Here is a 40,409-nt window from a genome sequence, read left to right as displayed (position 1 = left end):
AACTAATCGTTTGAATTCCTTATCATTAAATCGTGTTAAATTTTCATATCTCATCTGATCAGTATAAAACATTTCTTACTTTCGCAAGAGATCTACTTTTCAAAATCACAGAACAAGCCCTTAGATGAGAAAATCTTAACTGAAACTAAGATATTAGAGCAGGGAGTATTGCAAACTAATATTTTAAAAAGAATATCCGCTACGCAATGGACTTATGAGCGTACACCCGAACTCAAGCAAAATTTAAGTTTTGAATTGGTAAAATTAGATGGAGAAAATATATTTGATCGGGTATTGCCAGGATATCGAGAAAATATTGATTTAACTTCTGATTTAGATACTCGACTTGATCAAGATTTAATTAAGTTTTATCAGCGTTATAAAGATTCAAAATTTCCTAGCGATAGTTATTGTTATCGTTTAAAAGAGACTCAATGGAATCAACCTTATATTGAAACAAAGTTGGAGTTTGATTCGTTCTCATCATTTAATGAACAGAAACAGCAAATTCTCTCTCGATACAACAACCTGAATGAAGATAAAAAATATTTTAAGCTTTTAGATACTCAGTGGCATGGTTATAACTTAATTTCATTAGAAAATTTAGAAACAGCTGAAACACAAAGTAAATTGGGAAATAGTGATAACCAAAGTACAAATAGCCAATCCAAATTTATTTCAAATACATTGTGGAATGCAGATAAAAATTTGGCTTATGAGAAAAGTCATCTTTACTCAGGTGGTGATACTCAAATAGATTCATGGTTAGTGCAAAATCAGCATTTAAATATCGCCAAATTAGATAAAGGTTGTTTTGCATTTAATACACAGGCAATCAAGGCGATTCAGAAATTGAACATGATTAATTGGAAACAAGGTGATAGTTCAGACATTGGGCAGTTTTTTGGGCGGAGAACTTGGTCCTATACGATAGATAAATAATTTCAATCTATTGAATCTATTGGTTAATTTTATAGAAATAATTTAATATATTTGTAATCAACCAGTAAAGATTTATTCAAATTCTCAGGTGCATCACATAAATCTTCGTGCTACACTACGCTGAATCGGGCATTCACCCGATTTTTTTATGTGGTTGCTTTTTGTGTGGATGCCTCCACATTGAACAGATTTTAGGTTTGGAACATGACCATTTCAGAGACATGGTTGCTCCCTGATGGGGTAGCAGATGTATTGCCCGAACAAGCGCAAGTCGTTGAAACTTTGCGACGGGAAGCTTTAGATTTCCTCGCTGTTCGAGGTTATCAATTGGTATATACACCGTTTATTGAATACATCGAATCGTTATCTTCACTTTCAGAATCAAATCAAGATTTAGACTTGGTCACATTTAAAGTGATTGATCAACTTTCTGGTCGTTTGCTTGGTGTACGAGCAGACATGACACCACAAGTTGCTCGTATTGATGCGCATGTTCGTCCGATCGAAGGTATTGCTCGTTATTGCTATGCAGGTACAGTCCTGCATACAAAACCGCAAAACTTTAATGCAACGCGTGCGCCACTACAGTTGGGTGCAGAGCTATATGGCCATGACAGCATCGAAGCTGATGTTGAAATGATTGATGTCATGCTTGGTTTGTTAAAGCAAACGGATAGCTTACAAGGTGTTCACCTCGATTTAGGGCATGTTGGTTTATTCAGAAGTTTAGTCAAATGTGCTGGTCTCAATAAAAATACAGAAGATCAGCTTTCTGATTTATATCAGCGTAAAGCATTGCCAGAGTTGGAAGAATTTACCCAAGATTTAGCAATGGGTGCTGACTTTTATGCTTTAGGTCGTTATGCAAGTGATTTGAATGCATTACAAACACATTTGAGCCAAGATATTTTAAGTGATGTTGATTTTAAGAATGCGTTTGAAGCATTGAAAACAACATTAGCTGAGATTCAATCGCGTTGGTCAAATTTGAATATTGGTGTAGACGTCGTAGAGCTACGTAGTTACCACTATCATACAGGTTTGATGTATGCCATCTATGCACCGAATCGTGCTGCGCCACTTGCTCAAGGTGGACGTTATGATGGTATTGGCGAGCATTTTGGTCGTGCGCGTCCAGCGACAGGATTTAGTTGTGATTTATATGCTTTAGGCGCAACACAGTTTGTAGAAATTGAAACTATTGTTGCTCCTAAAGGCAATCATCAAGATTTATTAAATGCAATTGCAGATGCACGTACTCAAGGTTTACGCGTGGTGCAGTTGTTAGGTCATGATGATTTAAGCTCGGTGCCGTATGCAACCCATCAAATGGTATTGCAAAACGGACAATGGGTGATTGAAAAGATTTAATCGCTAAGTTTAAAAACTTAGTTTCCAATTTTAACAGCATGATGTAATGAGGCTATTATGGGCAAAAATGTTGTGGTACTTGGTACCCAATGGGGCGACGAAGGTAAAGGTAAGATCGTCGACCTGCTCACAGATCAAGCGGCTGCGGTCGTACGCTATCAAGGTGGACATAACGCAGGTCATACGCTTGTGGTCGGTGGTAAGAAGACTGTATTACACCTCATTCCATCGGGTATTTTGCGTGAAAACGTATTGTGCTTAATCGGGAATGGTGTTGTTCTTTCTCCTGAAGCATTAATCAAAGAAATGGCAATTTTAGAAGCGGAAGGCGTACCTGTTAAAGAACGTCTACGTATTTCACCAAACTGCCCATTAATTTTGCCAAACCATATTGCACTTGACCAAGCACGTGAGAAAAAACGTGGTAATGCCAAAATTGGTACAACAGGTCGCGGTATTGGTCCAGCGTATGAAGATAAAGTTGCGCGTCGTGCTGTACGTGTAGCAGATTTAATTCGTGGTGGTGCATTACTTGAAGAAAAACTTCAGGAAATGTTAGAGCTTCATAACTTCCAACTTTCTCAATTCTACGGTGTTGATGAAGTTAAGTTTGAAGACGTACTGGCGCTTTGTAATGAATGGCGTGAAGTGCTTGCTCCATTAGTGATTGATGTAACTAAAGTGTTACATGATTACCGTAAAGAAGGTAAGTCAATCATGTTTGAGGGTGCGCAAGGTTCATTACTAGACATCGATCATGGTACTTACCCATTTGTAACAAGTTCAAATACCACTGCTGGTGGCGTGAGCTCTGGTTCAGGTATGGGACCATTACATTTAGATTATGTATTGGGTATTACTAAAGCATATACAACACGTGTTGGAGCAGGTCCATTCCCAACTGAGTTACATTACGATGCTGCTACAGATACGGGTGATGCGATTGGTCGTCATTTAGGTACTGTGGGTCACGAATTTGGTGCGTCTACAGGTCGCCAACGTCGTTGTGGTTGGTTCGATGCTGAAATCTTACGTCGTTCAGTTGAAGTGAACTCATTATCAGGTATTTGCTTGACTAAACTTGATGTATTAGATGGTTTAGAAGAAATCAAAATCTGTGTGGGTTATGAAGATGTTGATTCAGGTTGTGCAGGTTCTTCTGATGCAATTTCATTTGAAAGCTTAAAACCAATCTATGAATCAATGCCAGGTTGGAGCGAATCAACTGTTGGTTTAACTCAAATTGATCAACTTCCTGCAAACGCATTGGCTTATGTGAAACGTCTTGAGCAGTTAATTGAGTGCCCAATTGACATCGTTTCAACAGGCCCAGACCGTGCAGAAACAATCGTGTTACGTCATCCATTTTCAGCATAAGCTGATTTAGATGATTGAAAGCTCCCTGATGGGAGCTTTTTTATTTTATAGATTTAGATATTTAAAATACCTAGCAAAAAATCAGCTTTCTATTCCAATCTTTATTATTTCACAGCTTAAAAAATCCTCGTTATATTAGCTTTACGTTCAAATAAAGAGGGTTTAACGATGACGAAAAAAAGAATTCGCTACAATGGATATGAATTAGCATGCCAATGTTGATTCAATTCAAAGTGATGAAAAAGGTACAAACCAATTTTGATCGGGCGGGGAGCGAAATTGGTTTAAACATGTTTAAGATAATAAGAACAAACCCTAAACTTAAATATAAAAGTGATAAAAAATTTAAGAGAACTGAAAATGTTCTCTTTTTTATTGGGCATTTTCTTCAACTTCTCTCACTGCATTATAAACAGCAGCGGGTTCAATATTGAGGAGTTTCTTACCAAAACTTCTTAACCACCAAACCAGTTGAGACGTAAAAGGAACTGTAGCTGATACTTCAACGATATTTTCTTCTAAAGGTGTAATCGTTTGGTCTTTACTTAACTGACTTTCATAAAAACTTTTTGCTGTATTTTCTGTCATCGTCAATTTGAGTTGAATCTGTTCAGTCGGTTTGTTGTAATCCACACGGAAACCAAGCGCACCAGATTCAATATAGTTATCAATGTCAAAATTAACAGGATGTAAAGCACGGCTATCGAGTACAGTTGCTGCTTTAAAGCGGTGCAAAGCAAATGTTTGTACTTCAGTTTTATCATTACGAGTACAGATCAAATAAATTACTGCACCTTTTTGAACCAAGGCCAAAGGATTCAAAATATAAGTTTTATCTTCACCTTGATGGGTTCTTGCTCGATAAATACATTCAATTTGTTTGTCTTGTAATAATCCTTCATAAATTGCTTGTTGGGCTTGCTTATCAACCATAGGTGGAATTAAGGGTTGCGTTGCAGGAACGATACGAACTCGGTTAATCCATTGTCTAACATTGTTTTGGGTGGATAAACTGCGTTTTGCGAGATCAAACCACGGCGTCATTTCTTCAAGTAAACTCGGCGGGAGTAAGTGTCGTAAATGCTCCTCAACCATCATAAAGGTGACGGCTTGAGAACTGGTCATATGTGGCAAGCTTTGAATCGGCGCATCTGAACGCCAGCGCCAACCTTGCGGTACAGTTTTATTGCTTTCAATTGGAAAGCGCAGTGCGATTTGATTTAAATCCCTTTGAATGGTTCGTAGGCTGATTTCAATCCCTTCACGCTGCAAAGTCTCTTGTAATTCGCGTGTTCCCATCCATTTACCAGTAGAAAGGCGCGATAAAATTTGCCATTGGCGATAAAGGCTATTGGAAGTTTCTTTTTCTTGTACGGATGACATAAGCGTAATACGTAATTCAATGGTCTAGAGCAAACACAATAAAAAAACTAACACTATTTAGCAAGTACATCATCTTGAGATTACGTATTTACGACTGAAACAAGCATCAATTTATTGAATGATCTTAGTTCTGATGAAAAAGTAATCGTTTTATATAAGTGGCATTGAAATTGCTTATTTGAAATATAAATAAATGATGAGACGAGGTTCCTATGTCAGAACAAGAACACAGCCTACATGTCAGTGCGGATTATTATACTCAAGAGCAAACGGCAGCAGTATCAGTCCATTCGTCTACATTTATTCCACAGCTCAACGTCAATCCAAATTTATTTGAGCAGCTTAAATCTGAATTTTTTAATGAAATGTTAGATGATAAAAGTTTTAATGCAGAAGCCTCGAAAAAAATTGAACAATGGTTGAGCCTTCGTAGTCTCGATGAGTTACGGTCATTAGGTGTTCAAGCCAAGCAACATTTCCTTTATCAAGGAATTACGTTCAATGTTTATGGCGATCAAGAGGGTGCTGAGCGAACGATCCCATATGATCTTATTCCTCGTGTTATTGAAAAGAAACAATGGGAAAAAATTGCGGCGGGCTGTGCGCAACGTGTGAAAGCACTGAATTTATTTTTAGATGATATTTATCATGGGCAAAATATTTTAAAAGAGGGACTTATTCCTGCACAGCAGGTGATTGCACATGAAGCATTTCAACCACATATGTTAAAGCACCATCTTAAAGGGAAAGTTTATTCACAAATTAGCGGCATTGACATTATTCGAGATGGTCAAGGTGATTTCTTTGTACTTGAAGACAATTTAAGAACACCGTCAGGCGTCTCTTATATGATAGAGAGTCGTAAGATCAGCCAAAAACTAATGCCAGATTTATGTACAAGCAATAATTTGCAAGGCATTGAACAATATCCAACTTTATTAAGAGCAATTTTAGAAGAGAATGCTTATGTGGATAAGCCACTTATTGTGGTATTAACACCGGGTCGTTTTAACAGTGCTTATTATGAACATTCATTTTTAGCACGTGAAATGGATGTGCCATTGGTCACGAGTCGAGATTTATTTGTTGAGAATGATCGAGTCTTTGTCAAAACAATTCGTGGTCGTCAGCAAGTTGATGTGATTTATCGCCGTGTGGATGATGATTTCCTTGATCCGTTGACTTTTAGACCTGATAGTACATTAGGCGTCGCAGGGTTAATGTCGGCTTATTTGCAAAAAAATGTTGTGATTGCAAATGCACCGGGTACAGGTGTTGCTGACGATAAATCAATTTATCCTTATGTTGATCAGATGATCCAGTTCTATTTGGGTGAGAAGGCAATCTTAAATAATGTGCCGACATATCAATGTCGTGACCAAGAACAATTAGATTATGTCCTTCATAATTTAGAAAAATTAGTCGTTAAAGAAGCTCAAGGTTCGGGTGGTTATGGCATGTTGATTGGGCCGCAAGCAGATCAGCAACAAATTGAACTATTTAGACAAAAAATTATTGAAACACCACACTTATATATTGCACAACCCACTTTAGCGCTTTCGGTTGCACCAACATTAACGTCTGAAGGGGTTGCTGAGCGACATATTGATTTACGTCCATTCGTTTTGAGTTCTCCTTATCGTACTGAGATTGTGCCGGGTGGTTTGACTCGTGTGGCGATGCAAGCGGGTTCCTTGGTGGTTAATTCTTCTCAGGGTGGTGGGATTAAAGATACATGGGTCGTGGAAACATTACGTTCTTGAGTGTTTTCCTTAAACGTTTTAATCCAAAGTGCTTGGCTTAGTGTGGTGCTTTGGAGGATTTGATCATCTATAAGGGAGGACATTTATGGTTTTACTTAGTTCAAGCGCTCATCATATTTACTGGTTAGGTCGTTATTTATTCAGAATTGGTCATGTTGCGAGTTATTTACCATTTTGTGATGATGAGCAAGCAGCTCATTTTGCTCAAGCACTTTGCTTGCATATTGATGATGCTGAAAGTCTCAATCAGTTTATGTTGGATCAACAACAACCTTATTCTTTGTTAAGTCAGCTTGAGATTGCTCGAGATAATATTCAAGAATTACGCGGTTTATTGACCGCTCAGGCGTATGCTGAACTGAATTATATAATTAAAAATGCGGTATCTGACGGAGAGGCAATTCAGGGGATCATCGAAAAGTGCTGTGCTATTATAAAAGCAGAGCAAGACGATATTTTCTTATTTTTCCATGTTGGGCAATGTGTCGAGCAAATCGATACTTATTTTAGATTTCAGCATAATATCGACCATACCATAGATTCGATTGACCCAATTATTGGGCGGTTGTTTGAATTGGGGTGGCATGACTTGCAACCAAGTTGGGAAATCCTAAAAGATCAACCTTATTTAAATCAGTTTTATGCATTTACATATAAATTGGAAAACCAATTTGAGGCATTCTCATGAGACTCATGGTGAATCACCAAACGCACTATCGTTATACACAGGTAGCGCGAAACAGTGTGCAGTCAATTAAAATGATGCCACAGAGTTCTATGCATCAAAATATTGAAAATTGGCATATTAGTGTGCCAGGACAATATTCATGTCAGCGAGATGCATTTAATAATCTATGGATTACTGCAACGCAGCGACATGAATATCGTTATTTGACCATTATGGCGCAAGGTGTAATTGATTTATATGCAACAGAACTTGGTTATGTAGACATTGATGTTTCTCCCATGCTTTTTTTACAGCGTACAGCAATAACATCTTGTGATTTAACTATGTTTGACTTTGCGCAGGCGGTTGTAAAAGTAAAAGATCGCAAGCATTTAGTACTTTTATCTGAAAAAATTCTACAGCAGGTTCAGTATCAACCTGAGAGTACATCGGTTACAACTTCTGCAATTGATGCATTTTATGCTGAGCAAGGTGTTTGCCAAGATCATGCACATATATTAATTGCCATGTGTCGTGCGCTACAATTACCAGCTCGCTATGTCTCTGGCTATATCTATGATGAAAATCAGCCCCACCTTGCCAGTCATGCATGGGCAGAGGTATTTGTGGAAAATGAGTGGTATTGTTTTGATGTAAGTAATCAGATATTTACTCCGAAAAATCATATTTATGTTGCAGTTGGTCGTGATTATTTAGATGTTGCGCCAATTCGAGGTATTCGTGAACAAGGAGGAGTGGAAAGTATGATGTCTGTAGTTCAAGTTTTGGCTTGTTGAAGGTAAAGAGAAAAAGATGACCTATTGTTGTGCATTAAGATTAGAGCAAGGTTTGGTATTGATTAGTGATACTCGAACTAATGCAGGGGTCGATCATATTTCTGTATTTCGTAAACTGCATACCTTTGGGGTTGAAGGTGAGCGTTTTATTGCGCTACAAACAGCAGGTAATTTAGCAACGACACAAGCCGTGATTGGTCATCTACAAAATGCGTTGGCATTGCACCAAGAGCCAAATTTATATAGCGCAAATACCATGTTTGAAGTTGCCGAATTGGTTGGCAAAACGTTGCGTAAAGTGCTTGAAGATATTACGACAGATACGCAAGAACAAATGAATTATTCGTGCAGTATCTTGGTCGGTGGGCAGATCCAAGGTGAGGCGATGCAACTCTATAATGTTTATCCTCAAGGCAATTTTATTTGTGCAACCACCGATACGCCTTATTTTCAGATTGGTGAAAGTAAATATGGTAAACCAATTTTAGATCGTGCTTTGCACTATAGTATGCCTTTAGATGATGCATTACGTTGTACATTGATCTCTTTTGACTCGACATTGCGTTCCAATGTTTCAGTTGGGTTGCCTTTAGATGCATTGGTATATCATAAAGATAGTTTTAAAATTCCAGAAGGTAAGCGGATTAGAGAGGATGATCCGTATTTTACTCAGATTAGTAAACAATGGTCAGAAACCTTACGCCGTGGCTTACAGGAATTACCGAAACCTACCGCTGATTATGGGTTGTAATGATCTGATAAAAAATCCAAGCAATGGCTTGGATTTTTTATCTGTTTTAAATGACTTTTCTCATCGGTCGATTGCTTAATCGGCATAATAATTCATAACCGATTGTTCCATTTGCAGCAGCGACATCATCGACAAGTCGATGTTTACCCCACAGTTCAACTGGAGTTCCTACTTCAGCATTTATATGTGTTACATCAATCGCAATCATGTCCATGCTGACACGTCCAACGACAGCAACGAGCTGTTGATTAATCGTGACAAAATTGGGTTTTATATAGGCACGAGGATAACCATCACCATAACCAATTGAAACAATTGCAATATTCGATGCGCATGAAGCCGTATAGCTAGAGCCATAACCGACATATTCACCTTGCTGAATCTGATTAAGTGCAATGATTTCTGCACTCAAGGTCATCACGGGTTTCAAATCCAGTTCATGTACATTCCGATCTGCAAATGGGCTTGCCCCATAGAGCATGATCCCAGGACGTACAAAATCAAAATGTAATTCAGGATATTTATAGATCGCAGCAGAGTTACAGCATGATGCTAAGATAGGGTCACATGCTTGTTTGACGTGTAGAAATTGTTGTTTTTGTTGTTCATTCAGAGGGTGGTCGGCATCAGCGTTGGCAAAATGCATGGCGAGGACACAGCTAAAACCTTCTGCTTTTAAACGTTGAATGATATCAATAATTTCAGTCACTTTAAAGCCTAAACGATTCATGCCGCTATTGAGTTTGACCCAGACTTTTAAGCCTAAAGCGTTATAAGATTGTTTATGCTGAATCAACCATTCAACTTGTTGATTGTGATGAACAATACATTCAAGTTTGTGTTCAATCACTTGCTGCATTTCATCTTCTGAAAATACACCCTCAATCAAGGTGATTGGCTGAGTATATCCCAGTTGCCTGATCTCCAAAGCTTCTTCTAAACAGGCGACACCAAAGGCATCTGTTGCATCCAAGGCGGCTAAACAGTCCTTAACTCCGTGTCCATAGGCATTGGCTTTGACCATACTGACAATTTTTGAATGTGGAGCAAGTTGTTTAACACGATTTAAATTATATTGCAGTGCATCACTATCAATATAAACTGTTGCTTGGCGCACCCTAATGTCTCCTTTAGGATTTTGTAGAAAGTCCCTCTTTGAAAAAGAGGGATGAGAAGCGGTTATAGCTTTGTAAAGGATTATTCGTCATTGTCATATTGAGCATAGAACTCAGGTGAAAGGTTACTAAAGCGAGTGTATTGACCTTCAAAGGCAAGACGAACTGAACCAATTGGACCATTACGTTGTTTACCGATAATAATCTCAGCTGTGCCTGCTTCTTTAGACTCTTTGTTATAGACTTCATCACGATAAATAAACATGATTAAGTCGGCATCCTGTTCGATTGCACCTGATTCACGTAAGTCCGACATCACAGGGCGTTTATTTGGTCTGTTCTCCAAACTACGGTTAAGCTGAGACAGTGCAATTACAGGACATTGCATTTCTTTGGCTAAAGCTTTTAAGCTTCGCGAAATTTCAGAGATCTCACCTACACGGTTGTCGCCCATGCCAGGCACTTTCATCAACTGTAAGTAGTCGACCATAATACAGCCGATTTTGCCATCATGCATTTTGGCAATACGTCGCGCACGCGCACGAAGTTCGGTTGGCGGCAGGGCAGAGGAATCATCGATATAGAGGTGCATTTCTTGTAATTGAAGAATGGTTCCTGTGACTTTGGTCCATTCATCTGCATCGAGATTACCCGAACGTAAATGTCCTTGATGAACTTTACCCATTGCTGAGATCAAACGCATCGCAATCGAGTCTGCTGGCATCTCCATAGAGAATACAAGAGCAGGTAAGCGGTTATATTGCAGTACACTTTCAACTAAGTTCATCGCAAAGGTGGTTTTACCCATCGATGGACGAGCTGCAACAATAATTAAATCCCCAGCTTGCATACCTGAGGTTTTATTATCGAGTTCCAAAAAGCCTGTGGTTAAACCTGTGATATTGCCGTCTAGTTTAGAAAGTTCATCGAGTTTAGAAATTACATCGGCAGTGACAGAGCTAATCGATTTTGGCCCTGAGTCTTTTTTATTATTGTTGTGTTGTTCTGCAAGCGAAAAAATTTGGGTTTCAGCTAAATCTAGAATTTCACTGACAGGGCGACCCTTGGTATCATAAGCATTTTGTAAAATATCACTGCTCACTTTGATCATGCTACGCAGTGTCGAAAATTCTTTGATCTTATTGGCATATGTTTCAAGATTGTAAAAACTTGATGGTGAGTCTGCCATAAGTTGCATTAAATATTCTTCGCCACCAATTGCATCTAGCAAATTTTGTTTGAGCAACCAATCATTGACGAGTACGGCATCGTAGGGTGAGTTTTCTTGAGCGAGTTTCTCAACTGCACGATAAATATATTTATGGCGAGTTGCATAAAAATCATTTTCTTTGAGTAAATCACCGACTTGTTCAAATGATTCGGCAACCGTCATTAATGCCGCGAGTACAGCTTGCTCAATCGCAAGGTTATGTGGTGGGGTGCGAAACTCTTTTAACTGACCTGAGTCACTCACTTTACTCTCTGTGTTTGGAGAATTTTTCGTAAAATTGGCATTCGCCTGTGACATAACAAGACCTAATAAAAAGATGAAACTGTAACGACTGACTATCTTAATCCAAATGGATGCAGACAGGAGAATTTAATTGGAAGAAAATTGTTTAATTGGTGGAAAAGTAGAGTGTACTCAAAATATAAAATTTTAGGCATAAAAAAAGAGCATGTAAAAACATGCCCTTTTCTTTGCAAAAATTACTCAGATACGATCGTAACGAGAACTTCAGCAACAACATCATGGTGCAATTGGATTGCGATGTTGAATTCACCAGTGTGACGAAGCGCACCGTTTGGTAAACGAACTTCTGCACGGTCTACAACAAGACCAGCATTAGTTAAAGCATCAGCGATGTCACGAGTACCGATAGAACCGAAAAGTTTACCTTCGTCACCAGCTTTCGCAGTGATTACAATGTTAACTTCGTTCAATTGTTCAGCACGTGCATTTGCAGCAGCTAATACTTCAGCTTCTTGTCTTTCAAGTTCAGCACGACGTGCTTCAAAAGCAGAAGTATTTGCTTCAGTAGCAGCAACTGCTTTACCTTGAGGAATCAAGAAGTTACGACCGTAACCAGCTTTAACTGATACTTTGTCGCCTAATTTACCAAGATTCTTAATGCGTTGTAATAAGATAACGTCCACAGCTCACCTCACTTACTTATGGTTGTCAGTGTACGGAATCAAAGACAAATAGCGAGCTTGTTTAATAGCTAACGCTAATTGACGTTGATAACGAGCTTTAGTACCTGTAATACGGCTAGGAACAATCTTGCCGTTTTCAGTGATGTACTGTTTTAAAGTGTCGATATCTTTGTAGTCGATGTACGCAACATTCTCAGCTGTAAAGCGGCAGAACTTGCGACGACGGTAAAAACGTGCCATTGAGGTTCTCCTTATTCAGCTTCTTGAATTGCTTGTTGTGCTTCTTCACGTTGAGCTTTACGCGCACGTTTTTCTTCAGCACTCTTAGCAAGTAAAGATTCTTCAGTAATTGCGTTTTCACGACGGATAATGATGTTACGAATGATTGCATCGTTATAACGGAACAATTCTTCTAATTCATCAAGAGTCGTTTGACCACATTCAACATTCATAAGAATGTAGTGTGCTTTGTGAATCTTGTTAATCGGGTAAGCCAATTGGCGGCGGCCCCAATCTTCTAAACGGTGAATTTGACCTTCAGCTTCTTTGATCTGAGAGATATAGCGTTCAACCATACCTACAACTTGATCGCTTTGGTCTGGGTGTACCAGTAGTACGATTTCGTAGTGACGCATTGTCAGCTCCTTACGGTTTAAGCAGCCCCTAACTAAAAAGTTAGAAGCAAGGAGTCATAACTAAAAAGTTATGTCGCAAATTGCGAAGCTGCGATTTTAGACATCTTTCACCTAAATCGCAAGCTAATTCATGTTTTTGAGCGAAGTAAAAAGATCACATAGCCTTTAAAACTAGGGTCATCAAAATCGTTTGCGTTATTTTGTCTTAACCCATTTTGCACAAAACCGATTTTGTAAGGCAATTGCATTGCAGAGATACGTTTTAAATATTGTGGGTAATTGGGAATAGTGGTTGTACCTTGATAGGTTTGGATCACGAGTTCATCAATATTGTTTTTCAAAATATTCAGTGTATTTTGATCCTTGAAATTGGTCCAGTCCAATAATCCTGTAATACTCAGTTGATAATGAGCAGGAAGCTTTTTCCTCAACTTTTCTAGAAATAGGGCATATTCTTTTAAATTATTGGTTCGGCTATCAAAATCAATTTGAATACCCTGAACCTGATTCCCTTGATTTCTCCAATGCTCTAAACGTTTGAAAACAGCTTGGTAATTTTGTTCATTCCAGTCTAGATGATGTGTTCTAAAGACTAACCAAAGTTTTTGATGAGGTAATTTGAGGATAGAAACACCTTGTGGTGTTAGCATTGAACTTCGCCGTTGTTTTGAATAGCGAATTTCACCTTGTAAAATATAAAGTTCTTTGGCTTTACTTAGGTAAGGTGCAGATTTAATCTCACCCCAAATCCAAAAAGAATCGAAATTCTTCGCATCAATTGTTGAAGTCGCTGATTGTGTTGGTTGGCAAGCAAATAAGTTAAAAATAAAAAAAGTGAAAATGATTGCTTTCAGCCACTTCAACATCGTCAATTACCAATAATATTTGAGTGATTTCGCCCAAGTTGTAGTTGGGTAATCGCTTTTGATTTGATCGTACCATTGCTTTCGTATTGTTTTGCTTACTTCAGTACCGCCACAATCATTAATGCCGCTTGGCGCGTAACATTGAATTGCCCGATAAAGTGCATAAGCTTGTAAATCACCTTTGCTAGGCGATTTTATGAGGTCTTGATAAATTTGACCACGAATAAAGATTTTGCCATCAAAACTTGAAGTTTGTTTTTCGTTATAAGAAAGCTGCTGTAATGAATAGCCTTGCTCACTACGGAAATATTCCCCTAAGCAGACATTTAATAATGGATCTTTAGGTGTCTGAGCCAATTGGCTGACCAAAGTTTCTAAATTTGAGCATTTTAGTTGCGGTGTAATGTTCGCTCCATTCCAAATGAAATTCGAAAAATCTGGTTTGTTCTTCAATTGTTCATTGTCACTGTTATAACCTTTATATTGTGCGGCATTTTTAGGCATAAAAGCATAACTTTGTTTGAACAATTCAAACTGTTGATGTACCAAGCTTTTACTTAAAAGGATATAAGTAGCAGCTTGTTTCTGATCCATGTTGCTTTGATCGGATTGAATTATTTTTTGCAAACTGTTTGTATTTGCGATTTGAGTAATAAAATTTCTTTGTAGATTTACTTGAGTGATTTGAGTTTTTTTTCCAATAAAGGCTGAATAATCCTGTTTTATTGCCAAGTGATTGGATAATGCTGTTTCAAATAAACCGCGTTGATAACTGTCTTTGGACTGTGCAAGTTGCTGACGCCAATATTGTTCAGCATTTTGAGGCTGTCCAATTTTTTCTAGAATTTGTCCTCTCAAAAAAGTTTGGCTTAACTGTAAATAACTCTTATTGTGTGTGCTTTCTTTAGGCAAATAATTCAGAGCCTCCTGAGCTTTATTCTGCACAAAGTACAAATGCACTGCTTGTAAATATTGAAATAGTTCAGGCTGGGTTTTGAATAGCTCTTTTTGTGTATTCAGTTGTGCCCATGATATTGGATGATAATTTTCTGAACTGGATTCACGCATATACATCAAATCGTAAATTGCCAAGAAAAATGGGTCTTTTAAGTTTTTAAGATCAAACGATGTACTCTCGAACACTCGACGGTCAATTTCGGCGGGAAGTTCACTCATTTCCAAATTATAAAATTTTGATGTTGGATTTTTGATTTGCCAGACAATTTCATTCACCAATAAATCTTGGCGTTTTGAAAGCCAAAAACCACGACGCATAAAACCACGAGCACTCGCGACATATTGTCCATTTGGATAGGCTTTTAAATAGGTATTAATATTATCCAAAAATTGTTTGAGTAAATTTTGGTTAATATTGTCTAAATAAACATCACCATATTTATCTACACCAGTTGCATAGGCTGAATTGAGTGATGTTCGAATTAACATATACTGCGATGTTTCTTTTAGCCAAGCATCTTCAACTGTAGTTAAAACAGTATAAATTTTGGTCGCAGCAGAATAATTGCTATTATAAAATAGAATGCTCGCATTTAAATAAGAAGCATACTGACGTGTTGTTGTTGACCAATTTGGATCAATCGCAATCAATTCAATTTTGTCACCACACTGATTCATTTTCTTGCGTTCATGAATCAAAATTTGTTTTTCGAGATTTGGAATCGCTTTATTATTTTGAACTTGCGTTATAAAAGTAAGATTGCCCGAGCTGAAAGTTGAGCAACGCTCATCAAAGATAGTTTCAGTCTGTTCTAAGAATTTTCTTTGGTTTGGGGCTTTATTTTGAGTCAGAAATGACAAGTTAGATGCATCAAAAGGTACAGTACCATAAACAGCATCCCATAAATTCTTATCTGCTGTCATTGGTTTGATAGTTGCAAGCCCTAAGTCACCGAGCAGCAATGTGATATTGGTTTGGCTATCATTCGATGGATACAATACAGGGAGATTACTACAACCATTGAGATGTTTGTCATTGATTGCAAAATTGGGTTCGCAAAATTGCTCTACGCCAGCATAGGTCATTGGGCTATGATAAACAGCCATTGAAATGCAAGAATAAAAAATGGATTTTAAGATAAATTTGTTATGTCGTTTCATTTAGGCAATAAAGGATGAAATGTTTTTATTGCGCGAAATGATAACAAGTGGAGAGGGGAATAAAAAGACAGAGATGTCTCTATCTTTTTAAAAAATAGGGAGGAATGGTGCAGGACTCTTGAATGTGAAGCTAAGGCTTAAACTAATCACAGTAATTAAAATTACTGAAAACAGGAAAAAGCGTTTTGCCCAAAGCTGATCATCCTCAGCTTTAAATCCTAAAATACCAATGTAGAACCAATAAATGCAAAGAGCATTGCAGATCACCAAGAAAATAAGATTGGTGTATCCATATACATATAAAGCATTCATTGCAACGGTAAATAAAACCACATAAATTAGTGATTCGATTTTGGTTCTAAGAATAGAACGCGCTACAGGTAAAATAGGCACGCCTGCATTTTTGTAGTCATCAAAACGGTAAATCGCAATCGCCCATGAGTGCGGCATTTGCCATAGAGCATATGCAACAAAAATAAGGAGAGCAGCGACATCGAATTGACCACTGACAGCCGTATAACCAATAACAGGAGGACTCGCTCCAGAAATACTACCAATCACGGTTTGATGGATCGTGGTACGTTTAGTCCACAAACTATAAAAACCGACATAGACAACAAAACCAATCACAGCGAATAAAAATGCATATGCATTGACATAGAACCAAAGCATACTAAAACCAATCGCACCTAATACAAATGCATAGCACATCGCAATCGTAGGGGAGATCGTTTTCTTAACAAGAGCACGGTTCATGGTGCGTTGCATTTTTTGATCGATGTCTTGATCAATTACATTATTCACTACACAACCAGAAGCAACCACAAAAGTTGTTCCAATTAATGTAAGTAGTAATAAGAGGATGTCTATAGAGCCTTGAGCGGCTAAAAAGAAGCCGCCCAAGGTGGTAATAAAATTACCGAAGAGAATTCCTGGTTTAGTCAGGAATAAGTACTTTTTCCACATGAGAATCAGTTTAGATCATCATGTTGTAGTGTAGGTAATTCATAATCCACACAGAACCGACTAGAAGTACAGCGATACATAAAATTGTGTAGATAAATGCAATAAGGTTCCAACGTTGTTCAGATGATGTATTCATGTGTAAGAAGTACACAAGTTGTACAATTACCTGAGCAACAGCAGTGATTGCAATAACAGTAACTAGAATGCCACGACTGAAACCACCAGCCATCACCATCCCAAATGGGATGATGGTGAGGATGATAGATAGAATAAATCCAACAGTGTATTGCTTGAAGTTACCGTGTGACGCACCTGCAGCATTATGGTCATGACCACTCATTAGAGAACTCCCAGTAAGTAAACGACGCTGAATACACAGATCCAAACGATGTCAAGGAAGTGCCAGAACAAGCTTAAGCAAGCAAGACGACGTGTATTCGGTAATGTCAAACCATTCTTTTTGATTTGATACATCAATACCAACATCCACACTAAACCAGAAGTTACGTGAATACCGTGTGTACCAACCAAAGTAAAGAATGCTGATAAGAATGCGCTATGAGTCGGACCATGGCCTGCATGTACAAGGTGATGGAATTCATAGATCTCCATCCCAATGAACGATGCACCGAAAAGGAATGTGATGAATAACCAAGTAATTACTTGACTCACATTCTTTTTGTATGATGCAAGAACTGCAAATCCAAATGTTACCGAAGAGATCAGAAGAGCAAAAGTTTCGGTTAGTACAAAACCTAAAGAATCACCAAATAGATCTTTCGCACTTGGAGTGCCAGGCGGGATATGACTGCTTAATACAGCGAACGCAATGAAGAGTGATCCGAAAAGAATCAAGTCACTCATCAAGTAAGTCCAAAAACCAAAGACCGTTAAGTCGGTATCATCATGTTCATGATGACCGTCATGGCCGTGGTTGTCGTGATGAAGTACTTCAGCCATTTCCTTAGTCCTTCTTCAAGTGTTTTTCAAGTAAAGCATAGCGTTCGTTTTCAATGCGCTCAACTTCAGCAGCAGGAACGTAGTAATCAACATTCTTAGTGAATGAACTTACGATCAAGCTAACAACAGCAGAAACGAATGAAACGACAACAAGCCACCAAATATGCCAAATGAGAGCAAAGCCCAATACAGTAATGAACATTGCAATGACAAAACCAGCAGCACGGTCAGTCGGCATGTGGATGTCTTCATATTTAGTATCACGTGCGTATGCTACACCATTTTCTTTGTCAGTCCAGAAACGGTCAACACCGCTAGCATCTGGTACATGTGCAAAGTTATAGAATGGAGCAGGAGATGACGTTGCCCATTCAATGGTGCGGCTATCCCATGGATCACCTGTGTAGTCCATGTTGTCCTTACGTTGTAAGAAACCAACGATGATTTGCATTAAGAAACATGCAATACCGATTGCAATAAGAACAGCACCAAACAATGCGATTGCTAAGTATGGGTCCCATTCAGGGTTGTCATAAGTATTCAAACGACGAGTCATACCCATGAAACCAAGGATATAAAGTGGCATGAATGCAAAATAGAAACCAATGAACCAGAACCAGAATGCAGCTTTACCCCATGCTTCATTGAGTTTCCAACCAAACATTTTCGGCCAGTAGAAAATGATGCCGGCAAACATACCAAACACCACACCACCGATAATTACGTTATGGAAGTGAGCGATCAAGAAGAGTGAGTTGTGTACGAGGAAGTCCGCAGGCGGAACCGCCATTAATACACCAGTTAAACCACCGATACCAAATGTGATTAGGAAGCCAAGCGTCCATAACATTGGAGTCGTGAAAGTAATGCGACCTTTATACATTGTGAATAACCAAGAGAAGATTTTCACACCTGTAGGAATCGCAATAACCATGGTCATGATACCGAAGAACGCGTTAACGTTCGCACCAGCGCCCATGGTAAAGAAGTGGTGAAGCCATACAACGAACGCAAGTACAGTAATCGCGATAGTTGCATACACCATAGACTTGTAACCGAACAACGCTTTACGAGAGAAGGTTGCAACGATTTCTGAGTATAGACCAAATGCTGGTAATACTAAGATATATACTTCAGGGTGACCCCATGTCCAAATCAAGTTCACATAAAGCATTGGGCTACCGCCAAGCTCATTGGTGAAGAAGTGGAAGCCGAAGTAACGGTCTAAAGTAAGCATTGCAAGTGTACCTGTTAATACAGGGAATGATGCAATGATTAATACAGCCGTACAAAGTGAAGTCCATGTAAAGATTGGCATATCCATCAATTTCATGCCAGGTGCACGCATTTTAATGATGGTAACAAAGAAGTTAACACCAGATAAAAGTGTACCAAGACCAGAAACCTGAAGAGCCCAGATATAGTAGTCAACACCAACACCAGGAGAATATTGAATGCCAGAGAGAGGAGGGTAAGCCATCCAACCAGTCGCAGCAAATTCACCCAATACTAATGAAACCATCATCAAACCAGCAGCACCAGCGAATAACCAGAAGCTTAAAGAGTTTAATAATGGGAAAGCAACGTCACGTGCACCAATCTGTAAAGGTACAGAGATGTTCATCATACCAACAACGAGACCCATTGCCACGAAGAAGATCATGATGACACCGTGTGCAGTGAAGATCTGGTCGTAGTGGTCAGGATGTAAGTAACCTTCGCCGCCGCCTTTCGCGAGGAAAAGTTGTAGACGCATCATGATTGCATCGGCGAAACCACGCAAAAGCATGACCACAGATACGATGATATACATGATACCAATTTTTTTATGGTCTACAGAAATAAACCATTCATTCCAAAGGTAGCCCCATTTTTTGAAATAGGTAATACCACCAAGAACAGCAATGCCACCAAGAGCCATCATGACCATGGTAACGAGTACAATCGGCTCTGTTGGGATAGAATCCCAACCTAATTTGCCAAAAATCATATCCATGTCTTATTCCCCTTGAGCAGCGTGTTCAGCCGCAGCATGAGTTTCTGCTGTTGCATGTCCAGCAGAGTGGTCAACACCGTGATAGTTACTCATATAGCGGTTGATAATTGTTTCAAACAATTTTGGCTCAACTGAAGAGTAATAAGTCACAGGGTGTGGCTTAGTCGGGAACGGTGTCATCGCTTCAGCTTTAGCAAGTGCTTCTTCATCACCAGCAGCTTTAGCACGATTTACTAAATGCTCGATCTGATGTTTAGAACGGTCACCATCTTTAAGCGTTGCTAACTCAGCTTGGTCAAGTGTACCTTTTTGAATTGCTTCAGCATTGATAGTTGTACCATTACCCGCTTTCACAGCTTCTACCCATTGCGCAAATTCTGGTTCAGTAACACTGTGCGCTTTAAAGCGCATTTGAGAGAAGCCGTAACCTGAATAGTTTGCTGAAAAACCACGGAAGATACCTGGTTCATCTGCTAATAAGTGAAGGTGAGTTTGCATACCCGCCATTGCATAGATTTGACCACCTAACTGTGGGATGAAGAATGAGTTCATCGTGAAGTTAGAAGTAATCTTGAAGCTTACAGGCGTTTTCTCTGGGAAGCGTACTTCGTTTACCGTTGCAATGTTTTGCTCAGGATAGATAAAAATCCATTTAAACTGTTCAGCGACAGCTTGAATAGTTAATGGTGCTTTATCTGATTCTAGCGGACGGTAAGGGTCGTACTTGTGGGAACCCCACCAAGTTAACCAAGCTAAAATACCAATAATAATGACAGGAACACCCCAAACAACGATCTCAATTGTCGTAGAGTGTGCCCAAGTAGGTTTATAGTCTGCATCTTTATTCGATGCGCGATATTGCCAACCAAACCATAATGCCATAACGATTGATGGAATCACCACCAAAAGCATGAGATAGATCGCAGTCATCATCAGGCTACTTTGACCTTGACCAACTGGACCTTTATTGTTTAGAAGTACCATATCACCACCACACCCAGTCAAGAGTGCAGCCATCGTTGATAAAGACAATACAGCTAAAATCGTTTGTCTCATTTTACAACCTCGGTGAAGAGTCCCATTCCCTAATTAAATTATGGGATAGCGATTAAAGTGTCGCATGATTGATAAGAATTTTTTGTGAAATGCTTAGCAATCATGCGACACCGCTACGTTGTCGGGCATTATGCCTCATATTGAAAAACTAAGCTACATCTAACGCGGTCAGAAATACTTGTTTTAAAACCCGATTTATTTTGTAGGAATTGTTATTTAATTGTATATCTTTTCTATAAATATCAATTTTCTATGTAAAAAAAGAGGAATAAATCCTCTTTTCTTCATTAATTTGTGATTATTGCTTTACGACCTTAGTTTTTGCTAATTTATCGTGCAAAGTTTGACGATTTTTATTAAATGCAAAGAAAGCATAGTCGATAAGGGTAATAAATGGCATAAACAACATATTGAGAATAATAAAGAGAACGCTTCTTAACCAAAAGGCTCTAATGGTATTCACGGGAGCATTAGTTTCGGCATCAATAATTTTAATCTTGGTGATTTTTTTGCCAATACTCTGCCCAAATTTTGTAATCAAAAAAGCTTGAATCATTAACATAACAATGAGGTAGGCAAAGATACTCATCCATGCTTCATTGGGAATGAGTTGCATGAGTTGCTGTTGTAATTCAACCGCTTTGTTTGATCCAACTTGAGCAGCTTGTAATTGTTTCTGAATCTCGAATAGCTCAGTATATTGACTTTCATTGAAGAAGAACGACGGGATCGCTGCCATCGGTAACCAAAGTGTTAAATCAATTACTTTGGCAAGTAAACGTGAGTGAAAAGAAGCAAGTTCAGTCGTTTTTTGTTCAACTTTAATTGTGAAATTAGCATTATTTTGTTCAGATTTAATTTGCGAGTTAAAGGGTGAATAACCTATAGGTTCGTATACAAGCTTTCCTTGAGTCAATTCACCAAGTGTTTTCCATTCGCTCATACCCTCATGCCAAACCAAGTCGGTGAGTAAAACTTGCTGACTAGAAAGCATTTGGTTTAGTTGTTCTAAGCTATAAGGTCCAGCTTGTTGGTTATTACGAGCCAAGTAAATTTGCATAATTTTAAAATCTCGATGACTAAAGATGAAAAAAGACCCTACGAAAGGGTCTTTTTTAAAAAAGACTAGGCTTTCTTGATTTGTTCTTCAGCAAGGAAGAACCACGTATCAAGTACTGAATCAGGGTTTAGTGACACAGATTCGATACCTTGTTCCATGAGCCATTTTGCAAGATCAGGATGGTCTGAAGGACCCTGACCACAAATACCAACGTATTTTCCTGCTTTACGGCAAGCATGAATTGCCATAGAGAGGAGCGCTTTAACCGCTGGATCACGTTCATCAAATAGGTGAGAGACAATACCAGAGTCACGGTCAAGACCGAGTGTTAATTGTGTTAAGTCATTTGAACCGATTGAGAAGCCATCGAAATGCTCAAGGAACTGTTCAGCCAATAGAGCATTGGTTGGAAGTTCACACATCATGATAATTTTTAAACCATTTTCACCACGTTTCAAACCATTCTGTGCAAGTAATTCAATGACGCGTCTCGCTTCATTTACCGTACGTACGAAAGGAATCATGATTTGAATATTGGTAAGACCCATTTCGTCACGTGCTTTTTTCAAGGCACGGCATTCAAGCTCGAAACAATCACGGAAATTATCAGAAACATAACGACTCGCGCCACGGAAGCCCAACATTGGGTTTTCTTCCTCAGGTTCGTATAACTTTCCGCCAATGAGGTTCGCATATTCATTTGACTTAAAGTCAGACATACGAACAATCACTGGCTTGTTTGCAAACGCAGCAGCAAGTGTTGAAATACCTTCAACTAATTTTTCAACATAGAATTCGATCGGTGATGTATAACCAGCCGTACGCGTCATGACTGCCGCACGAGTTTCACGTGGTAAGCTTTCAATGTTTAATAAGGCTTTTGGATGCACACCAATCATACGGTTGATGATGAACTCAAGACGTGCAAGACCGATCCCTTCATTTGGAATTTGAGCAAAGTCAAATGCACGGTCAGGGTTGCCCACATTCATCATAATTTTGAATGGTAGTTGTGGCATTGAATGCACTGAGTTACGTTGAACTTCAAAGTCTAACGAACCTTCATAGATAAAGCCTGTATCACCTTCAGCACAAGAAACAGTGACTTCTTGACCATCGGTTAATACTTCTGTTGCATTACCACAACCGACGATTGCAGGTACACCTAATTCACGTGCAATAATTGCTGCATGACAGGTACGACCACCACGATTAGTAATAATCGCAGCTGCACGTTTCATTACTGGTTCCCAATCTGGATCAGTCATGTCAGAAACAAGTACATCACCGTCTTGTACTTTATCCATTTCTTTAATCGAAGTGACAACGCGAACTTTACCAGAACCGATACGTTGACCAATTGAACGACCTTCACAAATGACAGTGCCACGTTGTTTTAATAGGTAACGTTCCATTGTGCCAACATTTTGGCGACTTTTTACGGTTTCTGGACGTGCTTGAACGATATAGATTTGACCATCGTCACCATCTTTTGCCCATTCGATGTCCATTGGTGAACCGTAATGCTGTTCAATAATCAGCGCTTGTTTAGCAAGTTCATGCAATTCGTGATCATTTAACGCAAATTGTTGACGTTCTGGTTTTTCAACATCAACCACAACCACTGATTTACCCGCAGCGCCTTCTTCACCATAAATCATTTTTTGGTGTTTAGAACCGAGGTTACGGCGTAAAACAGAGTGTTTCCCATTGTTTAAAAGTGGTTTAGATAAATAGAATTCATCAGGGTTTACAGCACCCTGTACCACCATTTCACCTAGACCATAAGATGCGGTAATAAAGACCACATCACGGAAACCTGATTCTGTATCTAGGGTAAACATGACACCCGCAGCGCCAGTTTCTGAACGAACCATGCGTTGTACACCCGCGGAAAGGGCTACAACACTGTGTTCAAAACCTTGGTGTACACGGTAAGCAATCGCGCGGTCATTATAAAGGGAAGCAAAAACTTCTTTAATCGCAATAAGAACGTTATCAATACCACGAATGTTTAAGAAAGTTTCTTGTTGCCCTGCAAAAGAAGCATCAGGTAAGTCTTCTGCCGTTGCAGATGAACGTACTGCAACAGCGATATCTGGATTACCATTTGATAGAGTTGTAAACGCTGCACGAATTTCTTGTTCTAAAGTTGCAGTAAGTGGAGTATCAACGATCCATTTACGGATTTTTGCGCCTGTTTCTATAAGTGCGTTTACATCATCAACATTAAGCTGATTGAGTTCAGCCTGAATTCGAGCGTTTAAACCACTTTGATCTAAAAACTCACGATAGGCAGCTGCAGTTGTTGCAAAACCACCAGGTACCGATACACCAGCATTGGATAAATGACTGATCATTTCACCCAAAGATGAGTTTTTCCCACCTACGAGTTCGACATCGTGTTTCCCTAATTTTTCCAGACCGATTACGCGCGCTTCCAAAGTATTTACTCCACTTTTTTTGCAGTATGAATGACCATCATTGGTATGAAATTATACGAATGTGCCTAGATTTAGCGTTTTACTAAGCGACAGTCATGTTAGATGAGTTTACTATAAAGATTATAGAGCACTAAGACAAATGTTTAAGGAGAATTTTGATGCCCGTAAGTAAACAAATTAAACGGAGCGTATTTTTTATTTCAGATGGTACCGCAATTACCGCAGAAACCCTTGGACATTCACTACTTGCGCAATTTCCAAACGTTGATTTTGACATCCATATCATGCCTTATATCACCACCGAAGAAGCTGCTATGAATGTGGCTGTAGAGATCAATGCATGCCAGTCTCGTGATGGTTCTTTACCGCTGGTTTTTGATACTTTGGTTGACCCTCATGTTCGAGAAATTATTAATACAGCCAAAGCTGTAAATTTAGATGTTTTTGAGGGATTAATTAGTAAACTTGAGCAAGAATTGGGAACGCCACCAACGACATTGGTTGGACAAACACACGCAGTCACAGATTCAGAATATTACAAAGCACGTATTGATGCTGTTCATTTTGCTTTAGACAATGACGATGGCGCAAGAACACGTCATTATGATAAAGCTGATATTATTTTAATCGGCGTTTCTCGTTCTGGGAAAACACCAACATCAATTTATCTGTCTTTGCAATTCGGTATTCGTGTCGCGAATTATCCTTTAACTGAGGAAGATTTAGACGATAACCGTTTGCCAAAAGTTTTAAGAGAACATAAAAATAAACTTTTTGGTTTGATGATTGATGCTGAGCGTTTAGTTGCGATTCGTAATGAGCGTAAGGCAAATAGTCGTTATGCAAGTTTTAGCCAGTGTCAGATGGAATTACGTGCAATCGAAGGGATTTACATTTCAGAAGGAATTAAGTACTTAAATGTGACTGAAATGTCGATTGAAGAAATCTCAACGCGTATTTTACAAGCGACGGGTTTAAAACGCCGTATTGGATAAATATGATCGTCAATTAAAAAGCGTGGGATCAGTATCCTGCGCTTTTTAATTTTGAGGTAAAAGAATAGGAAAATATTGAACAAACTTGTACTGTTGCTTTTGATTATTTTGATTTCTACAGCTCACGTTAAAACATTGATCCAATTTGAAAAAATCTGATGTAACAATACAAGCAAAAAGATTTTTATGATGTGAATCAGTCGATTGAATCGGAAGTAATTCATAAAATTATGCATAATCCTGCAAGTTTTAATTATGCTTTTCCGATCTGTCGAGACCATATCATTTAGGTATTCATTTTCATCTGATAAAAAATTGAAGTTTTATACTTTTGATGTCGGTAGTGGGGGACGATAGGGGAATATTCGTATTATGTTCAATACAATAGGATGAATATTTATCAAAAGATGAGTGTTTTTCGATTTATGAAAGAAGCTTATTATGTATGGATAAATTTAGTGTAGGTCACTCTATTGACCTCTCCTTATATTGGTGATAATTTAAACAATAAGGAAGTCATATACTATTTGGGATTTAAGAGAAATCTTGCCTAAATGAACAAAGATATGACAACCTGAACACAAAGCTAACAACGAACGAAACGATTCAGATCGTTTTTAAAAATGTTCAAGGTTGTAGAAAAGCCCGTTAATCGGGCTTTTTTAATGCCCATCATTTTAAAGCAAATTTGCGCTATAGTTTGTCATAAGGATTCGGGTAGCAATAGGGAATTGTGATGCTGATATTTAGTATTGTAGTGATTATTATTGGTTTGATTTTATTATTCTTTTTTGCCAAGAAAACTGATTCTACACAAGATAATTCTGATTATAGCCAGCCATATTTTTCAACCACTTATTCGTGTAATTCTTCTCAGAATAATGATGCTAGACGTTCTGATGAATGTAGTTCAAATGATGAGTCAAACTCAGACTCGAGTAGTTGTGATAGTAGTAGCAATAATGATTAAAAAGCTTGTACCCCCTGAGGGGCAAGGGGTACAAGATAAACCGAGTTTAATTAAGGTAGGTCAAACCAAATCATTTGACTGTCTTGCAATGCAGTAATCGTCGCAGTCTCATCAAACACTAAAGCATCACCCGCTTTAACCAAATGATTGGCAATCATTACTTCACCTGAAATCACATGCACATAGTTCACTTTTTTCCGTGCTGTAATTTCTAGATGTTGATCTTTTTCAAGCACTGCTGTTTTCACTTCGGCATTTTGACGAATTAACATTGGTGCGGATTCATCACCCGCGATTAAGTGCCATTGGTTTGGATGATCTTTAGGATTGAGCTGAATTTGCTGATAGGTTGGCTCAGCATCTTGTAAATTCGGTTGAATCCAAATCTGTAACAGATGCACCGCTTGATCATGTTTGTTCATTTCACTGTGGGTGACGCCAGTTCCAGCACTCATCAACTGCCATTCACCTGCATTGATTTGCCCTTCATTACCCATACTGTCTTTATGGGAAATGGTGCCATCAAGTACACAGGTTAAGATTTCCATATTGTCATGGGGATGTGTACCAAAACCATTATGTGCAGCAACCGTATCATCATTGATTACACGTAATGCACTGACACCCATGTATTTCGGGTTATACCAACTACCAAATGAAAAGCTATGATAGGTGTCTAACCAACCCGCTTTGACATGACCACGGTTTTCACTACGATGTAGATAAGCATTCATCTTTCATCTCCCAATTATTATGTTTTGCTTGATGTTTATATTATCGATTCATAATGGTGATAAATAGTCTTTTATTGCGACATATTGTCCTAAAAATGCAATGATTAAAAATTTGATTTTCTTAGCAGAATAAAAAAGGCTGAATAAAAATATTCAGCCTTTTCAAGTTGGTAAATTAATTTACCAATCTTTTATTTTGATTTGTTTTCAAGCTGTGGGATCGCAGAACCTTGACCAACTGCAAGCAAACCAGTTTCAGTATAGATACCTAATTTTGCACGGGTATCGGTAATGTCGAGGTTACGCATGGTTAACTGACCGATACGATCCATTGGCGTAAATACAGAATCACCTTTTTCCATGGTTAAACGCTCAGCTTCATACGTGAGGTTAGGAGATTCAGTGTTCATGATGGTGTAGTCATTACCACGACGTAATTCTAAAGTGACTGTGCCTGTAATCGCTTTAGCAACCCAACGTTGTGCTGTTTCGCGAAGCATTAATGCTTGTGAATCGAACCAACGACCTTGGTACAGTAAACGACCTAAACGCAAACCGTTAATGCGGTATTGTTCAATCGTGTCTTCGTTATGAATACCAGTCACCAAACGCTCATACGCGATATGTAACAAAGCCATACCCGGTGCTTCATAGATACCACGAGATTTCGCTTCGATGATACGGTTTTCGATTTGGTCAGACATACCAAGACCATGACGACCGCCGATACGGTTCGCTTCTAAAATGAATTCAACTGGATCTTCGATACGTTGACCATTCAATGCAACTGGCATACCTTGTTCAAAAGTAATGCTCACTTGTTCTGCTTGGATTTCAACGTCATCTTTCCAAAATGCAACACCCATGATTGGGTCTACGATTTTAATACCTGCATTGAGGTATTCTAAATCTTTGGCTTCGTGCGTAGCGCCCAACATATTTGAGTCAGTTGAATACGCTTTTTCTTTTGACATTTTATAGTCAAAACCGTTGTCGATGAGGAACTGCGACATTTCGGCACGACCGCCTAACTCATCAATAAAGGTTTGGTCTAACCAAGGCTTATAGATTTTTAGGGCAGGGTTAGTTAATAAACCATAACGATAGAAACGCTCAATATCGTTGCCTTTATAAGTTGAACCGTCACCCCAAATGTTGACGTCATCTTCTTTCATCGCTGTTACAAGCATCGTACCTGTGACTGCGCGACCTAATGGTGTGGTATTGAAATAAGGAACACCACCAGTACTGATGTGGAATGCGCCACATTGAATCGCTGCAATACCTTCAAGGGCAAGTTGTAAACGACAATCGATTAATCGAGCTTTGACTGCGCCGTATTGTTCAGCTTTCTTTGGAATCGCATCATAGTCATCTTCATCAGGCTGACCTAAGTTTGCTGTATACGCATAAGGCTCTGCACCTTTTTGCTTCATCCACAATAAAGCTGCTGAAGTATCGAGACCACCAGAAAAGGCAATCCCAACTTTTTTGCCTACAGGTACGTGCTGCAAGATAGTTGCATTATCAGTCATTGCTTGTCCTAACGTTTATTAGTAAAGACCCCGAAAAGGTGGTCTTGAGAATAAAAAATCGGAACTATTGTAACACTTTTCATTGAGCTTGTTTTCCTCAAAGAAAAACTAAGCAGAAAAATTATGCTCTAATGCATTTGTTTTGGTTTTTTAAGACAAAAAATCAGAATAGTTACATTGCTTTTGACTTTAGTGTCAGCATTTTCTTGAAAAGAGTCATAAACACATATAAAAATTCAGTTAAAGTACTATGCAACAAGTTGCAAAGCCAAAAATATAGAAGGAATACCATGACTAGCTATGCAAATATCTTAAAACCATTACATTTAGGGTTTACGACAATTAAAAACCGTGTGGTAATGGGTTCGATGCACACCGGTTTAGAAGATCGTTTTTTTCATTATCCTAAACTTGCAGCTTATTTTGAAGAAAGAGCGAAGGGTGGTGTTGGTTTAATTATCACGGGTGGTATTTCTCCAAATCGTCAAGGTTGGTTATTACCCGCTGGCGGTACAATGAATAGTTTGGTTGATATTCCGCATCATCGTTTAGTAACCCATTCAGTCCATAAGCATGGTGCAAAAATTTTAATGCAAATCCTGCATTCGGGGCGCTATGGTTATCAACCTTTTGTCGTTTCTTCGAGTGCAGTAAAATCGCCAATTTCACCATTTAAACCGCGTGAAATGAGCAATCAAAATATTTTGGATACCATTCAAGATTATGCACGTTGTGCAAGCATTGCGAAAAAAGCAGGCTATGATGGTGTTGAAATCATGGGTTCAGAAGGGTATTTGCTCAATCAGTTTTTAAGTCGTCATGTCAATCAACGTACTGACCGTTGGGGTGGTGACATTGAAAATCGTATGCGTTTTGCTGTTGAAATTGTAAAAGCAATTCGTGCCAAAGTAGGTGAAAAATTTATTATTTGTTTCCGTCTATCTTTACTTGATTTAGTTCATGACGGAAATACCATGCAAGAGGTAACGGTTGTTGCTAAAGCATTGGAAAAAGCGGGTGTCACTTTATTAAATACAGGGATTGGTTGGCATGAAGCGCGTGTTCCGACTATTGTAACTTCTGTTCCACGTGCTGCATTTGCGGACTATACCGCGTTTGTAAAGCAGCATGTTTCTATTCCTGTGATTGCCTCAAACCGTATCAATATGCCAGATGTTGCCGAAGAGATTATTGCTTCTGGTAAGGCCGATATGGTGCAAATGGCTCGTCCACTTTTAGCTGATCCATATTGGGTCAATAAAACTGCAACCAATCGTGTAGATGAAATTAATACGTGTATCGCATGTAACCAAGCATGTTTGGATCATAGTTTTAAGAATCAACGTGCAACCTGTCTTGTAAACCCACGTGCAGCATTTGAAACAGAATTGGTTTATATCAAAACTAAAAAACCTAAACGTATTGCTGTAGTTGGTGGTGGTGTTGCTGGAATGTCAGCTGCAACAGTTGCTGCAAGCCGTGGTCACGCCGTCACTTTATTTGAAGCAAGTAATGATGTTGGTGGTCAGTTTAATTTAGCGAAGGTCGTTCCTGGGAAAGAAGAATTCCATGAAACTATTCGTTATTTTAAAGTGCAAATTAAACAGACTGGCGTCGATTTGCGTTTGAATACGCGTGTAAGCCGTGAACAGCTTGAGCGTGAAGGTTTTGATGAGGTTATTGTGGCTACAGGTGTCGTCCCTCGTGCATTAAAAATTCAGGGCAGTACTGCACCACAAGTATTATCTTATGCTGAAGTGTTACGTGGCGCTGAAGTTGGACAAAAGGTTGCTGTAATTGGCGCGGGTGGTATCGGTTTTGATGTGTCTGAGTTTTTATTGAAACCACCGCATCAACCTCAGCCACAACCTTTAGCAGACTGGCAGCGTGAATGGGGTGTTGATCCAGATCCTAACTATATCTCTGAAGGTGGGATGCAACGCCCAGAAGTGGAAATGCCAATTCGCCAGATCTATTTATTACAACGCAAAACCACACCACTAGGTATTGGTTTGGGTAAGACATCAGGTTGGGTACACCGCGCGCAATTGAAAAAGCATGCGGTTCGTATGCTTCGTGGTTTGCAGTATAAAGCTGTGACTGATGAAGGATTATGGGTTGAGCATAATGGTCATGATCAGTTATTGCGTGTAGACACAATTGTCGTGTGCGCTGGGCAAGAATCTGTAAAAGATTTAATGCCTAAAGATGGTGAAAATACTTTAGCTAACTATCATATTATTGGTGGTGCGAAGCTCGCTGCTGAGTTAGATGCGAAACGTGCAATCCGTGAAGGTGCTGAATTAGCCGCTAAACTCTAATAATTGATGAAACATTATGCATTTGAATACATTGCAGTTAAATTTCTCTTGAATAAAGAGAGCAAGCTTTGTATTCTTACGCACATGGAAGCGTGGCAGAGCGGTTTAATGCACCGGTCTTGAAAACCGACGAGGGTGTGAGTCCTCCGTGAGTTCGAATCTCACCGCTTCCGCCAAATTTTGAATTAAGCCCTTGTTTTTACAAGGGCTTATTTTTTATCTATGATTTTACCCCTCAACCTACCCCTCATCAAATATTGAATGTAAAAAGCAGAGATGGGATGATCTTGGACTGAATAAGAAATCAGTACAAAAATATTAAATAATTCTAAACTCAATTTTGGCTTTGAAAAGATATTTTTAAAATATAAAAAGGCTCACGAATGAACCCTTAGATGACAATAAAAAGGCTATAGGTTGTGAACATTACTTGAGTATTTTTTTCACATACAGTGAGCTTATAACGATAAAAAACCAAGTGGCTCATTAACTCGTTTAATAAGTTGTAACTATGTTTTTGAACGATACCTAATTAAAGCAATTGATGTGCCGAGGTTCAGGAAAAAACACCTTGAAGTTGATAATCCAAGCATCTGTTTACCGATTGTTCTTTACGTAATAGTTAAAAGAAAAATTGATCGTAATTTAGACATTAGAGGATTTTTTTTTTATACTTAATTCAATTGTTTAAAAATACTATTAGAGATTTCTTGATGAAAATTGAAATTTGTGTGCCAAGTTCTGCCACAACTAAAGAGAGAGGGGATTTACTAGAAACTTTAAGTAGAGAAATGCTTGAGATTCAAAACTTCAAAGTAGAAGAAGAAGTTAAAAAGACTGGAATGGAGTTAGATTTGCTATGTAAACATAATGTTGCGGACAGAACAATCTATGTTGAATGTAAAGCTTATCGAGACGGGAAAATTGATGCTCCTATTATTAGGCAACTAATGGGTACTATCGTCTTACAAGGATATTCAGAAGGTTGGTTAATTAGTACTAGTGAATTGGGTAAAGAAGCTAAAGGGATTGAGGATGAATTAGCATCAAAAGGCTTAGCTGGAAAGTTAGTCATTTATACACCTAGAAAAATTATTGATTCTCTATTGGCTTCAAAAATTATAAATCCTCCTCCTCAAGCACAATTAATACAATATTTGCCTGAAGAGAATATAGGAGAATGGAGTTTACTAATCACACCTTATGGTAAGTTCTGGGCTGTTGCAATTCTGGAGGGAGGAATGCCTTCTAAAGTAGTTTGCTATCATGCTAAATCCTTAAGTTTAGTTGATGACCAAGCTCTTTTAGATAATATTGCTTCGACGGACTCAAACTTATCAAAATTAGATTTCTCGAAAATAATATTATTTACAAAGAAGGAGAAAAAGTTAAGTTTAGAAGAGAGCCTAATTGAAGTTGTTGAAGTCCAAAAAGGTGATGATTGGAACGACTATCGTCCTGCTAGACCTGAAGACTTTGTAGGGAGAACTAAAGATATTAATGATATCTTTGATTTTTTTAAAAAAATTAAAGAAAAGGAAACAACTAGACGTTGTTTTGCTATTACAGGAAATTCAGGGTTAGGCAAAAGCTCATTAATCATAAAATTGCTTGAGAAAGCAGAAAATAGACATCAAAAACACAAAGTTTATATATGTGCTGTAGATGTTCGAGCTGCTAAATCATCAGAATATATTTATGCTGCATTGCTTAAAACGTTAAAGAATGCTCAAAAAAAGGGATTTGGTGATCCTGAAATTAATATTTTGATTACAAATGCTAGTCATCCGTTAGATTCGGAGTCGATTACTGAATATTTAGAAAGTGTGGATAAGGCTAATCAAATAATAGTCTTAGTATTTGATCAGTTTGAAGAATTGTTTAGTAAACCAGATCTATCTGATCTATTTACTAATACTTCCAATATGTTAATGGATGCTACTAGTTTACAATTTAATTTTTGTATTGGCTTTGCATGGAAGACAGATAGTACTACACATACGGAAAATCCTGCATATTTTTTCTGGCATAAACTTTCCGAATACCGTATGGTAAGGAAATTAAGCCCATTCTCAGATAGAGAATCTCATACTGTAATTAGTAAGTTTGAGGATGTGATTGGTCAAAAATTAGATGGTGATTTGAAACATAATTTAACAGTATCAAGTCAAGGTTATCCGTGGCTCTTAAAAAAATTATGCATCCATTTATATGACAAATTAGAACAAGGTGCTAAACAGGAAGATTTGTTAGAAAATAAATTAGATATCGCTAGTTTATTTTCGGATGATTTAAGTGAACTAAGTATATCTGAACAAAAAGCACTAAGATTTGTTGCAACAAAGGCACCTGTAGACTTGATAGAAACTATTGAAATTTGTACTGATGAGATAGTTCAAAGTTTATTACATAAAAGATTAATTGTTAAAAGTGGCAATAGGCTAAATCTCTATTGGGATATTTTCCGAGAATTTGTTCTGACAGGAAATGTTCCAATTATCGCTCTTAGATATTTACCATCACATGATTTTTCAACAATTTGGAATGTTGTGAAATATTTATCTAAGTCACCTGTAACTATCCATTCTTTACAAGAAAAGACAAACTTTTCTGAAGGTACAATTCAAAATGTTGGGACTGATATTTTACTTTTTGGATTAGCTACACGAGAAAACTCTCAATATGTTCTATCTGAAGATTTATTAGAGGATGGAAATACTCAAGAAAATCTACTGAATATAATTAGAGAAAAATTTAAAAAACATATTATTACCTTACATTTGAAAGATTTACCTAGCGGAACTTTTTTAACAATTACTAGTATTATTGATTTAATGAAAGAAACATATTCAGAGAATAAGTACGCTGATAAAACTTGGCGATTATATGCTATTAGGCTTATCCGTTGGTTAGAATTAACGGGTTTTTTACAACCAACAACAGAGCCAAATACATGGATTTACCGAGATCTAGGCAGTTCAAAAACTTCCGTTATGAATAGAAGACGTACTTCTAATTTCTTTGTTCCTAGAATTTCACCTCAATTGTTTATTTCAATTTATAGTGAAATAGTAGGTAAAAGTCTTCAACAGTTACCGAATGATAGTAAGACAAATAAAACAGTAGAGATTTTGAGAAAGTTTGAGTTAGTAGACAATGATCGGGTGATGGAGATCGATGATTTTGATTCAATTCTTTATGCTAAGGCTAGTTCAGAATTTAGTATACAAGCTATATTGGAAATAAAAGATTTGTATTCAACTGATAAATTATCAGGGCAGAATTTAGGCATTCTTTTGAAAGAAAAATATGATCTGAAATGGACAGATGTTACAACGCAGCATTCAGGTAATAAGCTAAATAGCTGGGCTAAATGGATTAAAGCCTATGAGATGAAAAATGAATAGGAATTTTGAATAACAAGGAAATTGAGAACATCAGTTTCGTTCAACTTTTTAATTTTTATTCATAAATTTCTTTTTATTTCTAGGACTTCCTTCTTTTGAGGAACTTTTAGTGAAGTTCATCTTAAGTCCATAATGGAAAAATTTAATAAGTTATAGCATCAAAGTTACAATCTGTGAAAAATAAAAATAGCCTTAACTTAAGGCTATTTTTTTATATCTATTTTTAGCTTTATTTACTATACATTACCTGTGTAGGTTTTCCATGCATAAGTAATACCATTGCCTTTATAGCGATAAAAACCAAGTGGCTCATGGACTCGTTCGATAAGTTGTAACCATGCTTTTTGGACGATACCTTGTCCATCGTAGCAATGGGTGTGCTTAGGCTCTGGAAAAATACCTTGAAGTTGATAATCATGGCAGACCCATTCCCATTGTTCTTTGAGTAAGGGCATATAGTTTTCTTCATTCCCAATGATGTAAACAAATGCCTGTGCAGTTAGCCCTTGATCAAGACCTTTGACGATGCGCCATTGAATATCATAAAGTTTCTCTGTGAGTTGCCCAGCTTTATGTAACCACTGGAAGTATTGCTTTAACACTTTTACAGATATTTTCTCCGCATCTTCCTGAGTCTCATAATGAGGTGGATCAGTTTGTGCAATCAAAGGTAGCTCTAGGAAAATACAATTAGCTTGGTCTTGTGTTTGCATTACACGTCGGAAAACAGTTTTTTGTTCATTACGAAGTTTTTGCACTTGCGCTTCATATTTATTGGCGTGAAGCTTAGCTTTGGCAACGTATAGTTCACCACGAAAACGATTGAAGTTATTTTGAAATATAGTGATAGGAATGGGTTGGGGGGAAGTCACCAAACCAATATTTTGAACTGCAAACTGATGAAAGACTTTTAAGTGAGGGTGAGCTTCAAAGCCTTGAAAAAGGTCGATAAAATGAGCAAAATTTTTTACTTGATCTAGAATCCAAACACATAATTGATTCATCTGCGGATAAGGTATAGTTGGCGTAGCTTTAGGAAGCACCTTAATTTTATCTTGTTCTAACAGTTTCGTAGCATTGATCAAACCGAATGCGATTTGATTAAACATTGGATCTCCATAAATAGGTCTGACCATTGTGCCATTTGTAGGAAAGCCAACACTTCCATTCGGATATACATGGGGTGGTGTTTGTACCATGTTAAAAAAATTAGGTTGTGTATTTTGTACAAAAACTTGGTTCATTTGGGAATACTCTGTAATTCGGTTAAATGGATTAATAATGTTGAGTTAGGTTTGGGCGACCTATTTCTTTACGGTGATGAGGCAAGATGCCAGTGTTGAGTGTTTTGACTCGTTCTAAGTTGCTATGTAATACGTACTGTTCAAACTTGGCAAAGTAGTGAATAACTTTTGCAATATTGTCGTATTTGGCTTGATCATCACGGCTGATCACACCCAAGGCATCGTATTTGTACTTCTTACGATTCTTGCTGGTATTACAGTTAAAATAGCTATGATTCCCATCAATTTGTTGATCCCACATCTCGCCAATCATCCGACCTAAGCTAATGTCTTCACGGTGATGACTACCATTGAAAAAGAAAAAACAGTGGATGTGTAAGGCCTGATCTACGCCATATTCCAGCTTCGTGACGTAGCCTGCTAAATGTACAGACTCTCTACGACGCAGTTTCTGCATTAAAGTATGGAAATTACTCACGATTTCTTTAGGCGTAAAATTTTTCTTGTCGTCGGGTACATACAAGTCAACACGTACACCAATTAAACGTGAGTAATGTTTACGAAGTTTATTGATATATTGGAGTACTTTTTTTTCACGCCGCCTCGCTACCTTTCGACGATCATTCACACGCTGTACATATTTTGGAGAGCGTAAATATTCAAATAGCGTTTTAATAAAGAAATTAATGAGCATCGCGACAGAGATTTTCTGACCTGTAGGTACACCATTGGCATCAATTTCATTCAATTGGTCATATGGATATGCAATTAAGTCATAAATACAATCTTGATATGGTCTCAATACCTTATTAAAAGCCGCCAATACAGCATCATATTGCTCACATCGATATGCTATCGGTGACTTTATTTGTTTTGAATTAACTAGAAAGTTTCGGATTAGTTCCAGTATTGGAGGATATATAAGCATCCATTGATCATTGAATAAGCTTCCTGATTTAGGCTTATCTTTTTGATATAGGTAGGTAGCTTTCTGTAGATTTACTTCGTGACATAAGCGAATCGCATGACTGCAAACGCTCATTGCAGGATTCCATGGTTTCTTCTTAAATAAGCTGATTGTATGATGTTTTGAGAATTCTTCATGATCATCTATTTCAGGGTAACAGTCATATAAAAATTGATTAGCTTCATTAACTTCATCTATCTGTCCTGATAGATATTCTTCAGTATCATCATTAGATGATGATTCTTCCCGTTCAGCTAAACTTGATCCTACAATCAAAGCATGAGGTTCAAGTCGAAGTGCCATTTCTTCTGTCGTAGACCTAAATTCAATTATCTTTATATCTGGGTATTCTTGTTCCATAGATATAGCTCCAATTAGTAAAAAAATACAATTGTCTAAATCTGACCTATAGTATGTGTAGAATAGAGATATGATGAATTGATCTAATATATTTAATGAATTTAAATAACCTATTGAATATATTAGGTATATATATTAATCATATAAACTACATCAGCAAAGATCAGAGACAATAACGGTGTATCAGGGGACTTGAGATCAAGCCCCATCCTTAATATCGGTAAATTACTGTTTCTGCGTGATTGAAAAGATAAGCACTTGGTGCTTATGCTTTTTTCGATAAAAGCCAAGCATTAAGCTCGTGTTGAAACCAGCCTACGGCAGATACTGAAATTTTGATGGATTTAGGGAACGTTGGATCATAACGAGGTGACTTCTTGTTAAGAAGCTCATAGATACTTGATCTGGAAATACCCGTGATATCTACAACTTCTTTGATCCGTAGAACTTTTAGTGATGGCTGATTGTTTTGCATGGGAAAACCCTCCGATTACGAGAGTATTCTGTGCTAATGTAATTCGAATTAAGTCCATTTCGTAATTCTATTTTTTAATATGAGCTCAAAAAACATACAATTCCCAAAGGAAATCATTCATCACGTATTCAGAAACCTGATTGTTCAATCAATTACAATTCAAAAACTTGATAAAAGTCACCCTAAACTTATAAGCAATATGAAAAGGTTAAGGGATGAAATGCATAATGATTTTGTTAATGATTTTTTTGAATTTTATACATGTTATAAATTAGATTCAGAGCGGAAGAAAACACTGATATCTTCATTGTTTAAAAATAATCGTTTTATAGACCATGCTTTTAATTATTTTGAAACGGGAGCCCTAGGTATATCTGAGGATATTCTAAAATCTCATGCACTTACGCTCGAGCAAGTCGTGAATATTATTAAATATAGAGAGCCTGAGTTTTTAGAAAATGTAAGTAGGATTAGTAAGCATCTTGAAATCGAAAATTTCCTTGCTGACACAACACGTGAATACTACATTTCGGATTTGTTGATTGATTTACCTATTGATCAACTGGTTTATGACTACATTTATTTTCAGTTACTTATTGAAAAGTATCAATATAGTGCTGACGGCGAATATCAAGCAGAACTGAGCAATCCAATTGATATCGCAAAAATGTTCAGGCCACTCAATCATTATTTACGCTTTTTTTCACCAAAGTTTACAACCTCATTTGTGGAATACAAAGAAGTAAAAAAAGGGCCATTAAGGTATGATTACTTAAGCTATAACCTAAGAATTGATGAACCCACTGAGAATATTGCGGATAGTATGACGACATTTTTTCTGCAATACATTGCACATCGGGTCTGGTTTTATCATGACGTTGCCGATGTTGATAATGGTCAAAAGGGGATCAAGATTGAAGAATTACACGAAATCAGTAAGATTTTACAGACACTGGATTTGAGGTCGAATGTAGAACATAACTATGAAAAAAATATTTCAGTGCAGACAGATTTAGTCGCATTGTGGTTGTATGAAATAAACAAAGAGAAAAAAGCCAATAAACGCAATGAGATTTGTAGGCGGGAATTTGCCAAACTTGAGAACTTAAATCCAGAGGAGAGGCCTGATAAGGCTAAGTTTTTTAATACAGTTGATTTGTTACTTCAACAAGAAAAAACGGATATGAAGCCGTTGGCATTCTTGCAAGAAATATCTGAACGATTAAAAAAAATTAATGCTCTTAGTAGATATGATCTAGATATTAAATTCAGCGTGACAGATAGACTGCTCAAACCAGAGAACAAAACAGAAACCAAGGTGTTGTTGTGTTCTGCCTATACACCAGTGAGTGGAAATTCAGAACGTACAAAATGTGTAGAATATATGATCTTAAACACAACAATTAGCTCGCAATATAAAGATTTACTGCAAAATATGGAAAAATAATCTAACCGTAAAAAAGCATTATTTTTCTAAAATAAAGACTAATCTTTTCAAAGCCTGAGCTTATCAAAATTGCCGTTTTTAGTATCAAATTGGCTACACTGCTGACTGGAATCAGTCAGCAGTTTTGTCGGGCATAACATCAAATTTTACGTTAGCAAACGCATCAGAATTTGATGTTTTGAGTGCCTAAAAATTATAGGTATAGGTCAAACCGCTATTGGTTGTAACCGTCACTTCACGAACATATTCAGCCGAACAGCCTAAGTAAACTTTTGCCACCGAACCATAACGCATATTTTGGTAATCATAAGTACCTTTACTTCTGCAATTACCACGATTGATTAAAACCCCTGTGATGGTGGTTGGCGCATCGTTCAATGACATGATGTTTAATAAATCACTATAGCCTGTCATGGAGTATTGTGATTCTTCACGACGGACACGTACCTCAAATTGTTCCTGTGGTGCTGCTTGTACCGGTTCAACAGGTGGATCATTCAAGTCGTATTCAGAGCTATCCACCATCGTGGTTTTAAACTTATCATCACTTGGATCTTCAGTAATTGGTGAGGATGTTTCAGTTGCATTGGTTTGAGCAGTCGTCGGTTCAGGGGCTACTTCTTTTTTAGAGGGTGGACTGCATGCACTGAGGCTAGTGATTAGCAAGCCTGAGTACAGCAATGACTTGGCCAGATTCATTGTTCAATTCCTATTCTTAAATTCTTTATTGATTGCATTGGTTGAGCCGCATGGCTCAACCAATCATTTGGTTTTTGCATTATTGTTTTGATGATTGAGATCGTTATTTACATTGACCTGAGCGGACCGACTCAACCAGACGTGGTTGAGTTTGCTCAGCACTCAGGCGTAGGCAAATCACCTTTTTTGATTTGGCAGAACTGGAAATCAATTCCTCACCCTGAATTGGGTTTGCTCCACCAGCGTTATACACCATATAGCGTTTGCCTGAAGTCGTTTTAAACGTAAATGCATCACCTGACTCGCTAAAGCCCTCAATTGTCTTCACTGTTACAGTGATCGCGTTAGAATTAGATTTAGCGAGGGCAGAAGCACACAACACACTGAGCCCCAAAGCTAAAAATAGTTTCTTCATCTTGAATCTCCTTATGCTTATTTATTTCCTAAAAATGGTGACAGGCCAGACCGCTGCTTTACCGAGATTGTAGGAATAAGGCAGGTGAGCGGTGCTGCTACAATTTTTGAAATAGACTGAGCAAATCACTGCGATAACGATGTAGCCGATAATTAAATAATTTTTCATTTTTGATTCCTGATTTATTCTTTACATTGTTGTACGGCATTCGCCATCACCGTGTTAAATTCTGGTGGTGGTTGCATGGTTTCCCGAGTGGTGACATCTGCCATGCTTTCCATAAACTCAGGCGAGTAGTGCGCCTCAACCTTGTCGTAAATACAGGAGCAGGTTGAACGATCTAGACCACCTGCCTGACAGCCTGCTTTAAAATCACGTTTGACCTTGCTGTCACATGCGACGAGTAGATTGCTAAT

The 40,409-nt window shown here is 37.9% G+C and carries 34 protein-coding genes, 1 tRNA gene and 1 pseudogene (1 of these 36 cut by a window edge); 13 read left to right on the top strand and 23 right to left on the bottom strand.

Going from position 1 to position 40,409, the window contains the following annotated elements; genetic code table 11:
- Positions 1–66: 66 nt before the first annotated feature.
- The 3 genes and pseudogenes from MMP60_RS13115 to MMP60_RS13105 all read left to right on the top strand — a co-directional run.
- Positions 67–942: pseudogene (locus MMP60_RS13115) on the top strand (hypothetical protein); the annotation flags it as partial.
- A gap of 204 nt (positions 943–1,146) precedes the next feature.
- A complete protein-coding gene (locus MMP60_RS13110) occupies positions 1,147–2,313 on the top strand; it encodes an ATP phosphoribosyltransferase regulatory subunit (protein WP_241336784.1) in 1,167 nt (388 codons plus the stop codon).
- 57 nt (positions 2,314–2,370) lie between these two features.
- On the top strand, positions 2,371–3,690 hold the full coding sequence (locus tag MMP60_RS13105; RefSeq protein WP_241336782.1) for an adenylosuccinate synthase: 1,320 nt from the start codon (positions 2,371–2,373) through the stop codon (positions 3,688–3,690).
- 372 nt (positions 3,691–4,062) lie between these two features.
- Here the strand turns inward: MMP60_RS13105 and MMP60_RS13100 are convergent, their stop codons facing one another.
- On the bottom strand, positions 4,063–5,073 hold the full coding sequence (locus tag MMP60_RS13100; RefSeq protein ID WP_241336777.1) for a WYL domain-containing protein: 1,011 nt from the start codon (positions 5,071–5,073) through the stop codon (positions 4,063–4,065).
- 212 nt (positions 5,074–5,285) lie between these two features.
- On the opposite strand from MMP60_RS13100, the gene MMP60_RS13095 reads away from it, so the two are divergent.
- The 4 genes from MMP60_RS13095 to MMP60_RS13080 all read left to right on the top strand — a co-directional run bounded on the left by MMP60_RS13095 (position 5,286) and on the right by MMP60_RS13080 (position 9,051).
- Entirely contained in the window at positions 5,286–6,836 is a 1,551-nt protein-coding gene (locus MMP60_RS13095; protein ID WP_241336776.1) for a circularly permuted type 2 ATP-grasp protein, read from the top strand.
- Positions 6,837–6,921: 85 nt separating this feature from the next.
- A complete protein-coding gene (locus tag MMP60_RS13090) occupies positions 6,922–7,524 on the top strand; it encodes an alpha-E domain-containing protein (RefSeq protein ID WP_241336774.1) in 603 nt (200 codons plus the stop codon).
- Positions 7,521–8,300, top strand: a complete 780-nt coding sequence (locus tag MMP60_RS13085) for a transglutaminase family protein (protein WP_241336773.1) — start codon at positions 7,521–7,523, stop codon at positions 8,298–8,300. The genes MMP60_RS13090 and MMP60_RS13085 overlap by 4 nt, the downstream gene beginning before the upstream one ends.
- 16 nt (positions 8,301–8,316) lie before the next feature.
- Positions 8,317–9,051 carry a proteasome-type protease gene (locus MMP60_RS13080; RefSeq protein ID WP_018678125.1) on the top strand — a complete coding sequence of 245 codons (735 nt, stop codon included), beginning with the start codon at positions 8,317–8,319 and terminating at the stop codon, positions 9,049–9,051.
- A gap of 46 nt (positions 9,052–9,097) precedes the next feature.
- On the opposite strand, the gene alr is transcribed toward MMP60_RS13080, so the two are convergent.
- The 14 genes from alr to ppsA all read right to left on the bottom strand — a co-directional run bounded on the left by alr (position 9,098) and on the right by ppsA (position 24,424).
- Complete coding sequence (alr, locus tag MMP60_RS13075) at positions 9,098–10,168, bottom strand: alanine racemase (protein WP_241336771.1); 1,071 nt, start codon at positions 10,166–10,168, stop codon at positions 9,098–9,100.
- Between the two features lie 80 nt (positions 10,169–10,248).
- The gene (dnaB, locus tag MMP60_RS13070) at positions 10,249–11,694 is read right to left on the bottom strand and encodes a replicative DNA helicase (RefSeq protein ID WP_241336769.1); all 1,446 of its coding nucleotides are present in this window, start codon (positions 11,692–11,694) and stop codon (positions 10,249–10,251) included.
- 182 nt (positions 11,695–11,876) lie between these two features.
- Positions 11,877–12,323, bottom strand: coding sequence for a 50S ribosomal protein L9 (gene rplI, locus MMP60_RS13065; protein ID WP_004661365.1), 447 nt, complete (start codon positions 12,321–12,323; stop codon positions 11,877–11,879).
- A 12-nt stretch (positions 12,324–12,335) separates the two neighbouring features.
- Complete coding sequence (rpsR, locus tag MMP60_RS13060) at positions 12,336–12,563, bottom strand: 30S ribosomal protein S18 (RefSeq protein WP_000090661.1); 228 nt, start codon at positions 12,561–12,563, stop codon at positions 12,336–12,338.
- Positions 12,564–12,574: 11 nt separating this feature from the next.
- On the bottom strand, positions 12,575–12,958 hold the full coding sequence (gene rpsF / locus MMP60_RS13055) for a 30S ribosomal protein S6 (protein ID WP_167248327.1): 384 nt from the start codon (positions 12,956–12,958) through the stop codon (positions 12,575–12,577).
- Positions 12,959–13,086: 128 nt separating this feature from the next.
- Positions 13,087–13,824, bottom strand: coding sequence for a DUF3142 domain-containing protein (locus MMP60_RS13050; RefSeq protein ID WP_241336768.1), 738 nt, complete (start codon positions 13,822–13,824; stop codon positions 13,087–13,089).
- Positions 13,825–13,830: 6 nt separating this feature from the next.
- Complete coding sequence (locus MMP60_RS13045; protein WP_241336762.1) at positions 13,831–15,942, bottom strand: hypothetical protein; 2,112 nt, start codon at positions 15,940–15,942, stop codon at positions 13,831–13,833.
- A gap of 87 nt (positions 15,943–16,029) precedes the next feature.
- Positions 16,030–16,908 carry a heme o synthase gene (cyoE, locus tag MMP60_RS13040; protein ID WP_241336760.1) on the bottom strand — a complete coding sequence of 293 codons (879 nt, stop codon included), beginning with the start codon at positions 16,906–16,908 and terminating at the stop codon, positions 16,030–16,032.
- A 10-nt stretch (positions 16,909–16,918) separates the two neighbouring features.
- Positions 16,919–17,248, bottom strand: coding sequence for a cytochrome o ubiquinol oxidase subunit IV (locus MMP60_RS13035; protein ID WP_241336752.1), 330 nt, complete (start codon positions 17,246–17,248; stop codon positions 16,919–16,921).
- The gene (cyoC, locus tag MMP60_RS13030) at positions 17,248–17,868 is read right to left on the bottom strand and encodes a cytochrome o ubiquinol oxidase subunit III (RefSeq protein WP_241336751.1); all 621 of its coding nucleotides are present in this window, start codon (positions 17,866–17,868) and stop codon (positions 17,248–17,250) included. Before cyoC ends, MMP60_RS13035 begins: the two co-directional genes overlap by 1 nt.
- Before the next feature lie 4 nt (positions 17,869–17,872).
- Positions 17,873–19,864: a cytochrome o ubiquinol oxidase subunit I gene (gene cyoB, locus MMP60_RS13025; RefSeq protein WP_241336749.1), complete on the bottom strand. Its 1,992-nt coding sequence runs from the start codon at positions 19,862–19,864 to the stop codon at positions 17,873–17,875.
- Positions 19,865–19,867: 3 nt separating this feature from the next.
- A complete protein-coding gene (cyoA, locus tag MMP60_RS13020) occupies positions 19,868–20,920 on the bottom strand; it encodes a ubiquinol oxidase subunit II (RefSeq protein WP_241336748.1) in 1,053 nt (350 codons plus the stop codon).
- 298 nt (positions 20,921–21,218) lie between these two features.
- Entirely contained in the window at positions 21,219–21,980 is a 762-nt protein-coding gene (locus MMP60_RS13015; RefSeq protein ID WP_241336747.1) for an RDD family protein, read from the bottom strand.
- A gap of 65 nt (positions 21,981–22,045) precedes the next feature.
- Entirely contained in the window at positions 22,046–24,424 is a 2,379-nt protein-coding gene (gene ppsA, locus MMP60_RS13010) for a phosphoenolpyruvate synthase (protein WP_241336745.1), read from the bottom strand.
- 158 nt (positions 24,425–24,582) lie between these two features.
- Here ppsA and MMP60_RS13005 point away from each other — a divergent pair, with 158 nt between their 5' ends.
- Both MMP60_RS13005 and MMP60_RS13000 read left to right on the top strand, forming a co-directional pair.
- Positions 24,583–25,419, top strand: a complete 837-nt coding sequence (locus MMP60_RS13005) for a pyruvate, water dikinase regulatory protein (RefSeq protein WP_018678111.1) — start codon at positions 24,583–24,585, stop codon at positions 25,417–25,419.
- A 736-nt stretch (positions 25,420–26,155) separates the two neighbouring features.
- The gene (locus MMP60_RS13000) at positions 26,156–26,389 is read left to right on the top strand and encodes a hypothetical protein (RefSeq protein ID WP_241336743.1); all 234 of its coding nucleotides are present in this window, start codon (positions 26,156–26,158) and stop codon (positions 26,387–26,389) included.
- Between the two features lie 50 nt (positions 26,390–26,439).
- On the opposite strand, the gene MMP60_RS12995 is transcribed toward MMP60_RS13000, so the two are convergent.
- Together MMP60_RS12995 and argG are read right to left on the bottom strand one after the other, a co-directional pair.
- On the bottom strand, positions 26,440–27,123 hold the full coding sequence (locus tag MMP60_RS12995) for a pirin-like bicupin family protein (RefSeq protein ID WP_241336741.1): 684 nt from the start codon (positions 27,121–27,123) through the stop codon (positions 26,440–26,442).
- A 191-nt stretch (positions 27,124–27,314) separates the two neighbouring features.
- A complete protein-coding gene (gene argG / locus MMP60_RS12990) occupies positions 27,315–28,658 on the bottom strand; it encodes an argininosuccinate synthase (protein WP_241336740.1) in 1,344 nt (447 codons plus the stop codon).
- A gap of 290 nt (positions 28,659–28,948) precedes the next feature.
- Here argG and MMP60_RS12985 point away from each other — a divergent pair, with 290 nt between their 5' ends.
- From MMP60_RS12985 to MMP60_RS12975, 3 genes are all read left to right on the top strand, one after another.
- A complete protein-coding gene (locus tag MMP60_RS12985; protein WP_241336739.1) occupies positions 28,949–30,979 on the top strand; it encodes an NADPH-dependent 2,4-dienoyl-CoA reductase in 2,031 nt (676 codons plus the stop codon).
- A gap of 86 nt (positions 30,980–31,065) precedes the next feature.
- A tRNA-Ser gene (locus MMP60_RS12980) sits at positions 31,066–31,155 on the top strand.
- Positions 31,156–31,692: 537 nt separating this feature from the next.
- A complete protein-coding gene (locus MMP60_RS12975) occupies positions 31,693–34,386 on the top strand; it encodes a restriction endonuclease (protein WP_018679556.1) in 2,694 nt (897 codons plus the stop codon).
- 236 nt (positions 34,387–34,622) lie between these two features.
- Here MMP60_RS12975 and MMP60_RS12970 read toward each other — a convergent pair whose 3' ends face one another.
- From MMP60_RS12970 to MMP60_RS12960, 3 genes are all read right to left on the bottom strand, one after another.
- A complete protein-coding gene (locus tag MMP60_RS12970; RefSeq protein WP_018679557.1) occupies positions 34,623–35,630 on the bottom strand; it encodes a hypothetical protein in 1,008 nt (335 codons plus the stop codon).
- Between the two features lie 31 nt (positions 35,631–35,661).
- A complete protein-coding gene (locus MMP60_RS12965) occupies positions 35,662–36,957 on the bottom strand; it encodes an inovirus-type Gp2 protein (protein ID WP_241336737.1) in 1,296 nt (431 codons plus the stop codon).
- Positions 36,958–37,222: 265 nt separating this feature from the next.
- Positions 37,223–37,432 carry an AlpA family phage regulatory protein gene (locus MMP60_RS12960; protein WP_018679559.1) on the bottom strand — a complete coding sequence of 70 codons (210 nt, stop codon included), beginning with the start codon at positions 37,430–37,432 and terminating at the stop codon, positions 37,223–37,225.
- Positions 37,433–37,652: 220 nt separating this feature from the next.
- Between MMP60_RS12960 and MMP60_RS12955 the strand changes: the two genes are divergently transcribed.
- On the top strand, positions 37,653–38,879 hold the full coding sequence (locus MMP60_RS12955) for a hypothetical protein (protein WP_004912979.1): 1,227 nt from the start codon (positions 37,653–37,655) through the stop codon (positions 38,877–38,879).
- A 186-nt stretch (positions 38,880–39,065) separates the two neighbouring features.
- Here the strand turns inward: MMP60_RS12955 and MMP60_RS12950 are convergent, their stop codons facing one another.
- From MMP60_RS12950 to MMP60_RS12940, 3 genes are all read right to left on the bottom strand, one after another.
- The gene (locus tag MMP60_RS12950; protein WP_241336735.1) at positions 39,066–39,578 is read right to left on the bottom strand and encodes a hypothetical protein; all 513 of its coding nucleotides are present in this window, start codon (positions 39,576–39,578) and stop codon (positions 39,066–39,068) included.
- 103 nt (positions 39,579–39,681) lie between these two features.
- Complete coding sequence (locus tag MMP60_RS12945) at positions 39,682–39,993, bottom strand: hypothetical protein (RefSeq protein WP_018679562.1); 312 nt, start codon at positions 39,991–39,993, stop codon at positions 39,682–39,684.
- 182 nt (positions 39,994–40,175) lie between these two features.
- On the bottom strand, positions 40,176–40,409 hold the 3' portion of the coding sequence (locus MMP60_RS12940) for a hypothetical protein (RefSeq protein WP_018679563.1). 42 nt of this gene lie beyond the right edge of the window; only the last 234 of its 276 coding nucleotides appear in the window; its start codon lies off the right edge, out of view — the gene reads right to left on this strand; the stop codon is at positions 40,176–40,178.

It is taken from the genome of Acinetobacter sp. ANC 4805 (genome assembly GCF_022549495.1).
Lineage (GTDB): Bacteria > Pseudomonadota > Gammaproteobacteria > Pseudomonadales > Moraxellaceae > Acinetobacter.
This window is presented reverse-complemented; position numbering and strand designations above follow the sequence as displayed.

Bases quoted from the DNA above. Each gene is read 5' to 3' on its own strand.
- MMP60_RS13110 (WP_241336784.1), top strand. From the start codon at position 1,147: ATGACCATTTCAGAGACATGGTTGCTCCCTGATGGGGTAGCAGATGTA.
- MMP60_RS13105 (WP_241336782.1), top strand. From the start codon at position 2,371: ATGGGCAAAAATGTTGTGGTACTTGGTACCCAATGGGGCGACGAAGGT.
- MMP60_RS13100 (WP_241336777.1), bottom strand. From the start codon at position 5,073: ATGTCATCCGTACAAGAAAAAGAAACTTCCAATAGCCTTTATCGCCAA.
- MMP60_RS13095 (WP_241336776.1), top strand. From the start codon at position 5,286: ATGTCAGAACAAGAACACAGCCTACATGTCAGTGCGGATTATTATACT.
- MMP60_RS13090 (WP_241336774.1), top strand. From the start codon at position 6,922: ATGGTTTTACTTAGTTCAAGCGCTCATCATATTTACTGGTTAGGTCGT.
- MMP60_RS13085 (WP_241336773.1), top strand. From the start codon at position 7,521: ATGAGACTCATGGTGAATCACCAAACGCACTATCGTTATACACAGGTA.
- MMP60_RS13080 (WP_018678125.1), top strand. From the start codon at position 8,317: ATGACCTATTGTTGTGCATTAAGATTAGAGCAAGGTTTGGTATTGATT.
- dnaB (WP_241336769.1), bottom strand. From the start codon at position 11,694: ATGTCACAGGCGAATGCCAATTTTACGAAAAATTCTCCAAACACAGAG.
- rpsR (WP_000090661.1), bottom strand. From the start codon at position 12,563: ATGGCACGTTTTTACCGTCGTCGCAAGTTCTGCCGCTTTACAGCTGAG.
- rpsF (WP_167248327.1), bottom strand. From the start codon at position 12,958: ATGCGTCACTACGAAATCGTACTACTGGTACACCCAGACCAAAGCGAT.
- MMP60_RS13050 (WP_241336768.1), bottom strand. From the start codon at position 13,824: ATGTTGAAGTGGCTGAAAGCAATCATTTTCACTTTTTTTATTTTTAAC.
- MMP60_RS13045 (WP_241336762.1), bottom strand. From the start codon at position 15,942: ATGAAACGACATAACAAATTTATCTTAAAATCCATTTTTTATTCTTGC.
- cyoE (WP_241336760.1), bottom strand. From the start codon at position 16,908: ATGTGGAAAAAGTACTTATTCCTGACTAAACCAGGAATTCTCTTCGGT.
- MMP60_RS13035 (WP_241336752.1), bottom strand. From the start codon at position 17,248: ATGAGTGGTCATGACCATAATGCTGCAGGTGCGTCACACGGTAACTTC.
- cyoC (WP_241336751.1), bottom strand. From the start codon at position 17,868: ATGGCTGAAGTACTTCATCACGACAACCACGGCCATGACGGTCATCAT.
- cyoB (WP_241336749.1), bottom strand. From the start codon at position 19,864: ATGGATATGATTTTTGGCAAATTAGGTTGGGATTCTATCCCAACAGAG.
- cyoA (WP_241336748.1), bottom strand. From the start codon at position 20,920: ATGAGACAAACGATTTTAGCTGTATTGTCTTTATCAACGATGGCTGCA.
- MMP60_RS13015 (WP_241336747.1), bottom strand. From the start codon at position 21,980: ATGCAAATTTACTTGGCTCGTAATAACCAACAAGCTGGACCTTATAGC.
- MMP60_RS13005 (WP_018678111.1), top strand. From the start codon at position 24,583: ATGCCCGTAAGTAAACAAATTAAACGGAGCGTATTTTTTATTTCAGAT.
- MMP60_RS13000 (WP_241336743.1), top strand. From the start codon at position 26,156: ATGCTGATATTTAGTATTGTAGTGATTATTATTGGTTTGATTTTATTA.
- MMP60_RS12995 (WP_241336741.1), bottom strand. From the start codon at position 27,123: ATGAATGCTTATCTACATCGTAGTGAAAACCGTGGTCATGTCAAAGCG.
- argG (WP_241336740.1), bottom strand. From the start codon at position 28,658: ATGACTGATAATGCAACTATCTTGCAGCACGTACCTGTAGGCAAAAAA.
- MMP60_RS12985 (WP_241336739.1), top strand. From the start codon at position 28,949: ATGACTAGCTATGCAAATATCTTAAAACCATTACATTTAGGGTTTACG.
- MMP60_RS12975 (WP_018679556.1), top strand. From the start codon at position 31,693: ATGAAAATTGAAATTTGTGTGCCAAGTTCTGCCACAACTAAAGAGAGA.
- MMP60_RS12970 (WP_018679557.1), bottom strand. From the start codon at position 35,630: ATGAACCAAGTTTTTGTACAAAATACACAACCTAATTTTTTTAACATG.
- MMP60_RS12965 (WP_241336737.1), bottom strand. From the start codon at position 36,957: ATGGAACAAGAATACCCAGATATAAAGATAATTGAATTTAGGTCTACG.
- MMP60_RS12960 (WP_018679559.1), bottom strand. From the start codon at position 37,432: ATGCAAAACAATCAGCCATCACTAAAAGTTCTACGGATCAAAGAAGTT.
- MMP60_RS12955 (WP_004912979.1), top strand. From the start codon at position 37,653: ATGCATAATGATTTTGTTAATGATTTTTTTGAATTTTATACATGTTAT.
- MMP60_RS12950 (WP_241336735.1), bottom strand. From the start codon at position 39,578: ATGAATCTGGCCAAGTCATTGCTGTACTCAGGCTTGCTAATCACTAGC.
- MMP60_RS12945 (WP_018679562.1), bottom strand. From the start codon at position 39,993: ATGAAGAAACTATTTTTAGCTTTGGGGCTCAGTGTGTTGTGTGCTTCT.